Below are 54705 nucleotides of genomic sequence, written 5' to 3'. Positions count from 1 at the left end.
CGCTGGCCCACCGGCACAGCCCGCGCGGCGGCAACCAGCGTTCGTAGCCGCCGGCAGGAGCACGCTCGCCGCCTCGCCGCCGCCGACCACCGGCACGGTCCGCCGTGCCGTACCGCCCGAAGCCCAGAGAGTTCGGAGAGAGCCGCCTCCCATGACCTCCACGTCCCACTACCGCGAGCTGCGCGCCGAGTTGGAGTCGCTGACGACCGAGGCGTTCCGCCCCGAGCTGGCCGAGATCGACCGGCTGCCCACGCTCGAGATCGCGCGGCTGATGAACGCCGAGGACACCGCCGTGCCGGCCGCGGTGGCCGAGCGGCTGCCCGAGATCGCCGCCGCGATCGACGCGGTCGCCGAGCGGATGGCACGCGGCGGGCGGCTGATCTACGCGGGCGCGGGTACGGCGGGGCGGCTCGGGGTGCTGGACGCCTCGGAGTGCCCGCCCACGTTCAACACCGAGCCGTCCCAGGTCGTGGGCCTGATCGCGGGCGGCCCGGAGGCGATGGTGACCTCCATCGAGGGCGCGGAGGACTCGCGGGAGCTGGCCGTGAAGGCGCTCGACGCCCTCGGCCTGACCGCGGACGACACGGTCGTCGGCATCTCCGCCTCCGGCCGCACCCCGTACGCCCTCGGCGCGGTCGAGCACGCCCGTGAGCGCGGGGCCCTGACGATCGGCCTGGCCTGCAACGCGAACAGCGCGCTGGCCGCCGCCGCCGAGCACGGCATCGAGATCGTCGCCGGCCCGGAACTACTCACCGGCTCGACCCGGCTGAAGGCCGGCACGGCCCAGAAGCTGGTGCTCAACATGCTCTCGACGATCACCATGATCCGGCTGGGCAAGACGTACGGGAACCTGATGGTCGACGTACGCGCCTCCAACGACAAGCTGCGCGCGCGCTCCCGCCGGATCGTGGCCCTCGCCACGGGCGCGGCGGACGAGGACATCGAGCGCGCGCTCGCGGCCACGGACGGCGAGGTGAAGAACGCGATCCTCACCCTGCTGTCCGGCGTCGACGCCGAGACGGCGGCCCGCCTCCTGGAGGCCTCGGCCGGCCACCTCCGCGCGGCCCTGGACCAGGCCCGCGCCTGACAGCGGGGACGATCGGGGGGTCCGTGCCAGGCGGCACCGTACCGGCCCTGCCGGCCCGGTGCCGGTAACGGCCCTGACGTGCCACGGACAGGCACCGCGAGCCCGGCGTCATCGACGAGACACCGGGCCCGGTGCCGGTAACGGCCCTGACGTGCCACGGACAGGCACCGCGAGCCCGGCGTCATCGACGAGACACCCCCTACGCTGGAGGGCACGATGAATCACGCCCAGCTCACCGCCCTCGGCCGGGCTCTCCGTCTTCTCGGCGAGCACGGCGAGGCGCTCACCGCCGACACGCCCGACGCCAAGCTGCACGAGGTCAGGGGCGACCTCAGGCGCGCCCTCGATCTGCTGGAGGAGAGCGTCACCGGCGCGGCCCCCGCCACCCGGTGCCCGGAGCACCCGAACGGCCCCGTGGACGAGAGCGCGCCCGACCGCTGCCTGCTCTGCGAGACCCGGCGGCGCGTCGCCCGTCGCACGGACCTGTACGGGCCGTCGTACGGCCCCCCGGTCGGCGAACCGCCCGCCTCCTCCCCCGCTCCCTCCCGGTACGGCACGCGTGAGGAACGGCCGCAGCCCCAGCAGCGGTGGCTGCCGGAGCTGTGGAACGGGCGGGAGTGGCAACTGTGCGGCACCCCGCGCCGGGACCGGCGCGAGGCCGAGCAGTTCATCGCGGCCGAGCGGCGCGGGCCGCGCGCCGCGATGGCCTACCGGCTGGTGCACGAGTTCACCGACTACGAGGTCGTACGCGTCTGGGGGACCCCGGTACGGGTCGACATCGAGCCGCTCGGCAACGTGTAGCCGCCCGTCAGAGCCGTGCCCTACGCCTTCGACGCGGACACCTCCGTCTCCTCCTCCGCCGCCGCCACCGGCTCGCCCGGCACCTCGGCCCGCTGCCGCGGGATGAAGGAGGCGACGGCGAAGCCGAGGAGTGCCGCGCCCGCGCCGACCGCGAGGACCGTGCGGAAGCCGTTCTCGGAGGGCAGGGCGTAGGGGCCGAACTTCGTGGTCATGTGGGCGAGGACCACGCCGGCGACCGCGCTGGCGGTGGAGGTGCCGATCGACCGCATCAGGGTGTTGAGGCTGTTGGCCGCGCCGGTCTCGGAGGCGGGGACGGCGCCCATGATGAGCGCGGGCATCGAGCCGTAGGTGAAGCCGATGCCGGCGCCGATCACGCAGGACGCCAGGACGAAGTGCCAGACCTGGTCCATCAGGGCGATGTTCAGGCCGTAGCCGGCGGCCACGATCAGGGCGCCGATCATCAGCGTCGTCTTGGGGCCCCGCGCCCGCGAGACGGCCGCCGAGACGGGCGCCACGGCCATCATCACCAGGCCGGAGGGGGCCATCACCAGGCCGGAGGCCAGCAGCGACTGGCCGAGGCCGTAGCCGGTCTGCTTCGGCAGCTGGAGCAGCTGCGGGATGACCAGGGACATCGAGAACATCGCGAAGCCGATCGCGACGGAGGCCAGGTTGGTCACCAGGACCTGGCGGCGGGCCGTCGTGCGCAGGTCCACCAGCGGGGCCTGGACGCGCAGTTCGAAGGCGCCCCAGGCGAGGAGGACCACGACGGCCGCCGCGAACAGGCCGAGAGTCGTGCCGCTGCCCCAGCCCCAGTCGGCGCCCTTGGAGACGGCCAGCAGGAGGCAGACCAGGCCGACGGCCATGCCGGCCGCGCCCACGGCGTCGAAGCGGCCGCCGGTGCGCACCCTCGACTCGGGCACCAGGAACAGGACCAGGACCGCCGCGAGGACGCCGAGGGCCGCCGAGGTCCAGAACAGCATGTGCCAGTCGAAGTTCTCGGCGATGACGGCGGCGGCGGGCAGGCCGAGGGCGCCGCCGACGCCCAGCGAGGCGCTCATCATCGCGGTGGCCGAACCGAGCCGCTCGGCGGGCAGTTCGTCGCGCATGATGCTGATGCCGAGCGGGATCACCCCGGAGGCGAGGCCCTGCATGGCCCGCCCGACGACCATCGGCACGAGGGAGTCGCTCAGCGCGGCCGTGGCGGAGCCGGCCACCAGCATGGCCAGGCTCAGCAGGAGCATGCGGCGCTTGCCGTACATGTCGCCGAGGCGGCCCATCACGGGGGTGGCCACGGCGGCGGCGAGCAGGGTGGCGGTGACGGCCCAGGCGGCGTCCGAGGCGGAGGCGTGCAGCAGCTTCGGCAGCTCCGGGACGATCGGGATCACCAGGGTCTGCATCAGCGAGACCACGATGCCACCGAGGGCCAGCACGGCCACCACGACGTTGGGCCTGGGCGGTGCCCCGGCGCCGGCCGGCGGGGCGAGTGCGTCGGACATGAGGGCGTCTCCGTAGAGCGTGGGTGTACTTGACTCAGGCAACCTTATTCAAATTGATTGACTTAAGCAAGCTAATTCCGGGCCGGAGAGAGGCCGGCGCCTCCCCGCGATCGCGTCATGCGCGCGGGGCGAGCGCCGGCCTCGTACGACCGCCGTCGGGTGACGGCGCTCAGCTCAGCGTCTTCACCGCCTCCGCGTCGTACGGCTTGAGCTCGTCGAAGCGGTCGCCCAGGACCTTCGCCGCCCACTCCGGGTCCTGGAGCAGCGCACGGCCCACGGCCACCAGGTCGAACTCGTCGCGCTCCAGGCGGTCCAGCAGGTTGTCCAGGCTGCCCAGCGCGGCGCCCTCGCCCTGGAACGCCTTGATGAAGTCGCCGTCCAGGCCGACCGAGCCCACGGTGATGACCTGCTTGCCCGTCAGCTTCTTGGTCCAGCCCGCCAGGTTGAGGTCCGAGCCCTCGAACTCGGGGAGCCAGTAGCGGCGGGTGGAGGCGTGGAAGACGTCCACACCGGCCGCCGCGAGCGGGGTCAGAATGGCCTCCAGCTCCTCGGGCGTCTCGGCGAGACGGGCGTCGTAGGCCTCCTGCTTCCACTGCGAGTAACGGAAGATGACCGGGAACTCGGGCGAGACGGCCGCACGGACCGCCGCCACGATCTCGGCCGCGAACTTCGTCCGCGCCACGGGGTCGCCGCCGTAGGCGTCCGTACGGCGGTTGGTGCCCGCCCACAGGAACTGGTCCAGCAGATAGCCGTGGGCGCCGTGCAGCTCCACGCCGTCGAAGCCGATGCGCTCCGCGGCGGCCGCCGCCTCCGCGAACGCGCCGATGACGTCGTCCAGGTCCTGCTGCGACATGGCCTTGCCGGTGGCCTCGGACTCGCCGATGCGCAGCCCGGAGGGGCCGACCGGCGGCGCGTCCGCGAACGGCGGGCGGCCCGGCTTGCGGACCATGCCGATGTGCCAGAGCTGCGGCACGATCGTGCCGCCCGCCGCGTGCACGGCCTCGGCGACCCTCGCCCAGCCCGCGAGCTGCTCCTCGCCGTGGAACCGCGGCACCCGGCTGCTCTCCCCGGCCGACTCGTGCCCGACGTACGTGCCCTCGGTGACGATCAGGCCCACACCGGCCGCGGCACGGCGGGCGTAGTACGACAACACGTCCTCACCCGGAATGCCGTCCGGGGAGAACATGCGGGTCATCGGCGCCATCACGATCCGGTTGGGGACGGTCAGGCCGTTCAGCGTGACGGGACGGGAGAGGATCGAGGCCGCGCGGGAGGCGGACCCGGGGGCCGATCCGGAGGCGGTGACGGTCATAGAGGCTCCTGGGCGGGACGGGAGAAACGGATACCGCATGGTATGTGCACGCGCATGTACTGCGTCCAGCGGTACCAACCGTGCCGTCCGCCACACCATTTCCACCGCCCCCGCGATGTGGCCCAGAACACGCCCGAGGGCGGCACCCCCTGCTTCCAGGGAGTGCCGCCCTCGGTACGAAAGGACGGATCCGATCCTCGAAGGTCCCGCGAGGGACCCCGGTGGATCAGAAGTCCATGTCACCGCCCGGCATGCCGCCGCCGGCCGGCGCGGCGGCCTTCTCCGGCTTGTCGGCGATGACGGCCTCGGTGGTCAGGAACAGCGCGGCGATGGAGGCGGCGTTCTGCAGCGCGGAACGGGTCACCTTCGCCGGGTCGATGATGCCTTCCTTGACCAGGTCGACGTACTCGCCGGTGGCGGCGTTCAGGCCGTGACCCGGGGTCAGGTTGCGCACCTTCTCCACCACGACGCCGCCCTCGAGGCCGGCGTTGACGGCGATCTGCTTCAGCGGGGCCTCGAGCGCGAGCTTCACGGCCTGGGCGCCGGTCGCCTCGTCACCCTCGAGCTCCAGCTTCTCGAAGACGTTGGTGGTCTGCAGCAGGGCCACGCCACCACCGGCGACGATGCCCTCCTCGACGGCCGCCTTGGCGTTGCGGACGGCGTCCTCGATGCGGTGCTTGCGCTCCTTGAGCTCGACCTCGGTGGCGGCACCGGCCTTGATGACCGCGACACCGCCGGCGAGCTTCGCCAGGCGCTCCTGCAGCTTCTCGCGGTCGTAGTCGGAGTCGCTGTTCTCGATCTCGGCGCGGATCTGGTTCACGCGGCCGCCCACCTGCTCGGAGGAGCCGACACCGTCGACGATGGTGGTCTCGTCCTTGGTGATGACGACCTTGCGGGCCTTGCCCAGCAGGTCGAGCGTGGCGTTCTCCAGCTTGAGGCCGACCTCCTCGGAGATGACCTCGCCGCCCGTGAGGATGGCGATGTCGCCGAGCATGGCCTTGCGGCGGTCGCCGAAGCCGGGGGCCTTGACGGCGACGGACTTGAAGGTGCCGCGGATCTTGTTGACGACCAGGGTCGACAGGGCCTCGCCCTCGACGTCCTCGGCGATGATCAGCAGCGGCTTGCCCGACTGCATGACCTTCTCCAGCAGCGGGAGCAGGTCCTTGACCGAGGAGATCTTGGAGTTGGCGATGAGGATGTACGGGTCCTCGAGCACCGCCTCCATGCGCTCCATGTCGGTGGCGAAGTAGGCGGAGATGTAGCCCTTGTCGAAGCGCATGCCCTCGGTGAGCTCGAGCTCCAGGCCGAAGGTCTGCGACTCCTCGACGGTGATGACGCCTTCCTTGCCGACCTTGTCCATGGCCTCGGCGATCAGCTCGCCGATCTGGGTGTCGGCGGCGGAGATGGAGGCGGTGGAGGCGATCTGCTCCTTGGTCTCGACCTCCTTGGCCTGGTCGAGCAGGGCGGCGGAGACGGCCTCGACGGCCTTCTCGATACCGCGCTTGAGGGCCATCGGGTTGGCGCCGGCGGCGACGTTGCGCAGGCCCTCCTTGACCAGGGCCTGGGCGAGCACGGTCGCGGTGGTCGTACCGTCACCGGCGACGTCGTCCGTCTTCTTGGCGACTTCCTTGACCAGCTCGGCGCCGATCTTCTCGTACGGGTCCTCGAGCTCGATCTCCTTGGCGATGGAGACACCATCGTTGGTGATCGTGGGGGCGCCCCACTTCTTCTCGAGGACGACGTTGCGGCCCTTGGGGCCGAGCGTCACCTTCACGGCGTCCGCGAGCTGGTTCATGCCGCGCTCGAGGCCGCGCCGCGCCTCCTCGTCGAACGCGATGATCTTGGCCATGTGAAGTGGTCCCTCCAGGACTGGGGGTGATTCCTTCGGACCGCGCCCGCGCCCGCGACGGACGGCTCGCCGACCTCGTGGTTCCTTGCCCCACCCGGCCTGCGGGCCTCACCGACCCGGTCCTTCGCTGTCACTCTCACCTTCAGAGTGCTAACGCCAATGATTAGCACTCGACCCACCCGAGTGCAAGGCGCGCTCGCGAAGCGAGCCCCCTCGGAGGGCGACGGCCGGGGTGGCGGCGCACGCGTGCGGCGACACGCCGAAGGGCCCGCCCCCCGGGTGGAGGTGCGGGCCCTTCGAAAGCTGATCGCTTGCGGTGGTCGCGCGAATCAGGCCGTGACGCGGACCATGTCCGCCTGCGGGCCCTTCTGGCCCTGCGAGATCTCGAACTCGACCCGCTGGCCCTCTTCCAGCGTGCGGTAGCCGTCCATCTGGATCGCGCTGTAGTGGACGAAGACGTCCGCACCACCGTCGACCGCGATGAAGCCGTACCCCTTCTCCGCGTTGAACCACTTGACGGTGCCCTGAGCCATGCCTAACTCCCCTATTACTGGCCCTTGCACAGATCCACACTTCGCGGACCCGGGTCAGACCTCACCCCCCGTGGACGGGGGCGTGCGCCGGAACGCGTCGACCGCGGCTGAATGTATCTGTCCAACTGCCGTCTGCAACAGGTCAATCGGACGAGAATTCTGGACGGACCGGGTCCGGAATATGACGAGAATTCATCTTGATTCAGGGCAAGTCGGGCCCCACAAACAAGACAAATGCCGCGAAAAACCCGCACACTTTGGCTACTTCTTATCGGCGTGCGGCAGGAATCCAGGGCTTCCCGATCCAGGGATCAGGGGCGCGTTCCCCAACTGTACCGCGCTCAATCACGCAGAACGGCCCCCTCCGCTTCTCTTACGGAAGGGGCCGTTCCGTGAACAATCGGTAACCGAGTTACCCAGGGTAATGGTCAGCCGCCGGCGACCGCGGGGATGATCGACACGCCCGCGCCGTCCGGAGTGGCGGTCTCCAGACCCTGCTCGAAGCGGACGTCGTCGTCGTTGACGTAGACGTTGACGAAGCGGCGCAGCTTGCCCTGGTCGTCCAGGACGCGCGCGGCGATGCCCGTGTGGTTCTTCTCCAGGTCGGAGATGACCTCGGCGAGGGTGGCGCCCTCGGCGCTCACCTCGGCCTGTCCGCCGGTGTAGGTGCGCAGGATGGTGGGGATGCGAACGGTCACGCTCATACGAGGCCAGCCTCTCGGAAGGAGTCCAGGGTCGGGCGGATGGTCGCGGTCAGGCCGGTGCCCGCGACCGCGTCCAGGGTCTTCAGGCCGTCGCCGGTGTTCAGGACGACGGTGGTCTTCGTCGGGTCGAGGGCGCCGCTCTCGATCAGCTTCCTCGTCACGCCGACCGTCACGCCGCCCGCCGTCTCGGCGAAGATGCCCTCGGTGCGGGCGAGCAGCTTGATCGCGTCGACGACCTGCTCGTCCGTCACATCCTCCACCGCACCGCCCGTGCGGCGCGCGATGTCCAGCACGTACGGCCCGTCGGCCGGGTTGCCGATGGCCAGCGACTTGGCGATGGTGTTCGGCTTCTGCGGGCGTACGACGTCGTGCCCGGCCTTGAAGGCCGTGGACACCGGCGAGCAGCCCTCGGCCTGGGCGCCGAAGATCTTGTACGGCTTGTCCTCGACCAGACCCAGCTTGATCAGCTCCTGGAGGCCCTTGTCGACCTTGGTGAGCTGGGAGCCGGAGGCGATCGGCACGACGATCTGGTCGGGCAGCCGCCAGCCGAGCTGCTCGCAGACCTCGTACGCCAGCGTCTTGGAACCCTCGGCGTAGTACGGCCGCAGGTTGACGTTGACGAAGCCCCAGCCCTCGCCGGCCGGGTCGCCGATCAGCTCGGAGCAGAAGCGGTTCACGTCGTCGTAGTTGCCCTCGATGCCGACGAGGTCGCCGCCGTAGATCGCGGCCATGACGACCTTGCCCTGCTCCAGGTCGTGCGGGATGAACACGCAGGAGCGGAAGCCGGCACGGGCGGCGGCGGCGCCGACGGCGCCGGCCAGGTTGCCGGTGGAGGAGCAGGACAGGGTGGTGAAGCCGAAGGCACGGGCGGCCTCCAGCGCCTGGGCGACCACGCGGTCCTTGAAGGAGTGCGTCGGGTTGCCGGAGTCGTCCTTCACGTACAGCCCGCCGGTGACGCCGAGTTCGCCGGCCAGGTTGTCGGCCTTGACGAGCTTGGTCCAGCCGGGGTTGAGGTTCGGCTTGTCCGCCACGTCCGCCGGGACGGGCAGCAGCGGGGCGTAGCGCCAGATGTTCGCGGGGCCCGCCTCGATCTTCTTGCGCAGCTCCTCGGTGTCGTAGGCCGAGAAGTCGTAGGCGATCTCCAGCGGGCCGAAACACTTGTCGCAGGCGAAGACCGGGCCGAGGGGTACGCGGTGACCGCACTCGCGACAGCTCAGGGCCGCGGCGGGGCCGAGGTCGACGGTGGATCCGGAGGTGCTGCTAGCAACTGTCTGCACAGCCATGTGAGGCGAGGCCCTTTCTCCTCATCTTCCTCACGACGCATCTCGCCGTGAGACGGAATTGGCACCTTCCCTGGCCTGGCGCCTCGCGGAGACGAGTTCGGCTCAGGGGGGTTGCCGGGGCTTCATCGGGCCGTGTCCCTCTGCCCCTCTGGATGAGCGGTATTCGATTGTGAGTCGCGGTTGATGACCCCCGGCATGCGGTGGTCATCCGCGTTGTTCAAGACTGTAACCGACGGCCAGGACAGTGGGAGAGAGTCGTCCGAAGCGCGAGACGGATCACACGAAGATGTGATCCACGCCGCGATCCGGGCACTGCCGGTCCTGGCGAGCGAGCCGAGCAGGAGTGAGGAGCCGTCGACCGTGCTGGAAGAAGTCGAGCGCTGGCTGAGGACACGCTCCTGGTCCGTGAGCGATCGCCCGCTCCACACGCTCCTAGCCGCCAAACGCGCGACCGGTTCCACCATCAGTGTGGTGCTGCCCGCGCTGAACGAGGAGGAGACGGTCGGCGACATCGTCGCCGCGATCCGCCGGGACCTGGTGGTGCGGGCCCCGCTCGTCGACGAGGTCGTCGTCGTCGACTCCGGCTCCACCGACCGCACCGCCGAGCGGGCCGCCGCCGCGGGCGCCCGGGTCGTGCACCGCGACGAGATACTCCCCCGCATCCCGGCGGTGCCCGGCAAGGGCGAGGTGCTGTGGCGCTCCCTGCTGGTCACCCGCGGGGACCTCATCTGCTTCGTCGACGCCGACCTGCGGGAGTTCTCCTCCGACTTCGTCACCGGGATCGTGGGCCCGCTGCTCACCGACCCGGACCTGCACCTGGTCAAGGCGATGTACGACCGCCCGCTGACGGTGCCCGGCGGCGACGCCGGCGGCACGACGGCGGCCGGTCAGGGCGGCCGCGTCACCGAGCTGATGGCCCGCCCGCTGCTCAACATGCACTGGCCGCAGCTGGCCGGCTTCGTGCAGCCGCTCGGCGGCGAGTACGCCGCCCGCCGCTCCCTGCTCGAACAGCTGCCGTTCCCCGTCGGCTACGGCGTCGAGCTGGGCATGCTGGTCGACGCGCTGCACCTGGTGGGCCTGGACGCGCTCGCGCAGGTCGACGTGGGGGTGCGCAGACACCGGCACCAGGACGGGCAGGCGCTCGGCCGGATGGCCGCCGCGATCTACCGCACCGCCCAGCTCCGCCTGGCCCGCGGCCACCTGATCCGCCCCGCCCTCACCCAGTTCGAGCGCGGCGAGGACGGCTTCGAGCCGCGCACGTACTCGGTGGACACCGAGGAACGCCCGCCCATGAACGAGATCGCGGAGTACGCCACCCGGAAGGTGGCGTGAAACCCGCTCGCGCCCTGGTACCACCGGCTACGAAGCGGAACCGTACGTTTGAGCGTTTGGGGCCCGGGCTAGGTTCCAGACCATGGCTGCAACGCACGGTGCCGAGGTGCTGGTCGCGTCCAATCGCGGGCCGGTTTCGTACGGGATCCGCGAGGACGGCTCGCTCCATGCCCGACGCGGAGGCGGAGGGCTGGTCTCCGGGCTGTCCGCGATCGGGCCGGACGCGGGCGCGGTGTGGGTGTGCGCCGCGCTGAGCGACGCCGACCGGGAGGCCGTACGCCGCTACGAGGGCGAACGCCGGCTGCCGTCGGAGGCGACCGGCGGACAGCAGGTGCGGATGCTGGACATCGACCCGAAGGTGTTCTCCGACGCGTACAACGGCATCGCCAACTCGGTGCTGTGGTTCGTCCACCACATGCTGTACCAGACCCCGCTGGAGCCCGTCTTCGACCAGGAGTTCCGGCGCCAGTGGGCGTCCTACGAGGCCTACAACCGGGCCTTCGCCGAGGCGCTTGCGGAGGAGGCGGCCGAGGGCGCGGCCGTGGTGGTGCAGGACTACCACCTGACCCTGGTGCCGGGGATGCTGCGCGACTTCCGGCCGGATGTGCGCATCGGGCACTTCTCGCACACGCCGTGGGCGCCGGTGGACTACTTCCGGATGCTGCCCGACGACGTCGCGGAGCAGGTGCTGCGCGGGATGCTGGGCGCCGACCGGCTGGGTTTCCTCACCCGGCGGTGGGCGGACGCGTTCACCGGGTGCTGCGAGGCGCTCGTGGGCGGCCTCGGGGGCACCGGGGTCGGGGTGCACGGGCTGGGCGCGGACGCCGAGTTCCTGCGGGAGCGCTCGCACCGGGCGGACGTCTTCGAGTGGATGGCGGCGCTGCGCGAGGAGATCGGCGCGGCCCCGGACGGCGGCCCGCGCCGGACGATCGTCCGGGTGGACCGTACGGAGCTGTCGAAGAACATCGTGCGGGGCCTGCTGGCGTACCGGCAGCTGCTGGAGGACCGCCCCGAGTGGCGCGAACGGGTGGTGCATCTCGCGTTCGCCTACCCCTCGCGGCAGGACCTCGCCGTGTACCGGCACTACACGGCGGAGGTGCGGCGGCTCGCGGACGAGATCAACGGGCGGTACGGGACCGCCGGGTGGCGGCCGGTCGTGCTGCACGTCGAGGACGACTTCGCGCGGTCGCTGGCGGCGTACCGGATCGCGGACGTGGCGCTGGTCAATCCGATCCGGGACGGGATGAACCTGGTCGCCAAGGAGGTGCCGGTCGTCTCCGACTCCGGGTGTGCGCTGGTGCTGTCGCGGGAGGCGGGGGCGTACGAGGAGCTGGGGGAGGACGCGGTGGGGGTGAACCCGTTCGATGTTGTGGGGACGGCGGGGGCGCTGCACGAGGCGTTGAGCATGGCGGGGGCGGAGCGCGCGGAGCGGACGAAGCGGCTTACTGCCGCGGCTACGGCGCTCCCTCCGGCTCAGTGGTTCCTGGATCAGCTGCGGGAGTTGGATCGGCTGAGGTAGGTGGGGGTGCTGGGGGTGGGTGCGCTTGCCCCGCTCGGGGGGGCGCCTGCGCCCACCCGTGCCGCCCAGGGGGTACCTCCCGGGCGTCAAGCACTGGGGGAGGCACGACTGCCCGCAGGCTGTGCGGTCACAGGTGTGCTGCCAGTGTTCCCAGTAGGTGCACCACGCCTGCTGGGCCCTCCACCACCAGGTCCGCTCGGTCCGAGAGTTCTGTGACCTCTGTGCTGCCGCTGCACACCAGCACGCCGGGTACGCCGTTGGAGCGGAGCTTCTCGATCGCGGCGAAGGCGGGGAGGTCGCCGAGGTCGTCGCCGGCGTAGAGGACCGAGGTGGCGCCCAGGCCGCGGACGTAGTCCGACAGGGCCACGCCCTTGTCCATGCCCGGCGGGCGCAGTTCGAGGACCATGCGGCCCGGTTCGACGATCAGGCCGTGGCGGGCGGCCAGCCCGGTCAGGGGCTCGCGAAGCAGGTCGTACGCGGCCTGGGGGTCGTCCGCGCGGCGGGTGTGGACCGCGAGGGAGCGGCCCTTCTCCTCGATCCAGGTGCCGCGCCAGGCGCCGATCCGGTCGAGGAAGCCCGGCAGCTCGGCGCGGACGGCGGCCACGCCGGGGTGCGGGGCCGGTGCGGTGAGGGTGCCCGTGGCGGCCTCCCACCGTTCGGCGCCGTAGTGGCCGAGGACGACGAGGTGCTCCAGGCCGGGTACACCCGCGAAGCCGCCGTGGCGGACCGCGACGCCGGCCGGGCGGCCGGTGACGACCGCGACGGCGGCCACCTTCGGTGCGAGCGTGGCGAGCGCGGGCACCGCCTCCGGGTGCGCGCGGGCCTGCTCCGGGTCGGCCACGATCGGGGCGAGGGTGCCGTCGAAGTCGAGGGCGATCACCGCCTTCTCCGGGTGCGCGAGCAGCGCGGCGAGTCCGTCGCGCCCGGCGGGTGTGGCGGGCGTCGGCAGGGAGGGGCCGGCGTTGTTCGGGTTCGTCTCGTGACTTTCCTGGCTGCCCATATGCCGAACCTATCCACCGCGGGCCGCGACCACTCCTCAGCGTTCGGACCGGCGCGCCTCCCGCACCCGGCGCAGCCGGTTCACCGTCACCGGGTCGTGCGCCAGGGCGCGGGTGTCGTCGAGGAGGGCGTTGAGGAGCTGGTAGTAGCGAACGGGTGACAGGCCCAGCTCCTCGCGTATGGCGCGCTCCTTCGCGCCGGGGCCGGCGAAGCCGCGGCGCTCCAGGGCGAGGATGTCCCGTTCCCTGGGGTCCAGGCTCCTCGCCCGCGCCTCCCGCTCGTCGCCCACGTCGTCCATACGTGCACCGTAGCCCCCGCGACCGACAACGACGCCCGCCCGGCGGTCCCTCTGGGTCCTGTCGTCAAACTCCCGTCGTCCGCCCGCAGGGCAGACGGGAGTTTGACGACAGGGCCTAGCCGGCGCTCTCCGCGCTGTCCGCCTCCGACGCCTTTTCCTGGAGCCGGTTCAGGACCGCGGTGGGGTCGCCCCCGGGGCTCACCGTCTGGCCGATCTGCTGCTTGATGTCCGCGCTGATCCCGGCCCAGGACGTCTTGCCGACCGGGTAGAGCTGGGCGAGCGGCAGCTCGTCCAGGAACGGCCAGAGGTCCTTGTCCTGCTGCGCGGCGGCCATCGCGTCGGAGGCGGAGGTGGTGACGGGCAGCAGGTCGTACTCGCGGGAGAAGTCGAGGACGTTCTTCTCGCTGTAGACGAAGTCGAGGAAGTCGCCGATCTGGTCCTTGTGGCCGTTCTCCTTGAAGGCCATCATCCAGTCGGTGACGCCCATGGTGGACTTGGGCGTGCCGCTGCGGCCGGGCATCGGCACCATGCCGAACTTCACGCCGTTCTTGGCGGCCTGCTGCATCAGCGTGGGGTGGCCGTTGAGCATGCCGACGTCGCCCTTGGCGAAGGCGGCGAAGGCGTCGGCGCGGTTGAGCTTGCCGGGGGCGACGGGGCCGGTCAGGCCCTTGCCGACCAGCTCGTCCTTGAGCCAGGTGAAGGTCTCGGTGTTCTGCGGGGAGTTGAGGGTGTAGGTGCCGAGGTCGTCGGTGTAGCCGGAGCCGCCGCTCAGCAGCCACATCATGGTCTCCGCCTGCGCCTCCTCGGGGCCCAGCGGCAGCGCGTAGGGGTACTCCACGCCCTCGGCCTTCAGCGCCTCGGCATCGGCGGCGAGCTGGTCCCAGTTCTTGGGCGGGGTGAGGTGGGCCCGGTCGAAGAGGGTCTTGTTGTAGAAGAGCACCCGGGTGGAGGCCGCGAACGGGATGCCGTACTGCACGTGCCGCACCTGTCCGGACTCGGAGAGCTGACCGAGGAAGTCGGCCTGGACGGGTATGGAGAGCAGGTCGTCGGCCTTGTAGAGCAGCCCCCGGTCGGCGTAGTCGGCGTAGGCGCCGATCTGCGCCATGTCCGGCGGGTCGCCGGCGTCGACCATCTCCTTGACCTTGCGGTCGACGTCCGTCCAGGAGTACACGCTGACCTCGACCTTCACACCGGGGTGCAGGGACTCGTAGTCCTTGGCCAGCCGCTCCCAGTACTTCTGGGAGGTGTTGGCAGGCGAGTCGCCGTAGTCGGCCGCGACCAGCTTGAGAGTCACGTCGGAGGAGCCGGTGCTCCCGCAGCCGCCGAGGACCGTCGTCATGCCCAGTGCGGACACCACCGCGATCATTCCTGTCCTACGCCGCTGCACTGCTGTGTTCAGCCCCAACCGTTTGTCTTGTTCACCATGCGGACACGATAGGTCTACACCAGGTGAGTGGACTAGACCTCTTGCGGGTCGACGGGCCACACTGTCCCCTGTGAGACACGTCATCGCTCTCGATGTGGGCGGCACCGGGATGAAGGCCGCGCTGGTCGGCACGGACGGCGACCTCCTCCACCAGGCACGCCGCCCGACCGGCCGGGAGCGCGGGCCCGACGCCGTCGTCGAGGGCATCCTCGGCTTCGCCGCCGAGCTGCGCGCGTACGGCGCCGAGCGCTTCGGCGAGCCCGCGGCCGCCGCCGGCGTCGCCGTGCCCGGCATCGTCGACGAGGAGCGCGGCATCGCCGCCTTCGCCGCCAACCTCGGCTGGCGCGACGTACCGCTGCGCGACCTGCTCGCCGAGCGGCTCGGCGCCCCGGTCGCGCTCGGCCACGACGTGCGCACCGGCGGGCTCGCCGAGGGCCGGATCGGCGCGGGCAAGGGCGCCGACCGGTTCTTCTTCGTCCCGCTGGGCACCGGGATCGCGGGCGCCATCGGCATCGACGGCCGGGTGGAGGCGGGCGCGCACGGCTTCGCCGGCGAGATCGGCCACATCGTCGTACGGCCCGGGGGCACCCCGTGTCCGTGCGGTCAGCACGGCTGCCTGGAGCGGTTCGCGTCCGCCTCCGCGGTCAGCCAGGCCTGGGCCGAGGCGTGCGGGGACCCGGACGCGGACGCGGCGGACTGCGCCAAGGCCGTCCAGTCCGGGGACGCGCGCGCCCAGGCGGTCTGGCAGGAGGCGGTGGACGCGCTCGCCGACGGGCTGGTCACCGCGCTCACCCTGCTGGACCCGGGCACGCTGATCATCGGCGGCGGGCTCGCCGAGGCGGGCGAAACCCTGTTCGCACCGCTGCGGGAGGCCGTCCGGCGGCGGGTCACCTTCCAGAAACTGCCGTCGATCGTCCCCGCGGCCCTGGGGGACACCGCCGGATGCCTGGGCGCGGGGCTCCTCGCCTGGGATCTCCTCAACGCTTCTACGACTTCCCGGAGGTAGCCAGCTGATGGCCCCTAGCAAGGTTCTCACCGGAGCCCGGGTGGTACTGCCCACCGGGATCGCGGACGGCGGCCGTGTGATCGTCGACGGCACGCGGATCGCCGACAGGGCCCCCGCGGACGCCGAGACCCTCGACGTCACCGGACACTGGCTGGTCCCCGGCTTCGTCGACATCCACAACCACGGCGGCGGCGGGGCCTCCTTCTCCGGCTCGGCCGAGGACGCGCTGACCGCCGTGCACGCCCACCGGCGCCACGGCACCACCACCGTCGTGGCCTCCACCGTCACCGACGACATGGGCGTCCTCGCCAAGCAGGCCGGACTGCTGTCGGAGCTGGCCGAGCAGGGCGAGATCGCGGGCATCCACTTCGAGGGGCCGTTCATCTCGCCGTGCCGCAAGGGCGCCCACTCCGAGGCGCTGCTGCGCCACCCGGACCCCGCCGAGGTGCGCAAGCTGATCGACGCGGCCCGCGGGCACGCGAAGATGGTCACGCTCGCCACCGAACTGCCCGGCGGCATCGACTCCGTACGGCTGCTCGCCGAGCACGGGGTGATCGCGGCGATCGGGCACACGGACGCCACCTACGAGCAGACGCGGGAGGCGATCGACGCCGGGGCCACCGTCGCCACCCACCTGTTCAACGCGATGCCCACGCTCGGTCACCGCACGCCCGGCCCCATCGCGGCGCTGCTGGAGGACGAGCGGATCACGGTCGAGCTGATCAACGACGGGGTGCACCTGCACCGGGCCGCCCTGGAGCTGGCGTTCCACCACGCGGGCGCGGCCCGGGTCGCCTTCATCACCGACGCCATGGACGCCGCCGGCAGCGGTGACGGCCGCTACATGCTCGGCCCGCTGGAGGTCGAGGTCGCCGACGGCGTGGCGCGGCTGGTGGAGGGCGGCTCGATCGCGGGTTCGACGCTCACCCTGGACCGGGCCTTCCGGCGCGCGGTGACGGTCGACCGGCTGCCGGTCGAGGACGTCGTACGGGCCCTGTCCGCCAACCCCGCCCGGCTGCTCGGGATGGACGACCGGGTGGGCTCCCTCGAGCCCGGCAAGGACGCCGACCTGGTGCTGCTGGACGAGGACTTCGCGCTCAAGGGCGTGATGCGGCGCGGCGAATGGGTGGTCGATCCCCAACTGGGCTGATCCGTCCGGTCGTACGCCCTGGCCTTCGGACGCCGTCCGGCCGGCCGTCGGCCGGATGGCCGGTCCGAGGTCTGGGCGGTGCGCCCTCCGTTTGGCATGATCGAAGTCCCGGCGGACGTCCGGGACGTCATGCCAGGCGTACGTACGCCGTGACAGGCGCACCTACTCGGGGGAGGTCGGCCCACGTGATCCTCACGGTCACGCTGAACACCGCTCTCGACATCACCTACCGGGTGCCGTCCCTGCGGCCCCACGTCTCCCACCGGGTGACGGAGGTGACCGAGCGGCCCGGCGGCAAGGGCGTCAACGTGGCCCGGGTGCTGGCCGCCCTCGGTCATCCGGTGACCGTCACCGGCTTCGCGGGCGGCACCACCGGGCGCGAGGTGCACGAACGGCTCGCGGCGACGCCCGGTGTGGTGGACGCGCTGGTCCCGGTGTCCGGCGCGACCCGGCGCACGGTGGCGGTCGTGGACGAGCGCACCGGCGACACCACCCAGCTCAACGAGCCGGGCCCGGTCATCACCCCGGCCGAGTGGTCCGCCTTCCAGGACGTCTACGAGGATCTGCTCGGCTCGGTCTCGGCGGTCGCGCTGTGCGGCAGCCTGCCGCCCGGACTGCCCGTGGGCGCCTACGCCGGCCTGGTGCGCACCGCGCGCGCCGCGAACGTGCCGGTGCTGCTGGACACCAGCGGCGAGGCGCTGCGGCGCGGGGTGGCCGCACGCCCCGACATCATCAAGCCGAACGCCGACGAGCTGGCCGAGCTCACCGGCGCCCACGAGCCGCTGCGCGCCACCCAGGACGCCCGCCGGCGCGGCGCCCGCACGGTCGTCGCCTCCCTGGGCGTCGACGGCCTCCTGGCGCACACCGCGGAGGGCCTGTGGCGGGCCGTCCCGCCCGCCCGCGTCCACGGCAACCCGACCGGCGCCGGCGACTCGGCGGTCGCGGGCCTGCTCTCCGGACTGGTGGAGCACCTGCCCTGGCCGGACCGCCTGGCCCGCGCGGTGGCCCTGTCCACGGCGACGGTGCTGTCACCGACGGCCGGCGAGTTCGACCGCACGGCCTACGCGGAGCTGCTGGAGCGGGTGGCGGTGACCGGGGAGGCCAGCGCGGCCTGAGGGTCAGCCGCCGTCAGCCGCCGGACTTCACCCAGCCTTTGGCCAGCCACAGCTGGTCGAGGTTGGCGTCGCACTGGTTGCCCTGCTCGCACGAGATCTTGATGGTGTTCGTGCCCTTGTTGAGCTGGACGTAGTTGTACGTCTTCGTCCAGCCCTTCTCGTAGTCGCCCGCCGGGGCGTTCGCCCAGTTCTTCAGGTTGACGGCCGTGGTGGACGGCGTTCCGTTGACAGTGAGGGTCGCGGTGCCGTCCTTGCCCGGGACGCCGTAGCCGACGAAGACGGTGTACTTGCCGTCGTCGGGAATGCCGTTGACGGTCCAGGTGACCGAGGCCCCGACGGTGTTGAAGTTCGTCACGTAGACGCCGCCGTCGGCCTGGGCGCCCTTGACGGTGGAGGCGGTGGTGGCGCCGCCGCCGAGCAGCAGGGCCTTGGCGTCGATCTTCGGCAGCTCGCCGTCCGGCGCGACGCTGCTGCTGGCGGACGCGGACGGCTGGGAGCTCTGGGTGGCCGCGGGGGTGGTGCCGCCGGCGTTGTCCCCGCCCTTGTCGTCGCCCTTGTCACCGATCATGGCCACGCTGATGCCGATGACCACCGCGGCGACCACCGCGACGGCACCGATCAGCAGGCCCTTGGTGTTCGGGCCCCGGCGGCCGGTGCCGCCGCCCTGAGCGGCCCGGCGGCCGCTGGGCGGCGCACCGCCGGGAAGGGTCTCGGGAGCGGCGTAGTGAGCGCTCGGCTGGCCGTACGCGCCCTGCTGCTGGCCCTGCTGCTGCGGGACCTGGCCGTAGGGCGCCGTGGGGGTCTGCTGGCCGACCTGCTGGCCGTACTGACGCTGGCCGACGGCGCGGACCCGGTTGACCGAGTTCGGGTAGCCGTAACCGCCGGACGGCGGCTGGGCTCCGTTGGCCTGACCGTCGGCGTACAGGTAGCCGAACGGGTCGTCGTCCTCGGGCGTGCTCGCGCCGTTGTTGCCGGGCGTCATCCCTAGGTACTCCTCAACAGGTGCGGGTCGGATGCAGTACGTCGTCAGGATGGCGAGCCTACCCGCTCCCGTGGCCCCAAACAGGTGACTCAACCGGCATCAGGTCGCTGACCTGCGGATCATCCGGCCCGGCGATGCTGTTTGGGACGAGATCGTTTCTCGACGTACATACGCTCGTCAGCGGACTTCAGCACTTCGTCCGCTGTCATGCCGCAATGTGCCCAGCCGATGCCGAAGCTGGCGCCGACCCGGACGGCGCGGCCCTCGGCGCGGATCGGCTGGATGATCTCGTTGCGCAGCCGTACGGCGAGGTCCTGGGCGTCGGCCCGGCCGAGCCCGTCGGCGAGGATCACGAACTCGTCGCCGCCGAGCCGGGCGACCGTGTCGCCGTCGCGCACGCCGTTCGACAGCCGCCGGGCCACCTCGATGAGGACCGCGTCGCCCGCGTTGTGCCCGAACCGGTCGTTGATCGACTTGAAGCCGTCGAGGTCGCAGAAGAGCACCGCGAGGCCCTTGGTGCCGTCGTCCCGGTCGCTCTCGGGGGCGACGGTGTGCACATGGTGGTCGTAGGCGTCGTACGCCGCGGAGCCGGGCGCGAAGTCGAAGCCGTGGCTGCCGTCGGCGGCATAGGCCGGGTGGCCGTAGGCGGCGTCCAGCGACTCCAGCTCGCCGGCCGACTGGGGGCGGCGGCACAGACGGGCGGAGAGACGGGAGCGCAGCTCGGCGGAGTTCGGCAGGCCGGTCAGGGAGTCGTGGGAGGCGCGGTGCGCGAGATGCAGCTCGCGGCGCTTGCGCTCCTCGATGTCCTCGACGTGGGTGAGCAGGAAGCGGGGGCCGTCGGCGGCGTCGGCGACCACGGAGTTGCGCAGGGAGACCCAGACATAGGTGCCGTCGCGGCGGCCGAGGCGCAGCTCCGCGCGGCCGCCCTCCGCGGAGGTCCGCAGCAGCGTGCCGATGTCCTCGGGGTGGACCAGGTCGGAGAAGGAGTAGCGGCGCATCGCGGAGGCGGGACGGCCGAGCAGCCGGCACAGGGCGTCGTTGGTGCGCAGGATCCGGCCGTGCTGGTCGCCGCCCATCTCGGCGATGGCCATGCCGGAGGGGGCGTACTCGAAGGCCTGCCGGAAGCTCTCCTCGCTGGCGCGCAGGGCCTGCTGCTCGCGCTCCAGGCGGACCAGGGCACGCTGCATGTTGGCGCGCAGCCGGGCGTTGCTGATCGCGATGGCCGCCTGGAACGCGTACACCTGCAAAGCCTCGCGGCCCCAGGCGCCGGGCCTGCGGCCGTTGCGCGGGCGGTCCACGGACAGCACGCCGAGCAACTCGCCGGCGCCGCCGTGTCCGCCTGCCGAGTACATGGGCGCGAAGAGCCGGTCGGAGGGGTGCCACTCGTCCTCGAAACGGGGAGCGGGCCCGTCGGTGTACCACTGCGGGACGTCGTCGTCGTCGAGGACCCAGCCCTCGGTGTGAGGTATGAAGACCAGATCGCCCCAGTGCTCGCCCATGCCGAGCCGGCGCTCCCAGGAATCACGGGAGCCGACCCGGCCGGTGATCAGGGCCTCGGCGGCGGGGTTGCCGGAGAACGCGGCCACCACGAGGTCGCCGTCGGCGCGTACAAGGTTGACGCAGGCCAGCTCGTAGCCGAGTCCGGTCACGACGCCGTCGGCGACGGTCTGCAGCGTGTCCGCCAGGCTCCGCGCGGTGTTCATGTCCGCCATGACCTGGTGCAGTTGTCGCAGGGTCGCAAGGCGGACGTAGGGCTCCGACTCGGTCTCCATGCTCGCCCTCCCCCCGAGACCTCGCAGTGCGTCAAAGGGTTCTCTTCGGCGTATCGTTCCGTGCGGTCTCCGCCACTGAATCACAGCGCGAAGCCCACTCGGTACACAGGGTCAACAATTAGAGCCTCTTGTGACTCAAGTCACAGCTGAACGTGAACAATTGAGTGGGGTTTCCGCGTTTTCCCTGCACGTTTACCGAACGCAAACTTTGTGGGTGTGTGGACATGATGCACCAGCACCCCGCCGAGCGGGCTGGAATCCAGGGTTCCGCTCTGCGGCGCGGGCCGGAATCTTGGGTTCCACTGGTCCTCGGGTCCTAGGTCCGGGCTCGGGCCAAGGCCCGATGCGGGGGCCGTGAGCCGGTGATTAGCGTGGAGTGTGTGCTGAACACTTCACCCTCGCCGTCCCTCTCCCCGTCCGCCTCACCCACGGCCACCGCCGCCGTTGGGCATGCTGAGGGGGTGAGCAACGACGAGTTCCGGGCCGCGATGACCCGGCTGGCCGCGGGCGTGGTCCTGGTGACCGCGCAGGAGCCGCCGCTGGACCCGGACGACCCGCTGGCGCCGGGGGGCGAGGACGTGGGCATGACCGCCACGGCGTTCGTCTCGGTGTCGCTGGACCCGCCGCTGGTCCTGGTCAGCCTGCGCGAGGGCTCCCGCATGGACGATCTGCTCGCCGAGCAGCCCCTGTGGGCCGTGTCGGTGCTGACGGAGAGCCAGCGCCACATCGCCGGCCGCTTCGCCATGAAGGGCCGCATCAGCGACCGGCTGCTGTTCGAGGACATCCCCTACGTCCGCGGCGAGGTCTCCGGCGCCCCGCTGGTCGGCGGCGCCCTGGCCACCCTGGAACTCCGCACCGAGCAGCGCGTCCCGGCCGGTGACCACACCCTGGTCGTCGGCCGCGTCCTGACGGCCCACCTCCCCAGCGCGGACGGCGGCCCCCTCCTGTACTTCCGGGGAAGGTACCGGCATCTGGGCTGAGCCGGCGACGCACACGGGGATCCCGCGGGGGCTGTGCCGACACGCCGGGCGAGCCTGCGGGGGGGGGATCCGACGCCTCGGGCGAGGCGGCGGGGGTCCGGCGCCGCGGGTGAGGCGGCGGGGGTCCGGCGCCGCGGGTGAGCCCGCGGGAGATGACCCGGCGTCCCGGGTGAGCGCGCGGGGGAGGATCCGGCGCCCCAGCGCGAGCCTGCGGGAGATGACCCGGCGTCCCGAGTGACCCGCAGGGGAGGATCCGGCGCCCCGGACCGGCGATGCCTCGGTGGGCCGGCGCCTCGGGTGACGCGGTGGCCAGGATGGGCCAGTGGCCCGGAAAGCCGGTACGCCGGAGACCCCGGTGGGCCGGATGGCCCGGAGCATGTGGGCCGGTATTTCGGTGGCCGTGGGTGGGGGGTCCGGCCTACGGTGCGCGGGTGACGAGCTCTGACGCCGCCGTGGATGCCGGCTCCGCCGTGTCCGTGCCCCGCCTGGAAGAGATCACCGCGGGCAATCTCGATGCCGCGCTCGGCATCCGGGTCCGTCCCGACCAGGAGCACGCGGTGGCTCCGGTCGTGAAGTCCCTGGCGGAGGCCTACGTCCATCCGGGCGTCGCCTGGCCGCGTCTGATCGTCGACGGGGACCGCCCGGTGGGCTTCCTGATGGCGTTCTTCGACATCGACTGGCACCTGGACGGCAGCACGATCCGCTCGGGACTGTGGCGGCTGAACATCGACGCCGGGACACAGGGCCGCGGCTACGGCCGGTTCGCCGTCGAGGCGGTCGCCGCCGAGATCCGCCGCCGGGGCGGCACGCGGATGTACGTGACCTGGCATCCCGGTCCGGACGGCCCGGAGGGCTTCTACCTGGGGCTGGGCTTTCGTACGAACGGCGAGACGAGCGGTGGGCAGACGGTGGGCGTGCGGGAGCTCGTGGGCGACACCGCCGGGTGAACGGGGCCGCGGCGGGCGGTTACGTCCAGTCCCGTCCGGAGCGGCCGCGCTTCGTCTCCGAGCGCTGCTTCTTCTCCCGCAGACGGCGCTCGTTGATGCCGCGCGGGATACGGGTCGGTCTGCGCGTCTTGGGCGGGGGCGCGGTCGCCTCGGCGAGCAGGGCGGCGAGCCGCACCGCGGCGGCCTCGCGGTTGCGCCACTGGGAGCGGTGCTCGGAGGCACGGACGGTGACCACCCCGTCGACGAGCCGGCCCTCCAGCCGCTTCAGGGCGCGCTGCTTCCACACCTCGGGCAGGGACTCGGTGTTCGCCAGGTCGAAGCGCAGTTCGACCTGGGTGTCGCTGGTGTTGACGTGCTGTCCGCCGGGCCCCGAGGACCGCGAGAAGCGCCAGGCCAGTTCGGCCTCGGGGAGCGCGACGGAGCCGCGGATGACATAGGGACCGGACATGCCGTCCATGTTCCCGCGCCTGTCCGGGTCACGTCACCGCATTTTCCCGGGGGGCGGCACCAGGGGCGTTCGAACCCGGGTTGGTAAAAAAGGTAAAGACATCCGGAACCATGGGGACCCCTCTCGGCGTTCATAGGGGTGGCGGTAGCTTCGTCCGCACACGCAACGAGGGAAGGGACTCCCCCACCATGGCTGTAAGCCTGTCCAAGGGCGGCAATGTTTCGCTCACCAAGGAGGCCCCGGGCCTGACCGCCGTCACCGTGGGCCTCGGCTGGGACGTCCGCACGACCACCGGCACGGACTTCGACCTGGACGCCTCCGCGATCGCGGTGAACGCGCAGGGCAAGGTGTACTCCGACGCCCACTTCGTGTTCTTCAACAACAAGCAGACCCCGGACAACACCATCGTCCACACCGGTGACAACCGCACTGGCGAGGGCTCCGGCGACGACGAGGCGATCAACGTCAACCTCGCCGCGCTCCCCGCCGACATCGACAAGGTCGTCTTCCCGGTCTCGATCTACGACGCCGAGAACCGCAGCCAGAACTTCGGCCAGGTCCGCAACGCCTACATCCGCATCGTCAACCAGGCCGGCGGCGCGGAGATCGCCCGCTACGACCTCTCGGAGGACGCGGCCACCGAGACGGCCATGGTCTTCGGCGAGCTGTACCGCAACGGCGCGGAGTGGAAGTTCCGCGCGGTCGGCCAGGGCTACGCCTCGGGTCTGGTGGGCATCGCCCAGGACTTCGGCGTCAACGTCTGACGGCAGCCATGTGCGGCGGCGGGGCCCCGGCCTTCGAGCGGGCGGGGGCCCCGCTCCCGTGCCCGCGCCCGTCTCGTCCCATGAAGCCGGTGCGAGTGCCTCGCCCCGCCCGCGCCGTCCGCGATACGTTGCCGGGATGATCATCGAGCCTCTGTCCCTCTCCCCGGACCACGACCTGCCCGGCGAGCTGCTGACCGAACTCACCGCGCTCTACGCCTCCAACCGCGACTTCCACGCCCTCAGCGGCGAGTTCCCCGACCCGGACGACATCCGTCCGGAACAGGTGGCGGCCGCTCTTGCCGACGATCTGGCCCGCCCGGACGTGGAGGTGCTGCTCGCCCGCAGCGAAGGCCGCCTGGTGGGCATCGCGATCACCCTCGCCCACCACCCCGACCCGGCCGACCCGGACCCGTGGATCGGCCTGCTGATGGTCGAAGCGGCGGCTCAGCGGCGGGGCCACGGAAGGCGGTTGGCGGGCCTGGTCGAGGACCGCTTCCGCGCCGCGGGCCGCACCGCCGTACGCCTCGCCGTGCTGGAGAACAACCCGCGCGGCCTCGCCTTCTGGACCGCCCTCGGCTACGAGGTCATCGACCACCGCCCGGACCGGGAACTCCACCGGCCCTGCGCGGTGTTGCGCAAGGAACTGGGCCGACCCGAGTCGGCGTGACCGCGCTGCGGCCAGGCACCATTTGCTGATGGACTGGACGACCCTGGCCGGTACGGGACTCGGCGCGCTCGTCGGCGTCACCTCGACCCTGCTCGCCGACCGCGTGCGGTGGCGGCGCGACCTGGCCGAGCGCACCCGGCAGGAGCGCAAGGCGATATACGTGACCTGCCTGACGAAGTACCGGCAGGCCTACGAGGCCATGCACACGGCCGCCGTCACGCACCGCGGGCAGCCGGGGCCGGCTCTGGAATCGGCCGTGCGGGAGGCGTTCCGGGCCTCCGGGTGCGACGAGGTGCGCGAGTCGGCGCTGATCTGCGCGCCGGAAACCATGGCGGATGTCATCGAGGCCGTCTACACGACCCTGCGGGACCTGCTGGAGGCGTTCGCCGCCGGCAGCCCGCCGTTGGACTCCGCCGAGTTCCAGGAGCAGCGGCTGAAGCACGCCCGGGCCGTGTGGGCCGCCCGCGCGGCGATGCGGCGGGATCTGCGGCGGCCGGTGTGACCGCCGTGGGCCCGGCTCAGGGATGCGCCGGCTTGCCGTCGCCGTACAGCCAGTCCTTCCAGATCTCGCCGAAGTCCTTGCCCGGCGCCTTCCTCTCGACGTAGGCGGTGAACTCGGCGGTGGTGGCGTTGCCGTGGCGGTGCGCGGCGGCCCAGCCCTGGACGATGTCGTAGAAGGCGTCGTCGCCGACCTTCTGACGGATCTTGTGCAGGACCATCGCGCCGCGTTCGTAGACGGGGTGGGCGGAGATGTGCGCGGCGTCGCTCGGTCTGGCCGGCGGGAAGGCCCAGAGCTCCTCGGGGTCGACGTTCTCGTCCTCGCCCCGGTAGAGCGCGTCGAAGGTCTCCTGCGCGCTCGGGCCGCCGTGGTCCTCCTCCCACAGCCACTCCGCGTACGTCGCGAAGCCCTCGTTGAGCCACATGTCCCGCCACGACGCCGGGGTGACGGAGTCGCCGAACCACTGGTGGGCGAGTTCGTGCACGAGGGTGCGGGTGCCGGGGGCGCCGGGGAAGACGGGCCGGTTCTGGGTCTCCAGGGCGTAGCCGGCGTCCTCGCCGCGCTCGACGACCACGCCGGTGGAGGAGAAGGGGTACGGACCGAAGTTGTACTCCTCCCACTCGATGATCCCGGGGAGCTTCGCGAGCACCGCGCGGCTCGCGGCCTCCTGGGTGGGGTCCACGGCGGCGTACACCGGCAGATGGTTCTTCAGCACCGAGCGAGTGATCTTGAAGTTGCCGATCGCGACCATGGCGAGGTAGCTCGCCATCGGCTCGGCGGTGTGCCAGCGGTACGTCGTCCGGTCGCCGCTGGTCGTCGTGGACTTCAACTCGCCGTTGGAGACGGCCTGGAGCCCCTTGGGCACGGTGACGGCGATGTCGTACGCGGCCTTGTCCGAGGGGTGGTCGTTGCCGGGGAACCATGCCATCGATCCGACCGGCTCGCCGAGGGCCAGCGCGCCGTCGGCGGTGTACAGCCAGCCCTCCTTGGAGCCGTCGGGGTCGGTGAGGGTCTGCGGGGTGCCGGAGTAGGTGACCGTCACGTCGAACGTCTCGCCCTTGTCCAGCTCGTCGTGCGGGCGGACGGTCAGCTCCTGGCCCGCCCGCTGGAAGCGGGCGCGCTGTCCCTCGACGGTCACGCCCTGCACCGTGAGCCCCTTGAGGTCGAGGTCGAAGGCGGAGAGGTCCTTGGTGGCCCGGGCCGTGATCCGGGCCGTGCCGGTGAGCCGGCGGTGGTGCGGGTCGTAGGCGAGGGTGAGGCCGTAGTGCGTGACGTCGTACCCGCCGTTGCCCGCCTTGGGGAAGTAGGCGTCGCGCAGGCCGGAACCGCCCGGGGTGCCGTGGACACCGCCGTCGCAGGCGGTCAGGGCGAGGGCCAGGACGGCCGTGGTGGCCACGGCGGCTCGGGCAACCGGTACGGATCGGTACACATGTGCGATCTTATGCGGCGGGCGTGACACCATCTGCTACGTGCTCGACATCGGCTACGCCCTCTCCAACCGCTTCCCCGACCCTCCGCAGACGGACTACCGCCGCGTGGACGTCCACGCCCTGCGCCACGACCTGTTCTGCGGCGATGTGTACCTGGCCGACACCGAGGCGGACCGGGAGGTCGCCACGGCCTGGGGCTGGGTGCCGGTGCTCGACTTCGCCTGGGCGCTGTGCGACATCGTGGAGCGGCTGGACCGGGACCCGGCCGGCTCGCGGGCGGCGCGGCCGCAGCGGGCGGAGCTGGACTTCACCGAGTCCACCGACCGGATGCTCTTCGAGCGCCGCTTCGGCTGGGTGGACATCGAGGCCGACTGGATGCCGGCCGAGGAGGCCCCGCTCTCCTTCTCCCACTCCGAACTGCGCCGCGAGGCCCGGGACTTCCTGCACGACCTGATCGCCGACCTGACGGACATGCACGACGACCTGGCCGAGAACCCGGCGATCTGGACCCTCCAGGCCCGCTTCCCCCGCCTGCCGTGAGCCGGGACGCCGGCCCGGCGGCCGGCCCGTCGGCCGTCAGGTTCGCGCGGTGGGCCGCTGGGTCCCGCCGAGGAGGACCAGGTCGTCGGCCGTCGTCCCGTACGGCAGATCGCCCTGCGTGAGGTAGCGGTAGCCGGTGGTCAGGCGCGGAGCGTTCAGGCGCAGGCAGTCCATCGCGTCGAAGTGCTGCGCCTCGGCGAAGACGTATCGTCCGTCCTCCCCGTCCTCCGGGTCGATGGGTATGCACCGCAGGACCGACTCCAGCGCCGCCCGGTCCACGGGGCCGGCGGCGAGCGGCAGGAAGGCGTCGGGGTCGGCGCCCGTCGGCTCGGGCCACTCGAACGGCTCCTCGGCGCTCGGCGGATCCTCTCCGTCGTCCTCCGGCTCGTCGAAGTAGCCGGGGAACGAGTCGTAGAAGTGGCTCAGGTCGCCGTTCTCGTACAGCGTCATCACGAGGACGTCGGAGTCGAAGAGGTACATGCCCAGCGCGGGCGCCGCGAGCAGCTTGCTCAGCGGCCCGGCGAGGTCGGGCCCCGAAGTCTCCGGGTCCGGGTAGATCACCGTGTGCTCCGGTCCCGCCGGCAGCGCGAATCCCCTGAGGCCCTGGCCGTCCAGAAGCGGCACGACCGCCTCGCACGCCCGCGCCACCAGCACGTTCCCGTAGAACGAACCCATTTACGTCACCCCTCCACCCGGAGCCCCAGCTCCGCCGCCAGGACCGGCGCCAGGTCGAGCAGCTGGCCGGTGCTGATCACCGCTCCCGCCAGCCGGTCCACGCCGGCCGCGATCTCCAGCGGCGCGGCCCCGCGCAGGTCCACGTCCGTGAGCGTCACCGCGCTGAGGTCCACGCCTTTCAGAGCGCAGTCCAGGAACTCGACCCGCTCCAGCCGGGCTCCCGCGAAGTCCGGCTCGACGAGGACGCAGCCCTCGAAGACGACGTCCCGCAGCTTCGCCTTGCGCAGATTCAGATAGTCGATCTTGCCGCCCCGGATCCACACCCGCTCCAGCACCGCGCCGTGCAGCTGCGTCCCGCCGAGGCGGGCGTCGGCCAGCTCCACGTCGCGCAGCGTGGACTCCGCGAGGTCGGTGCCCACGCCCCGTACGCCGGTGAGGACCGAGTCGAGCAGGCGCGCGTGACGCAGTGACGTGTCGTCCAGCGCGCAGCCCCGCAGTGCGCAGTCCATGAAGCGGGCGCCCGCGCCGTCCTGCCCGGCGAAGTCCGCGTCCCGGAACTCCAGCCCGTCGTAGTCCCCGTCCGGTGACAGCGCCCCGCCGCCGTACTCCTCCAGCGCGGGCAGCCGCACCTCCGGCCGCCGTGCGGCCTTCACCGCACCGCGCCCGCCCGCCCCGCCGCTCGCTCTCCTCGCCATGCCCCCATGCTGCACCCCACCACTGACAACGCGGCTGACCTGCGCGAACACCCGCGATGTCACAAACCGGGCTCTCGGGGAGTCGTAACCGGCGAAGGCGCAAGCGACCGGAACCCGACCAGAGGGGGACCCCACCCATGCACCGCATCACCGTCATCGGCGGCGGCCTCGCCGGACTGACCGCGGCCATCTCCGCCGCCGAAGCGGGCGCCAAGGTCACCGTGTACGAGGCCCACCACACGCTCGGCGGACGGGCGCGGACGGCGGAGGGCCCGTACCGGACGAACGACGGCCCGCACGCCCTCTACAACGGCGGCCCGCACTGGGCCTGGCTCCGCAGGCGCGACCTCATCGGGCCGCTCGGCCCGCTGCCGCCGCTGGAGGCCACCCGGCTCCGGCTGCGGTACCAGGGCGCACTGCGCCGCACGCCGCCCTTCGCGATGCTCAAGCTGCTGCGGCGCGGACTGCCGCAGGCGCCCGTGGACGTCGACTTCCTGACCTGGGCGACCGGCATCGCGGGCGAAGAAGGTGCCCGCGCAGCCGCCCACTACAGTGCCGTCGCCCTGTTCCACCACGACCCGGGCGCGCTGTCGGCCGCCTTCGTGCAGGAGCGGCTGCGCCGCGCCACCAAGCTGCCGCCCGAGGCGCACTACCCGCGCGGCGGCTGGGCGAGCGTGGTCGACCGGATGGCCGCCCACGCCTGGAACCTGGGCGTGCGGGTGGAGACCCTGTCCCGCGTCGACACGCTGCCCACCGACACCCCCGTCGTCGTCGCCACCTCCCTGGACGCCGCCCGCCGGCTCCTCGGCGACGACTCGCTGACCTGGCCCAGCGGCCGTACGGCCCTGATCGACCTGGCGGTGCGCACGCGTCGCGGCGACGCGTTCGCCGTCTCCGACCTGGACGCGCCCGGCTGGATCGAACGCTTCACCGCGCAGGACCGCACCCTCGCCCCGGCCGGTGAGCAGTTGATCCAGGGACAGATCCCGCTCGCGCCCCACGAGTCCCGCGCCGACGGCGTCGCCCGCGCCGAGGAACTGCTCGACCTGGGCTTTCCCGGCTGGCGGGAGCGGGTGACCTGGCGGCGGGAAGCGGTCGCGAGCGGCCGTACCGGTGCCGTGGACCCGCCCGGCACCAGCTGGCGCGACCGCCCCGCCATCGACCGCGGCAACGGCGTCTACCTGGCCGGTGACCAGGTCGCGGCCCCCGGCGTCCTCTCGGAGGTCTCCTTCACCAGCGCCCTCACCGCGGTCACCCTCGCCCTCGCACAGCCCGGCCTCGGCCGCCGCCGGGGCCACCGGGACCCTCTCGACCTCAAGCAGGCTTGAGATGTGCAATTCGCCCGGCTTCGTGGTCTTCTGGCGGCATGAGTATCACCCGAAAAGGTGAGTCCTCCCCTAAACGTCCCCCACACCGGCACCAGGGAAGTCGTGCCGGCCCACTGCTCCACAGTCACGCGGGGCACCCTCCCCGGCACGCCCGGGCCGCCGACACCCACCGCTGGTGGGCCCTTGTCGTGATCGCGCTCGCGCAGTTGATGGTCGTCCTGGACGCGACCATCGTGAACATCGCGCTCCCCTCCGCGCAGCACGCCCTGGGCATCTCCGACGGCAACCGCCAGTGGGTGGTCACCGCCTACACCCTCGCCTTCGGCGGGCTGCTCCTGCTGGGCGGGCGGATCGCCGACCTGGTGGGTCGCAAGCGCACGTTCGTCATCGGGCTCGTCGGCTTCGCCGCCGCCTCCGCGCTCGGCGGCGGCGCCACGTCCTCGGGCATGCTCTTCGGGGCCCGCGCGCTGCAGGGCGCCTTCGCCGCCGTGCTCGCCCCGTCCGCGCTCTCCCTGCTGACCACGACGTTCACCGACCCCAGAGAGCGCGGGAAGGCGTTCGGCATCTATGGCGCCCTCGCGGGCAGCGGCTCGGCGATCGGCTTCATCGTCGGCGGCCTGCTGACCGAGTATCTGAACTGGCGCTGGTGCCTGTACGTCAACGTGCCCATCGCCGTCGTCGCGGTGCTCGGCGCGTTCGCCCTGCTGCGCGACCGGCCGGGCGACGCGGGCGCCCGCCTGGACGTGCCGGGCGCAGTGCTGGGCTGCGGCGGACTGGTGGCCGTCGTCTACGGGTTCAGCGAGGCCCAGCCGCGCGGCTGGACCGATCCGCTGGTGCTGGCCCTGTTCGCGGCGGGGGTGGCCCTGCTCGCGGCGTTCGTGACCTGGCAGACCCGGGCGCCCAAGCCGCTGCTGCCGCTGCACATCATCCGGGAACGCAACCGGGCCGGCTGCTTCCTGACCATGCTGCTGGCCGTGATCGGCATGTTCGGGCTGTTCCTGTTCATGACCTACTACCTGCAGGGCATCCTCGGCTACTCGCCGCTGCGGACGGGCCTGGCCTTCCTGCCGCTCACCGCGGCGATCGTCATCGGCTCCACGCAGATCTCGGCCCGGCTGATGCACCGGGTGGCACCGCGCGCCCTCATGGTCCCCGGCATGGTCCTGGCGGCGGGCGGCATGCTGCTGCTGACCCGGCTGACGGTCGCCTCGCACTACACCTCCGAGGTGCTGCCCGCGCTGCTGCTCATGGGCCTGGGCATGGGCCTGACCTTCATGCCGGTGTTCGCCACCGCGACCGCGGGCGTCGCCGAGCGGGACTCGGGCGTGACCTCGGCGACGGTGAACACCTCGCAGCAGGTGGGCGGTTCGATCGGGACCGCCCTGCTCAACACCATCGCCACGACCAGCAGCGCCGCGTACATCACCGCCCATCTGCACAGCCCGGCGGACCGGGCCCGGGTGGTCCCGGAGGGCGTCGTGCACGGCTACACGGTCGCCATCTGGTGGGCCGCCGCCGTGATGCTCCTGGCCGGACTGGTCGCGGGCCTGATGGTGACGGCGCGGGCGCCCAGGAACACGCGTCCGGCGCGGGAGGCCGTACGGGAGTCGGTGGCCTGACCCGCGCCGAACGCCCCCAGAGAGGGCCCCGAGTCGCACTCGGGACCCTCCTGCCGCACGACCGGCACCGCGCGACCGGCGGGCGCCGCGGTCAGCGCAGGCGCCGCGAATCGATCGCCCAGATGCCCCGCCCGTGCGTGGCCGCGTACAGCAGGCCGTCCGGGCCGGTGCGCAGCTGCATGACCGCGGTGGTCGGCAGGTTGCCGCCCGCCACCTGCCAGCCGTGCGACCTCGGCGTACGGACCAGGACACCGAGGTCGGTGCCCAGCACGACCGTCCCGCCCGGCAGCAGCGCCACCGAGTTAGCCGGGACGTCCGGCAGGTTCCCGGAGACGTCCTTCCAGGTCACTCCGCCGTCCCGGGTCTCAAACAGGTGACCGACACCCGCGCCGGGGCCCTCGGTCCACTTGCGGGAGAAGCCGTTGACGGCGAGGAGCACGTGGTTCGCGTCGGCCGGGTCTATCGCCAGCCCCGACAGGTACCGGTTCGGGACGGTCCCGTCCACCGGCAGGGTCAGCTCGTGCCAGCCGGTGCCGTCGGCGTTGCCGACCGCGATGCCCCGGGTGAAGCCCTGGTTGTTGCAGGGACCGCACCAGGCCGCGTACACCTTGCCCCCGGAGGAGGCGACGGCCGTGGCGGTGCGGCCCGCACCGAGGTCGTACGCCCCGAACCACTGGCTGCCGCTGCGGATCGCCCACCCCTTGATGTTGACCCACACGTGCCGGCCGCCCGCGACCCAGGTGTTCTTGTCCTTGATGTCGGCGTTCAGCGGGGCGATGAAGCGGGCCTCGCCGGTCGCGTTGTCGGGCGGGGCCACGGACCAGGTGGTCGCCTTGGCCGGGTCGGTGGACCAGGAGCCGTCGTTCACCGCGCAGTTCTGCGTGACCGACACCGCCAGGTAGACGTACTCCTGCGCGGTGTTGCAGCCGTTGGCCGGGTCGGTGATCGTGTCGCCGCCGTCGCCGCCGAAGTTCGAGCCCATCACGCGGTCGTGCGGGCGCAGGATCGACTGGCCGTTGTCCTGCAGGCCGCCGGTGACGTCGACGCCCCGGCCGGCCGGGTCGGTGCCGACGCCGACCGAGTAGTACTGCAGGGCGTCCATCGTGCCGTCGTTGAGCGAGGTCCAGTCGGTGGCGTGGCCCGCGGCGTCGGCGCTGCCGTTCAGCGGGCGGCGGTAGGCGCCGCCGTCGTCGCCGACGACGACGTAGGAGCGGCCGTGGTCGCTGCCGATCGCCACGGCGTGCTGGTCGGCGTGGACGGTGGGCGGGCAGGAGCCGGACTGCCTGGACGGGTCGATGGACCAGCACTTGAAGCCGAAGTTCCAGTACGGTCCGGGGACGGTCCAGGACGTGCCGCCGTCCTTCGTCTCGAAGACCTCCTCCAGGCCCGCGTAGACGTGGTCGGGGTTCTTCGGGTCGACGGCGAGGAACTGGTTGTACCAGGCCTGGATGCCCGGCTGGTATCCGTCGCCGGTCAGCGCCGAGCCGGAGTCGCGCAGCTGCTTGTAGTCGGCGATCCTCGTCCACGGGCCGGTCGGGGAGCCGGACTTCGAGACGAAGACGCCCTCCAGGCCGCTGTCGGGGTTCTCGTTCGTCTGCTCGGGCGACTGGTCGATCGCGTAGTAGCGGGAGCCGTCCGCGCTGCGCGCGAAGGTGACGTTGCCGACGTCCCCGCTGTCGCTCGGCAGGTCACCGAGGCCGGTCAGCCGCTGCCAGCCGCCGTTGCCGCCCTTGGCGTAGAAGCCGTTGTAGTCGTCGCCCCCGCGCCAGCCGACCGCGAGGACGACCTTGTCCGGGTTCCTGGGGTCGACGGCGATGTCGTTGGCGATGTTCTTGTACGCGGCGCCCGGGTCGGCCGCCTTCGGACCGCCGGGCAGATAGTCCGGGTTGGGGGCGAACTCCAGCTTCCACGGGCCCTTCAGCGTCCGCGTCGAGTGGCTCCACACGCCCCGCGTGGTCGCCGCCCACACCTTGTCGCCGGCGAACCGCAGCGCGTGGACCGACGTCGACTCCAGCTCGTCGCCGCCGACCCGGTCGCGCCGGCTGAAGCTGCCGTGCCGCGGGTCGTCCAGGACGTAGACGCCGGTGCCGAGGAACGCGGTGGAGCTGGTGTTCGCCTCACCGGTGGCGTACCAGAGCCGGCCGCGGCCGTCGAGCTCCAGGTCGCCGGTGGACAGCGCCGGGAGCCGGTCGGAGATCTCGGTCCAGTGGCCGCCGCCGGTACGGGAGCGGAAGACGCCGCCGTTGGCCGAACCGGCGTACACATAGCCGTGGTCGTCGGCGGCCAGCCCGGTGACCCGTCCGGTGACCCGGCCCGCGCCGCCGCTGGAGTTGGAGTTGACGTCCCGGTAGCGGGGGTCGTCGGAGTCGTAGGGCAGCCGGGTGACGTCCCGCCAGCTGCCGCCGATGCGCGGCAGGTTCCGCAGCGACTCGTAGGCCGCTCCGTAGGCGCCCGGCGCGACGATGCCGGGCGAGGTTCGGGCCTCGGCGTACTGGTCGGCCTGCTCGGCGATCTCCTCGCCCTCGCCGCCGTCGTCGTCGCCGTCCTCGGCGAAGGGCGACACCCCCTGGTGCCGCTCGTGCAGCTGGGCCTGGTGGCGCAGGGCGCGGACACCGAAGGGATCGGTGCCGCGTCCCGCCGCCTGGGCCTGAGTGATGGTCAGTCCTAGTGCAGCGGTGGTGATGAGTACCGCCGCCGTGCGTCTTCTGTGCCGGCTTGTGGCCGCCATGAAGTGCCCTCCCCTGGGAGCCGTGGCGTAGGTGAACACACATACGGCACACAGCTTCTTGGGGACGGCAGCGACAGGAGGTGCTCGTGATGGCAATCAAGGCGTAAAGATTCGACCGGACCGCACCGTCCGAGCCGTCGGGAACATGGAATTGAGGGAGCGTCAGCCACGTCCCGCCACGCGGTCGGCGATCCGTGCCAGCCGGGAGGAGCGGGCGCTGTGGGTGAGCGTCTCGCGGCGGTCGGCCGTTCGGTAGGTGGCGTACATGCCCTGCACGCCCAGCCAGCGCAGCGGCTCCGGCTCCCACCTGCGCACCTTGTGGTTCACCCAGGGCAGGTCGGTCAGCTCGGTGCGGCCCCCCTGCCCGGAGTCCTGCTGGACCAGGTCGCGCAGGGTGCGGGCGGCGAGATTGGTGGTGGCCACGCCCGAGCCGACGTAGCCGCCCGCCCACCCCAGGCCCGTCGTACGGTCCAGGGTGACGGTCGCGCACCAGTCGCGCGGCACCCCGAGGACCCCGGACCAGGCGTGCGCGATCCGCACCCCGGCCAGGGCGGGGAAGAAGCCGACGAGGATGTCCCGCAGCGCCTCCACCGTCTCCCGCTGGGTGCGGCCGTCGTTGTCGGTGCGCGAGCCGAAACGGTACGGCACTCCGCGTCCGCCGAGCGCGATCCGGCCGTCGGCGGTGCGCTGGGCGTACATGTAGGCGTGCGCCATGTCGCCGAGCGTCTCGCGGCCCGACCAGCCGATCGCCTCCCACTGCTCGTCGCTCAGCGGCTCGGTCGCGATCATCGAGGAGTTCATGGGCAGCCAGGTGCGCCGCTGGCCCTTGAGGGAGGCCGTGAAGCCCTCGGTGCAGCGCAGCACATAGGGGGCACGGACGGTGCCGTAGGGGGTGACCGCGTGCTTGGGGCGGATCTCCGTGACCGGTGTCGCCTCGTGGACTGTCACCCCGAGCGCCTCCACGGCCGCCGCGAGGCCCTTGACCAGCTTCGCCGGGTTCAGCCGGGCGCCGTGCGGGGTCCAGCTGGAGCCCACCGCGTCGGCGACCCGGATCCGCTCGGCGGTCTCCCGGGCGCCGTACAGCTCGCGGTCCTTCTCGCCGTATCCCAGCTCGTGCTCGTGGAAGGCCTTCAGACGGGCCAGCTGGGCGGGGGTGCGGGCCACTTCCAGCACGCCGCCCTTGTGGACGTCCGCCTCGACGCCCTCCTCGGCGGCGACCCGGATCACCTCGTCGACGGTGTCGTTCATCGCCCGCTGGAGGCGTACGGCGGCCTCGTGGCCGTGCAGCCTCGCGTACCGGTCGCGGCCGGCGACGCCGTTGTAGAGCCAGCCGCCGTTGCGGCCGGAGGCGCCGTAGCCGCAGAACTTCTGCTCCAGGACGGTGATCCGCAGGAAGGGCGCCGCCTTCTTCAGGTAGTACGCCGTCCACAGCCCTGTGTACCCGCCGCCGACGATCACCACGTCGGCGCTCGCGTCCCCGGTCAGCGGCTCCCGCACCGCCGGGAGGCCGTCGTCCGTGAACCAGAAGGAAATACCGCCGTTCACCGTGCCGCTGTTCACGATGCCGCCGCCCGCGGCGCCTGCCGAGCTGCTCATGAGCGGGACGTTAACCTCTGGGAGCCGCCGGTGTCTCCTTCGGATTCCGTGCTTTTCCGCGCTCGTCCGCGGCCCGGGACCAGCGGGAAGCAGGCCAGTCCGATCAGTACGGCGGTGAAGTGCCCGAGATCGGTGAAGGTGCGCCCGGTCAGCAGCGGCACCCCGAAGTAGACGAGCGCGGTGACGGCGTACAGGTACCGCCAGGGACGCGGGAACCGGTAGGTCAGCACCCCCACCACCCCCGCGAACGCGTAACTCACGCCGACGTCGAGCGTGTTGACGGCCGACTCGGGGGCCACGCCAAGCCGGATCGCCCACAGCAGCGCGCCCTCGCTGATCAGTGTGGCCAGCACATGCGCGGCCGCGCACACCAGCAGCCAGCGCAGCGTGCCCAGCCAGCGCTCGGCCTGCGCGTGGAAGACCGTGTACAGGGCCACGTACGGCGCCCACCGGCCGCTCGGGATCCACATCGCGCTGGCGAACAGCACCCGCACCGGGTTGTCCGACAGCTCATGGAGGTTCGTCGAACGCTGCCGCAGGAAGTCCTCCTCGAACTCCGGCGACATGTGGTGCAGGGCGACGGTGGTGAGGAACAGGATCAGCAGCCAGACGTACGTCCCCGGGGCGCTGCGGACGTAGTCCGTCACCGCCCGGAACCCGCGCCGAAACCGGATGACCCCGTTCACAGGCGCCAGTATGGTCGGGAACGTGATCGAGGTGCCCGCCGAGCTGGCCGCTTCTCAGGAGAAATTCAACGGGGCGGCGGGCCGGGCGTTCGTCGCCGGCCTGCCGCGGCGAGCGGCCGGTTTCCTGCGGCGGTGGGAGCTGCGCGTCGACGGCCCGCCGATGTACGGGGTGTGCGCGCTGGTCCTTCCGGTGGTCCGCGCAGACAGCACACCGGCCGCGCTCAAGCTCCAGCTCCTGGACGAGGAGAGCGCGGGTGAGCCGGTCGCGCTGCGGGTGTGGAACGGCGACGGGGCCGTACGGCTGCTGGAGCACGACGAGCCCACCGGCACGCTGCTGCTGGAGCGGCTGGACTCCTCCCGCACGCTGACGCATGTGCCGGACACCCGTGAGGCCGTCGCGGTCATCGGCGCTCTGCTGGCCCGGCTGACCTCCGTGGCCGCCCCGGCGGGGATACGGCGGCTGGGCGACATCGCGCGGGGCATGCTGGAGCAGACGCCACGGGCCCTGGAACGCGTCCCGGACCCCGCGGACCGCCGGCTGCTCGCGGACTGCGCGGCGGCGGTACGGGAGCTCGCCGCGGAACCGGGCGACCGGCTGCTGCACTGGGACCTGCACTACGACAACGTCCTCGCCGCCGGGCGCGAGGCCGGGGGCGGCCGGCGCGAGCCCTGGCTGGCCATCGACCCCAAGCCGCTGGCCGGCGACCCCGGCTTCGAACTGTTCCCGGCACTGTGGAACCGCTACGACCCCGCCGAGACCGTCCGGCGCTTCGACGCGCTGACCGGCTCGCTGGGGCTGGACCGGGAGCGGGCCCGCGCCTGGACGCTGGGCCGGGTGCTCCAGAACTGCCTGTGGGAGCTCGAGGACGGCCGGCCACTGCGCGCCACGGACCTGGAGATCGGCCGCGCCCTGCGCACCTGACGGCGTCCTGCGCACCTCACCCGCGCCCTGCGCACCTCACCGCACCTGCGCGCCCGTTGCTCGCGTACGCCCCCCTGCGCGCTCGTACGCTCCCTCACGCGCCTGCGCGCACCCGCACGCGCCCGCGACACGCCCTCGGACGGCCCATGCCCCAGCCTGGCGGCTTATCGGGTCATAGCGTACAGAATATGAAGAAACGCCATATCGTCTTGCTCGTGAGTTCGGCAGCGCTCGTCGCTTCCTGCGTCGCCGCCGCGTCTCCGGAGTCGGGGGGGCAGCGGACGCACATGGTGCACCCCGGAGAATCGATTCAGAAGGCGGTGGACGCCGCCAAGTCGGGCGACACCGTGCTCGTGCTGCCCGGCACCTACCACCAGAGCGTCAAGGTGACGACGCCCGGCCTGATCCTGCGCGGCATGGGCAACGCCACCGTCCTCAAGCCGGCGCCGAAGGCCACGGACGACTGCGGCAAGCGCGGCAACGGCATCTGCGTCTCCGGCACCAAGACCAAGCTGCTCAAGGGTGTCACCGTCTCCGATCTGAAGGTGACGGGCTTCTCCCGCGCCGGGGTGCTCGCCGTGGGCACCGACGGGCTGACCGTACGGCGCGTCACCGCCGAGAAGAACGCCGTGTGGGGCCTCGCCGAGGAGCGCTCCCAGCACAGCGCGTACCGGGAGAACGCCGTCCGGAACAGCGGGGACGCGGGCATCTTCCTGGCCAACACGATCACCGCCGAACAGGGCGCCACCGACACCAAAGGCACGCTGATCACCAGCAACCGCATGGAGAACAACCGGATCGGCGTCACCGTCCGCCGGCTGCGGAACCTGACCGTCACCTCCAACGACATCACCGGCAACTGCGCGGGCGTCTTCGTCGTCGGCGACGAGAACAAGCCGAAGGCGGGCGCGCTGACCGTGCGCGGCAACCGGGTCGTGAAGAACAACAAGTACTGCGCCAAGACCGAGCGGCTGCCCTTCCTCCAGGGCTCGGGCATCGTCCTGACCGGTGCGGAGAAGACCGACGTCACCGGCAACGAGGTGACCGGTAACTCCGGCACCTCCCCGCTGTCGGGCGGCATCGTGCTCTTCAAGAGCTTCGTCGGGGCCACCAACGACAACAACCGGATCCGGGACAACTCGCTGCGCGACAACTCCCCCGCCGACCTGATCAACCAGGAGACCGCCAAGCGCGGCAACGCCTTCGCCCACAACTTCTGCCGGGCGTCCAAGCCGACCGGGCTGTGCTGAGCCGCAACCCGCAGGCACCGAGCCCCAAGCCGTAGGCCCGCGCCGCAACCCGCAGGCCCCGCGCCCTCACCCGTAGCCCCCGCACACCCTTCGCGGGACCGAGAAGCCAGTAGGAAGGAAGGCGGCATGACGACCGCTCACACCGCCCCACCGCCGTCCATGCGGCTCAGGGAGCTCGCGTTCGGGGCGGCCTGTGCCGCCGCCCTCCGCGCCGCCGCCCGGCTGGGCGTCGCCGACGCCCTCGGGGACACCCCCACCGCCGTGGAGGACCTCGCCGCCGCGGTGAAGACCGAACCCAAGCCGCTGCGCCGGCTGCTGCGGGCGCTGACCTGCTACGGCGTCTTCACCGAGCGCCCGGACGGCACCTTCGCGCACACCGACATGTCCCGGCTGCTGCGCGAGGACGACCCCCACAGCCTGCGGAACATCTGCCTGTGGTGCACCGAGCCGTGGACCTGGGACGCCTGGCCCAAGCTGGACGAGGCGGTCCGCACCGGCCGCAACGTCGTCGAGGACCTGTACGGCAAGGAGTTCTTCGTCTACCTCAACGAGGACGCCCCCGAGTCGGCGGACGTCTTCAACCGGGCCATGACCACCTCCAGCAAGCAGTCCGCCCGGGACGTGGCCGAACTCCTGGACCTGTCCGGGGCCGCCTCGGTCGCCGACATCGGCGGCGGCCAGGGGCACGTGGTGGCCTGTCTGCTGGAGAAGTACCCGCACATGCGCGGCACCCTGATGGACCTGCCGCGTGTGGTGGACCACGCCGACCCGCGGCTGATGCCGGGCGGCGCCCTCGCCGACCGGGTGAGCATCGTGGCCGGCGACTGCCGCGAGGCCGTCCCGGTCCGGGCCGACGCCTACATCATCAAGAACATCCTGGAGTGGGACGACGCCTCCACCGCCCGCTGTCTGCGCAACGTCATGGAGGCGGGCGGCCCCAAGGCGCGGGTCGTGGTCATCGAGAACCTCGTCGACGACACCCCGTCGATGCGGTTCAGCACCGCCATGGACCTGCTGCTGCTGCTCAACGTCGGCGGCGCCAAGCACACCACCGAATCCATGGTGAGCCGGCTGGAGGCGGCGGGCCTGGTCATCGACGACATCAGTCCCGTCAACCCCTACCTGCACGCCTTCGACTGCACCGTCCCCGCCTGACCGGCGGCGGCACTCCCGGCGACGGCCGCCGGGCCCGCGGCATCGCGGGTCCGGCGGCCGTTGTCCGTCCGTCGTACGACGGCGTCAGCCGTGGCCGTCGCGCTCCCAGACGTAGAAGCGGTGCGCCATGGCGTCCTTCGGCGAGCGCCATGTCTCGGGGTCGTACGCGCTGACGTACGCCGACAGCCGTTCGCTGATGCCCCGGAACTCGGGGTGGCCCGCCACCTTGGCGATGGCCGGGCCCGGGTCCCGATCGGCCTCGACGAGGTGCATGTACACATCGCCGAACTGGAAGAGGCTGCGCCGGGTGACGCCGACCAGGTGCGGCAGCTCCCCCCGGTCGGACTCCTCGAAGATCTTCGCGATGTCCGGGGCCGACCCCGGTGCCATCCGGGCCACGATCAGGGCCTGGTGCATGAACGTTTCTCCTGTCGTCCGGTGCGGCTCGGTCGTCGTCCGGTGCGGCTCAGTCGGTGGTCAGGGCCGGCTCGGGCCGGCGTCCCGCGGCGGCCTTCTCGATCTTGTCGCGGATGAGGGCCATCTGGACCTTGGAGTTCTTGTTGATGTTGTCGGTCATCCAGTCGTCGTCGACCGGCGCCTCCGGCTTCATCGCGAAGTCCTGGGTCCAGACCATCCGGGTGCCGGCGGGCACCTCCTCGTACCGCCACCGGATGTTCATGTACTCGAAGGGACCCGTCTCCACCCGCCGGGCGGTGACGGTCAGCGTGTCCCGGTCCGGCTCACGCTCGGAGACCCAGCTCCAGACCGTGCCGTTCTCGTCGGGATGCATGGTCAGCCGGAAGGTGCACTTGTTCCCTTCCCGGGACAGGATCTCGGCGGAGGCGTACTCGCTGAACAGCTGCGGCCACCTCTCCACGTCGTTGGTCATGTCCCAGACCAGGTCCACCGGCGCCGCGATGGTGATCTCGTTCTCGGTGTGTCCGGCCATCTCTACGCTCCCGCCAGAAGAGTGCTGTTGACGAGGTCGAGGAACTTCCGGGGCGTCTTGCAGCGCTCCGCGTCGGGCGGCATCGGCAGGCCGTGCCGGTTCTCCAGTTCGCCCACGATGCCGAGCAGCCCGAGCGAGTCGATGCCGAGCTCCTCGAAGCCGGTGTCGGGCCGGTCCGCCAGCTCCTGCGGGCTGACGGTGATACCGGCCGCCTTCTTCATGAGTTCGGACAGTTCTTCCACGGTGATTCGGTCACTCATGCGGTTCCTCTCCTTGTTGCTCCCCGGCCGCCCCCGATCGGTTCGGCGGCGTCCGGTCTCCCCCGCCGCCCCGCTACGGGGCGGCGGTAGTCAGGCTCACTCGTCCACGCCGCCGTGCCGCAGCACCAGCGCCGAGTTCGAGCCCATGAGTCCCCGGCTGAGAACCAGCGCCGTACGCACCCGCGCGGCGCGGGCACCACCGGTCACCAGGTCGAGGTCATGGCAGATGTCGGCGACATTCGGGGTGGGCGGGATCAGCCCGTGCTCCATCGCGAGCACGGCCGCCGCCGTGTCCAGCACGGGTGCCGCGCAGTACGCCCGGCCCGTGCCCGTCTTGGGCGCCGTCACCGGCACCCGCCGGCCGTGGGCGCCGAGCGCGTCGGCGATGGCCTGGGCCTCCGCCCGGTCCGCCTCGGGTACACCGAGGGCGTCGGCGAAGACCACGTCGACCTCCTCCGGTGCGCAGCCGGCCTCCGCCAGGGCCCCGCGGATCGCCTCCGCCAGCCCCTGCCGGGACAGCTCCCAGCGGGATGCGCCGGTGAAGGTCGCCGCGTGCCCGGCGACGGTGGCCCGCACGGGCACACCCCGCTCCCGGGCCGCGCCCGCCTCCTCCACCACGAGCATCGCGCCGCCCTCGGCGGGCACGAACCCGCACGCCCCCTCGGTGAACGGCCGGTACGCGCGCCCCGGGTCCGTCACCGCGCTCAGCTCCGGATAACCGAGCTGGCACACCATCGAGTACGGGGCCAGCGGCGCCTCGGTCGCGCCGGCCACGATCACGTCCGTGCCGCGCCGCACCGCCCGGGCCGCGTGTGCCAGGGCGTCCACGCCGCCCGCCTCGTCGGCGGCCACCACCGAGCAAGGCCCCTTGAAGCCCCGCCGGATGGAGATCTGGCCCGTGCTGGCCGCGTAGAACCAGGCGATCGACTGCCACGGACCCACGTAGCGGCGGCCCTGGCCCCACAGCTTCTGCAGCTCCCGCTGGCCGAACTCGCCGCCACCGGAGCCGGCCGCCGTCACCACGCCCGCCTCGTACGGCGCCCCCTCGGTGTCCGACCGGCCCAGCCGGGCGTCCTCCAGGGCGGCGTCGGCCGCGGCCATCGCGAAGTGCGTGAACCGGTCGGTCTGGACGAGCAGGCGCTCCTCGACCGCCGCTGCCGGATCGAAGGACCGCACCTCGCCGGCCACCTTCAGCGGCAGGTGCTCACAGCCCTCCCGGGTCACCCGGTCCAGGACGCTGACGCCCTCCTGAGTGGCCTTCCAGAAGGTCTCGGTACTCGTTCCGTTGGGCGCCACGACACCGATACCGGTGACGGCCGCCCGCCGTTGACGGGGTGCGCTCATCGTGCCTTCTCCCTCGGCCGGGTCAGGATCACCGCGGACTGGAAACCGCCGAACCCACTGCCCACGGAGAGCACCGCGTCGAGCTTCCGCTCACGCGCCACCTGCGGGACGTAGTCCAGGTCGCACTCGGGGTCGGGTGTCTCGTAGTTCGCGGTCGGCGGGACCGCCTGGTGGGCCAGCGCCAGCACGCACGCCACCACCTCGATCGCCCCGATCGCCCCCAGTGAGTGCCCCACCATCGACTTGATGGAGCTCATGGGCGTGTCGTAGGCGTGCCGGCCCAGTGCCCGCTTCACCGCGGCCGTCTCGTGCCGGTCGTTCTGACGGGTGCCGGAGCCGTGCGCGTTGACGTAGTCGATCGCGGTGCCGTCCAGCCGGGCATGGTCGAGGGCGGCCTCGATCGCCCGCGCCATCTCCAGGCCCTCACTGGTCAGACCGGTCATGTGGTAGGCGTTGCCGAAGGTGGCGTAGCCGCTCAACTCGCAGTAGACGTGGGCGCCCCGGGCCCTGGCGTGCTCCAGCTCCTCCAGCACCAGCACCGCGCCGCCCTCGCCCATGACGAACCCGTCACGGTCGTTGTCGAAGGGCCGGGAGGCGTGCGCCGGGTCGTCGTTGTTCGGGGACGTGGCCTTGATCGCGTCGAAGCACGCCATCGTGATCGGGGATATCGGCGAGTCCGAGGCCCCGGCTATGCAGATGTCGGCCCGGCCCTCCTCCACCGTGTGCAGGGCGTACCCGACGGCGTCCAGGCCGGAGGTGCAGCCCGTGGAGACCGTCTGCACCGGCCCGCGCACCCCGAACCGCTCGGCCACCGTCGAGGCCAGCGTGCTCGGCGTGAACGCCCGCTCCAGATGGGGCCGAGCCCGCTCATGGTCCACGTCCCAGCGCTCACCGCCGTGGCTGACCAGCACGTAGTCGTTCTCCAGCCGGGTCGTGCCGCCCACCGCGGTGCCCAGGGAGACCCCGATCCGCCAGGGATTCTCCCCGGCGAGGTCCAGCCCGGAGTCCCGTACCGCCTCCGCCCCGGCGACCAGCGCGAACTGTATGTAGCGGTCGCAGCGCGCCACCTGCTCCCCGTCCAGCCCCAGGGCCACCGGATCGAAGTCGCACTCGGCGGCTATCCGGGACCGCAGACCGGCCGGGTCGAAGAAGGTGATGCCCCGCGTCGCGGTGCGCCCGTTCGCCAGCAGGTCCCAGAACGCGCGGGCGCCGATCCCGCCCGGCGCCACGATGCCTATGCCCGTGACCGCGACCCGCCTGGTCATGACCGGACCTCTGCCGTATCGGGCTCCTGACCGGCCGCCTCGGCCTGCACGGCCCCGGCCGCGACCGGAACCGTCTCCGTGCCCTCGGTGTCCACATGGCCCAGCTGTGGGCGCGGCGCCAGCGGCCCGAGGTGGAACACGATCCGCGCCTCCACCTTGCCCACGTTGCGGAACCGGTGCCGCATGTACGCCGGGATCATCAGACCCTGTTCCGGCCGCAGGGCATGCGGGTCGCCGTCCAGGTCCACCTCCAGCTCGCCGCAGACGACGTACACGAACTCCTCGGAGTAGGGGTGGTAGTGCTCACCGATGCGGTCGCCGGGCTGCACGATGGCCACGCCCATGAAGCCGCTGGTGGAGCCGACCGTGGCCGGGGTGAGCATGGCGCGCAGATCGCCTCCGCGCCTGACGTTGGGCTCGACCTCGCTGAGATCCACGATTCTGGGTCGGGGTTTGATCACGTCATCCTCCGGTGGTGTGGTACGTCGGCTTGCGTCGGCGTCGGCCTGCGTCGGCGTCGGTGCCGGCTCGCGCCGGCCCGCACGGACTCAGGCCTCCGGCGCGGACCGGCGGTCGGTGATGAGGTCCATGCGGGCGAGGGTGAGCAGCCGGGACAGGTTGCCGTCCTTCTTCGCGGCGCCCTCGTCGAGCAGCGTCGTCAGCTCGGCCACCTGCGCGGCGTCCGGCAGTCCCAGCGCGGCCGCCGGGTCGGCGTCCAGACCGCCCCGGACGTCGATGAGCCGTACGACCACGTCGTCCCGCTCGTAGACCGTGCTCTGCAGCACCGGGCTGCGCGGGTCGTCCGCGGCCCGCTCGTCCTGCCGCGCCAGCAGCTCGGCCAGCCGCATGCCCATGCCCGTCCGGGCCGGGTAGTACAGGGCGTGCCGCTGGGCCTGCTCGATGTCCTGACCGCCCGTCACGTGATGCACGGCCGGCAGCGCCGCCCGGGTGAAGAACACCCGTACGGACTCCTGGTCGTGGAAGTCCCGTTGCTGCTCCAGATACGGGTTGATGGCCTCCTCGACCGCCCGGATCTCCGGCTGCCGGGCCACGTGCCGCAGCGCCGCCAGCAGGTCGCCGCGCACCTCGATGGCGCGCACGACCCGGTTGCCGTGCATGAACAGCGAGGTGCGGCACAGCCGGGTGGTGTCGTCGACCCGAGCCTCGGGCGACTTGTAGTTCGCGAGCAGCTCGGCGACCTTCCGCTCGCTGCCCGGCTTCACGGTGAAGGTGAGCGCGTGCCGGATCACCCCGTCACCGATCCGCGGGGAGGACTGCAGCCGCCGCTCGCCGGACGCGGACCGCGCCTCCTCGCCGCCGGTCTCCCGCACGATGTGGAAGCGCAGCGACCGGGTGTCCCGGATGCAGCTGTGCATCGGCTCCACCATCCGCACGTGCTCCTCGCTGTTCACCCAGGCGAGGAACGGCGGCGCGCTCTCCCACTCGCTGGTGATGAGCCACTGCGAGGGGTTCTCGATCGACTGGCACAGCTGGTCGCTGACATGCCCGGGTACGGACGCGACCTGCTTGCCCATCTCCTCGTACGCCTCCAGGAACTGCTGCTGGGCGCCGTCGTAGACGTCCACCAGCAGCACGACCCGGAGCCGGGAGCCGTCGAAGACGGACTGGGACACACGTTTCGAGGCCTGCTGCTCGGTCGGGTCTGAAACTCGTTCAGAGATGGCGGTCATCTGCGTACGTCTCCTTGACGGGGGGCTCGGCGAACTGCGACGGACGGACGGAGAGTCGGAGGGAAGGTGAACGCCGGGCCACGAATGACGCGACGTCAGCGTGATCTCGATCCTGTGCCGGGTGCGATCCGCGCGCGACTCGTGTGCACCACGTGGGTGATCACACGGGTGATTGAGCCCGCGAACGCACGCGGACCGGTCCCCCGCCGGGCATGGAACTTCCGACGCGCCCGCGGACGCGGACCCCCGCATCCCGCCCGCCCACATCCCGCACCCCCGCCCTGGAGGCATCGATGCGCCAAGAAGCCGACCACCGGGTACCCGTCCTCATCGTCGGCGGCTCCCTGGTGGGCCTGTCCACCTCGCTGTTCCTCGGCCGCCTCCGCGTGCCGCACATGTTGGTCGAGCGGCACTCCGGCACCTCCATCCACCCACGCGGACGCGGCAACAACGTACGGACGATGGAGCTGTACCGGGTCGCCGGCATCGAAGGGGCCATCAAGACCGCGGCATCGCTCCTCGCCGACAACCACGGCATCCTGCAGACCCCGACACTCGTCGGGGACGCCGGCGAATGGCTGTTCAAGCACATCGACCCCGGCGGCGGCCTCGCCCGCTTCAGCCCCACCGGCTGGTGCCTGTGCAGCCAGAACGACCTGGAACCCGTCCTGCTGGAGAGCGCCCGCACCCTCGGCGGCGACCTGCGCTACTCCCACGAGCTGGAGAGTTTCGAACAGGACGGCGAGGCGGTCACCGCGGTCGTACGCGACCGCGCCACCGACGAGCGCTACACCGTCCGCGCCGACTACCTCGTCGCCGCCGACGGTCCGCGCAGCCCGGTCCGCCGCGCCCTCGGCATCGGCCAGACCGGCCCCGGCGACCTGTTCGCCAACGTCAGCGTCACCTTCCGCTCCAAACTCCTCGCCGACGTCGTGGGCGAGCGCCGCTTCATCTGCTGCTACCTCACCCATCCGGACGCCGACGGCGCCCTGCTCCCCGTCGACAACAAGGAGCACTGGGTCTTCCACGCCCCCTGGCACCCCGAGCAGGGCGAAACCCTCGACGAGTTCACCGAGGAACGCCTCCAGCGCCACATCCGCCGCGCCATCGGCGTCCCCGACCTCGACGTCGAGATCACCGGCAAGGCCTCCTGGCGCGCCGCCGAACGCGTCGCCGACCGCTACTGCTCCGGCCGTGTCCTCCTCGCCGGGGACTCCGCGCACGAGATGTCCCCCACCGGCGCCTTCGGCTCCAACACCGGCATCCAGGACGCCCACAACCTCGCCTGGAAGCTCGCCGCCGTCCTCGACGGCTGGGCGGGCCCCGGCCTGCTGGACACCTACGACACCGAACGCCGCCCGGTGGCCCTGGCGACCAGCGCCCGCGCCTCCGCCCGCTCCGTCGAGCACAGCCACCCCGGCTTCGCCCCCGCCCCCGGCGTGGGCGGCGGCAAGCGCGGCGGCATCCTCAACGTCGTCCTCGGCTACCGCTACCCGCACGGCGCGGTCATCGGCGCCGCCCCCGGTCAGGAGGTCGTCCCCGAGGGCATGCGCCTGACCGGCGAACCGGGCAGCCGCGCACCCCACATGTGGCTGCGCCGCGACGGCGAGCGCGTCTCGACCCTCGACCTGTACGAACGATCCCTGGTCCTCCTCAGCGACGCCCGCTCGGCAGCGGGATGGCACGCGGCGGCCCAGCGGATCGCGGAGGACACGGGCGTACGCCTGGCCTCGTACCGCATCGGGGGGGATGCCGGCGCCGATCTGGTGTACGACGCCCGGGGCGCCGAGAGCGAGGAGGCACCGGACTGGGCGCGCACCCATGGCACCACGGCCGACGGCGCGGTCCTGGTCCGCCCGGACGGCTTCGTGGCCTGGCGCACGGCGGGCGCCGTACCCGACCCGGAGGGGGTGCTGCGAGAGGTCCTGGCGACGCTGCTGAGAACCGCCTGACCTCCCAGGACACCGAAGGCCGCCCGCGCCCCGGGGTGCGGGCGGCCGCCGACACAGACATTCGCGAGGAGTGGAGGAGCCGTGGGCAGCCTGGTCGTCGTAGGAGTGGACGGCTCGTCGTCGAGCAATGCCGCGGTGGTACAAGCCGCCCGGGAAGCCCAGCGGCGTTCCGCGAAGCTCCGGGTGGTGCACGCCTTCAGCTGGCCGGTGGGGCCCATGTACGCGCCGCTGGACCCGTCGCCGCTCAATCACCTGGCCCACGACGCCGCGCAGCTCGCCCGGAGTGTGGCGCCCGGAGTGGAGGTCGCCGGCACCGTGATGATCGGCGGTGCGGTGTCGGTGCTGACGGCCGAGTCGCGAGCCGCGGACCTCGTGGTCGTCGGCAGCCGGGGCATGGGGGGCTTCATCGGCATGCTGCTGGGTTCGACGGCGGTGTCCCTGGCCGCCCATGGCGAGTGCCCGGTGATGGTGGTCCGCGAGGAAACGGATCACACCGGGCCGGTCGTGCTGGGTGTCGACGGCTCCCCGCACGGTGAGGAGGCGATCGAGTTCGCCTTCGCCGAGGCGGCACTGCGAAAGACCGAGATCGTCGCCCTGCACGCGTGGCTGCCGGACCACGCGCCGGCCGGTACGGGCATGGAGAGCGCGGAGCGTCTGCCCGCTCTGGCACTCGCCGGCCGCGGGGAGAGGTATCCGGACGTCACGGTCAGGCAGGACGTGGTGAGCGGCGAGACCCGCGAAGTCCTGATCGAGGCGAGCAGGACCGCCCAGCTGATCGTCGTCGGAGCCAGGGGCCGCGGCGGTTTTTCCGGGCTGCTCCTGGGTTCGGTGAGCCAGGCGCTGCTGCACCACGCGCACTGCCCGGTCACCGTCGTCCGCGGCAAGGCGTGACCACGAGCCGGCGGGGTGACGCGCCCTCTCAGGAGCGGTCGGGTCGCGAGCGGGCTCGGGCCTTGAGACAGTGGCAGAAGTGAGGGCTACGCCGGACGCCGGAGCCGACAGCCGAAGCCGTCCGGACCCGCGCGGCGTGCCGGACGGTACTCCCGGCTCTGCGGAAGCGAGGAGCCATGCACGATCCCGACCCCCCCTTCCGGCCCGTCCGCAGGCGGGATGGCTATCTGCCGCTGGAGGACCTCGGCCTCGTCGGAGACGGTACGACGGCCGCGCTCGTCGGCCTGGACGGATCGATCCCGTGGATGTGCCTCCCCCGGTTCGACTCCGAACCCTTGTTCTGCGGCCTGCTCGACCACGCGCGAGGCGGCCACTTCACCGTCGTGCCGGAGGACCTGGTGGAGGCCCGGCAGCGCTACGAGCCCGACACCGGCGTACTGACGACCGAGCTGCGCAGTACCACCGGCCTGGTCCGCATCACCGACGCGCTGCCCCTGCGACCCGGCGCCGACCTCACCGACGACCTGCCGGCCGGCCGGTGCCAACTCGTCCGGTCGGCCGTGGTCCTGTCCGGACACGTCCGCCTGCACGTGGCCGTGGAACCCCGCGGCGGCGGCACGGCGCAGGCCTTGTTCAGCGGCCTCGAACTCAGACCCTCACGGCGGCCCGACCTGCGCCTGCACCTGCGCTCCAACCGGCCCCTGACCGGCCTCCACACCACCCACGACCTGAGCCAGGGCGAACACCTCGACCTGCTTCTGTCCTGGGGCCGCTTCCACCGCCACCACCGATACGAAGCCGACGCGATGCTGGCGGACACCGCCGACGCATGGCGGCGATGGATGAAGCACTTCGCGTACTCGGGGCCGCAGGAGGCACTGGTCCGACGCGCCGCCATCACCCTGAAGCTCTGCGACGACTGGGCCAACGGCGCCCTGGTCGCCGCGCCCACCTCCTCCCTGCCCGCGCCGATCGGCGGAACCCGCAACTGGGACTACCGCTACGCCTGGATCCGGGACGCCGCCTACGCCGTGTTCGCCCTGCGGCGCATCGGCTTCACCGGCGAGGCGGACGCCTTCCTGGGCTGGGTCCTCGACGCCGTCGAGCAGAGTCGCAGCCCCCGCATCATGTACACCCTCGACGGCGGCCTCGTACCCGACGAGATCGAGGACAGCGAGTTGGAGGGATACCGGGGCTCCGCCCCGGTGCGCTGGGGCAACGGCGCCGCCGACCAGCGCCAGCACGACGTCTACGGCGAGATCCTCGACTGCGCCGACCAGTGGCTGCGCACCGACCAGTGGCTGAGCAAGGGCAGGCAGGTACAGCCCGCGCTGTGGGCGGGCCTGGCGGGGCTGGCCGACACCGCGGAGCAGGCCTGGCGCCAACCGGACCAGGGCATCTGGGAGGTGCGCAACGAAGGCCGGGCGTTCACGTACTCGGCCGGAATGTGCCAGGTGGCCCTGGACCGGGCCGCCACCATCGGTGAACGGCTCGGCCTGCCCGGTCGGACCACGGTCTGGCGGGCCTCGGCCGACCGGCTGCGCCGGGTCATCCTCGAGGAGTCCTGGGACGAGGACGCGCGGACGCTCAGCGCGCACCTGGACGGCGGCGGCGTCCTGGACGCCAGCCTGCTCGCACTCCCTATGCGTCAGGTGGTGCCCGCCGACCACCCGCGGATGGCGGCGACCACCACCGCCGTCGCCGAGCGCCTGTCGGCCGGTGACGGCCTGCTCTACCGCTACCTGCACCAGGAGTCGCCCGACGGCATCCCGGGCGACGAGGGCGCCTTCCTCCTGTGCAGCTTCTGGCTGGCCGACAACCTCACCGCCCAGGGCCGGATCGACGAGGCCGAGGAGCTCTACACCTCGCTGTGCGCCCGTGCCAACCCGCTCGGGCTGCTGCCGGAACAGATCGACCCCGCCTCCGGAGAGTTCATGGGCAACTTCCCCCAGGCATTCAGCCACATCGGCATCATCGCCAGCGGCGTGAACCTCGCCCGGGCGAGGGCAGGAGCCCTGGCAACGGCAGGTGCCCTGACATGATCGACCGGCTCGCCGTCTTCGGCGCGACAGGAGACCTCACCGCTCGCTACCTCCTGCCGGCCCTGGCCGCACTGCGGGCCGCGGGACACCTCCACGGCGGCTTCCGGCTCACCGGCGCGAGCAGGGAGGACTGGGACGGCGACCGGTACCGCGCGTGGGTCACCGAGCAACTCGACCGTCACGGCGCCTTCTGCCCCGCCGACGCCAGAAGGGCCGTCGCCGCCTCGGCCCACTACCGGCAGGCCGACGTCACCGACCCCGCGGACGTCGCCGCGGTCGTCGCCGGCGAAGACCCGGTCGCCGTCTACCTCGCGCTGCCCCCGGCGCTCTTCCCCCACATGGTCACCGCCCTGCACGACGCGGGCCTGCCTATGGGCAGCAGGATCGTCCTGGAGAAACCGTTCGGCGAAGACCTGGCGAGCGCGCGGGAACTCAACCTGCTGCTCGCCGGACTCGTCCCCGAGCAGGCCGTGTTCCGGGTCGACCACTTCCTCGCCATGACCACCGTCCAGAACGTGCTCGGAAGCCGGCTCGCCAACCGCGTCCTGGAACCCCTGTGGAACAGCACCCACATCGCGGAAGTGGAGATCGTCTGGGACGAGACCCTCGCCCTGGAAGGCCGGGCCGGCTACTACGACGGCGTCGGCGCGCTGAAGGACATGGTGCAGAACCACCTGCTGCAACTGCTGTGCCTCGTGGCCATGGAACCCCCGATCACCCTCGGCGAGCGGGACCTGCGCGACCGGAAGGTCGACGTACTGCGATCCGTACGGCTCCTCACCGACTACGACATCGCGCACCGCACCCGCCGGGCGCGCTACCTGTCCGGCCGGTCCGGCGGCCACACCGTCCCCGCGTACGTCGACGAAGAGGGCGTGAACCCCCGGCGGCACACCGAGACCTTCGCCGAGGTCGAACTGGAACTCGACAGCTGGCGCTGGTCCGGGACGACGTTCCGGCTGCGCAGCGGCAAGGCGCTCGGACAGGACCGCAAAGAGGTCGCGGTGCGCTTCCGCTCCGTCCCCCACCTCCCCTTCGGCCACGAAGGAGCGGCCCTGCCCAACGTGCTGCGCTTCGGGCTGGAGCCGGAAGGCATGACCCTCGACATGACGGGCATCGGCTCGCGCGCCCAGGCCCTCACCCCCCTCTCGCTGACCGCGCGGATGGAACCGCCCGCCCTGCCCGCCTACGGCCGCCTGCTCCTGGACGTCATGAGAGGCGATCCGGCCCTGTCCATCCGCGGTGACGAAGCCGAGCAGGCATGGCGGGTCCTGACGCCGGTCCTGGACGCATGGGAAAGGGACCTCGTCCCGCTGCAGGAGTATCCGGCCGGCTCCGACGGGCCGCCTCCCCGGCCGCACGAAGGCGAGCAACGGCCGCGCAGCGCCTTGTTGCACCCCGAAGCGACGCCGGACGATGCGGTCTGACAGGCATCACGGCGTCGGCAGGCCTCACAGCCCGGACGGCCCTGGCAGCCCTGGCAGCCCTGGCAGCAGGAAAACGACCCTCGGCGCCGAGCCTCGTCGGGCCCCGTACGTCGTGGTCACGGGCGTCGCCGGCGTCGGCAAGACAACGGTGGCCCGCCTGCTCGCCAAGAGGCTGAACGTCCCCTTCGCGGACGGCGACGACTTCCACTCCCCGGCGGGCATCGCCAAGATGTCCGCCGGCACACCGCTCGACGACGCCGACCGCCGGACCTGGCTGGAGTCCATCGGCCGCTGGCTGCACGAGCGTGACGCGGCGGGCACCGGCGCGGTGGTCGCGTGCTCCGCACTCAAGCGACGCTACCGGGACACCCTGCGAGCGGCCTGCCCGAGCGCCTTCTTCCTCCACCTGACGGCCACCCACGAGCTACTGGCGGACCGCCTCGGCCGGCGCACCGGCCACTTCATGCCACCATCGCTCCTCGAATCACAGCTCGCCGCCCTCGAACCCCTGGAACCGGACGAGCTGGGGACCGAACTCGACGCGACACCGGCTCCCGACACCCTCGCCGGCCTGGCCGCGGACCTGCTGGCGCGACAGCCGTGACGTCGTACGCTGTGGCGCCGGACGCTGTGTCGCCGGACCCCCTCGCCCCCTCGCTCCTCCCCTCGCTCCTCGGCCGAACCCGTGCCCTCACCCTCACATCTCGACGATGGCACGGCCGAGTATCCGCCCCTCCTCCAGCGCGACGCAGGCCTCGTCGATCCGGTCCAGCGGGAACCGGTCGGTCACCAGCTTCGCCAACGGGAACCTGCCCTCGCGCACCCACCCGAGGAAAAGCGGGAAATCGGCCTCGGGGTCCGTGGCACCAAGGCTTCCGCAGTAGTGGCGTTGATACAGAAGAAGTTCGTTCAGGTCGACCGAGACATCGGAGACGGGAATCCCCAGAAGCACTGCAGTACCACCCTGGTTGTCCGCTCTCGGCCCCCCTTGCCTCACCGCCCGCAGAATCTGGAGAGCGGTCACGGGCGCGCCGACCGCGTCCATGGCGACGTCGACTCCGCCCGGCCGGATCTCCGAAATCGCCTCCACAGGATCGGTGTTCAAGGCGTTGATGCCGTGGGTGGCACCGAACTCCCTGGCGAACTGCAGCTTGCGGTCGGCCAGGTCCACGGCGATGACGGGATCGGCGCCGGCAACGGCAGCGGCGCCGATCGCAGACAGACCGACGCCTCCGACGCCGAACACGGCCACCGACTGGCCGCGTCCGACGTTCGCCGTGTGCAGCACCGCACCGGCTCCCGTCAGCACGGCGCAGCCGACCAGGCAGGTGATGTCCGTGGGATCCGACGGCGACATGGGGACGACCTTGTCCGCGAACGTCACCATGTGCTCGCTCCAGGTGTACACATCACCGTCGGCGATGACGGGCCGTCCGTCGAAGGCTGCGCCGGTGGGCCTCGAAACAGGCAGTCCACTGATGGGAGTTCGGGGAACCCACGTGGAGATGACGTGATCGCCTTCCTTCACGTGGGTGACGTCCTTTCCCACACGTGTGACGACACCGCTGCCCTCGTGGCCGAGGCCCATCGGCCTGGGGAGCCCCGGGTCGCGTAGCTGGTGCACCTGGGAATAACAGACACCGCTCGCGAAATTGCGGACCGTGACCTGGTCGGGACCAGGATCCGGGATGTCGATTTCCTCGACCACCAACGGCCCGCCGTGCTCTACCTGTATGGCGGCCTTGCTCTTCATGACCGTCCATCCCCTGGCGGAAGAACTTCACGTCCACCATCAACGCTACGTCCGCATTCCGGGGGCTGCCACCCACACCGTGGGGCGAACCGAACCCTGGGCCTGCGTGCGACCACCGTTCGGATCCCTGCTGAAGGAACGCGTCGTCGACGTAGGCGAGTTCGTGGCCGCGCTCCAGGGGGTCGCGGCCGGCGGAACGGTGCACACGGGCGGCCCGAGAGCACTGCGCCGGTAATCTTCGGCCATGAATGATCATGTGACTCCGCACTCGGAGAATGGCCGTCCGGCCAGGGGAACCGCTGGTTATGCCGAGTCGGCGGACGCGCTGGCCGTTCAGTACGAGGAAGTCACCTTCGAGGCGGTGCACGGCGCCGTGCTGCAACTGGTCCCCGCCGAGCCCGGCCGCATCCTGGACGTGGGCGCGGGAACGGGGCGCGATGCCGCCGCGTTGGCGGCCCGCGGACACCACGTCGTCGCCGTCGAGCCGACTCCGGAACTGCGGGAGCACGGACAGCGGATTCATCCGGACAGCACCATCCACTGGGTCGACGACAACCTTCCGGATCTGGTTCTGACCCAGGGCCGGTTCGACGCGGTCTTCGCCACCGCGGTGTGGATGCACCTGGACGCCGAGGAACGCCGCCGAGCGATGGCCCGGATCGCGGCTCTCCTGATACCCGGCGGCCTCTTCTTCGTGACCCTCCGCCACGGCCCCGTACCGGAAGGCCGTCACATGTTCGACGTCTCCGCCGCCGAGACGGTCGAGTTGGGCAGCGCCTACGGGCTCCGGACGGCCCACCTCAGCGAGCGCAGCGACCTTCACGGGCGCTCCGGCGTCCACTGGAGCCACCTGGTGCTGCGGTTGACGGGCACCGAAGACTGACACGACCCGCGTCGCTGTCTCAGCAGTTCGCGCTGTAGCGGACACAGCCGGGTGCGGGAGAGTGGCTGTGGTCCCACTCCTGCTGCGCGGCCGCCAGCGCTCCGCCTGCCAGGAGGGCCACCAGCAGATGTGCGATCACCGTCCAGCGGGCACGGAAGACTCCCGCGAGGGCTGCCGGCACGAGCACGGCGATCAGCAGCGTCCGCACCCGCTCGATGTGCGCGAGACCGGCCGCGTCGATCCGTGCCCGGTCGCCCTGCGCTGCCCATACCTCCAGGCCGTAGCCGTATGTCCAGTCCAGCACGAGCCACGCCGTCTCCAGCATGAACAGCGGGATCGCGAGGGCGAGGTCCACCCCCGGGGGTGTCCTGCGCGACCAGGGCCACCGGCGCTCCGGGGCGGAAAGCGTGTCGGTCATGGATGCAGGGTGCCGCCGCCGGTGGTGACGCACATGAGCACCCGTACTCAGCTCGCCTCCGCACGGCACCGCATGCGGCGGGAGAAACCCCACTGGAAGCGGGGACTTGACTCTCCCGCGGAGGGAGACATGAAGGTGGGGTCATGGACGGCGGCACCCTTTAGAGGCCCTAACAAAGCCTCTGGACGTGGCGGTGGGTGATCAGGCAGACGGCGAGTCCGAGGAAGGCTTCGTGGA

At 71.9% G+C, this 54705-nt stretch carries 53 protein-coding genes and 1 riboswitch (1 of these 54 only partly in view); of the genes, 26 read left to right on the top strand and 27 right to left on the bottom strand.

The features are described 5' to 3' along the window. The 3 genes from IE318_RS15705 to IE318_RS15695 form a co-directional block, all read left to right on the top strand. Positions 1 to 47 carry the end of a MurR/RpiR family transcriptional regulator gene (locus IE318_RS15705; protein WP_030164989.1) on the top strand. 901 nt of this gene lie to the left of the window's left edge, so 47 of the gene's 948 nt are visible here — the last part of the coding sequence; its start codon lies beyond the left edge, outside the window; the stop codon is at positions 45 to 47. 104 nt (positions 48 to 151) lie between these two features. After that, on the top strand, positions 152 to 1087 hold the full coding sequence (murQ, locus tag IE318_RS15700) for an N-acetylmuramic acid 6-phosphate etherase (RefSeq protein WP_037868057.1): 936 nt from the start codon (positions 152 to 154) through the stop codon (positions 1085 to 1087). A 216-nt stretch (positions 1088 to 1303) separates the two neighbouring features. After that, positions 1304 to 1888, top strand: a complete 585-nt coding sequence (locus IE318_RS15695; protein ID WP_189900779.1) for a hypothetical protein — start codon at positions 1304 to 1306, stop codon at positions 1886 to 1888. A gap of 20 nt (positions 1889 to 1908) precedes the next feature. On the opposite strand, the gene IE318_RS15690 is transcribed toward IE318_RS15695, so the two are convergent. The 6 genes from IE318_RS15690 to thrC form a co-directional block, all read right to left on the bottom strand. After that, positions 1909 to 3384, bottom strand: coding sequence for an MFS transporter (locus IE318_RS15690; RefSeq protein WP_189900777.1), 1476 nt, complete (start codon positions 3382 to 3384; stop codon positions 1909 to 1911). 169 nt (positions 3385 to 3553) lie between these two features. Continuing rightward, positions 3554 to 4696 (bottom strand): NADH:flavin oxidoreductase, encoded by a 1143-nt coding sequence (locus tag IE318_RS15685; protein ID WP_030164977.1) that lies wholly within the window; start codon positions 4694 to 4696, stop codon positions 3554 to 3556. Between the two features lie 226 nt (positions 4697 to 4922). Next, the gene (gene groL / locus IE318_RS15680) at positions 4923 to 6545 is read right to left on the bottom strand and encodes a chaperonin GroEL (RefSeq protein ID WP_189900775.1); all 1623 of its coding nucleotides are present in this window, start codon (positions 6543 to 6545) and stop codon (positions 4923 to 4925) included. A gap of 329 nt (positions 6546 to 6874) precedes the next feature. Further along, complete coding sequence (locus IE318_RS15675; RefSeq protein ID WP_004986573.1) at positions 6875 to 7078, bottom strand: cold-shock protein; 204 nt, start codon at positions 7076 to 7078, stop codon at positions 6875 to 6877. Between the two features lie 428 nt (positions 7079 to 7506). Then, a complete protein-coding gene (locus tag IE318_RS15670; protein WP_030164968.1) occupies positions 7507 to 7782 on the bottom strand; it encodes a MoaD/ThiS family protein in 276 nt (91 codons plus the stop codon). After that, a complete protein-coding gene (gene thrC, locus IE318_RS15665; protein ID WP_189900773.1) occupies positions 7779 to 9065 on the bottom strand; it encodes a threonine synthase in 1287 nt (428 codons plus the stop codon). The genes IE318_RS15670 and thrC overlap by 4 nt, the downstream gene beginning before the upstream one ends. Positions 9066 to 9083: 18 nt before the next feature. Then, positions 9084 to 9224, bottom strand: a riboswitch (SAM riboswitch). Between the two features lie 201 nt (positions 9225 to 9425). Between thrC and IE318_RS15660 the strand changes: the two genes are divergently transcribed. Further along, positions 9426 to 10397, top strand: coding sequence for a glucosyl-3-phosphoglycerate synthase (locus IE318_RS15660; RefSeq protein WP_189900771.1), 972 nt, complete (start codon positions 9426 to 9428; stop codon positions 10395 to 10397). Between the two features lie 82 nt (positions 10398 to 10479). Further along, positions 10480 to 11916 (top strand): alpha,alpha-trehalose-phosphate synthase (UDP-forming), encoded by a 1437-nt coding sequence (locus tag IE318_RS15655; protein WP_189900769.1) that lies wholly within the window; start codon positions 10480 to 10482, stop codon positions 11914 to 11916. Between the two features lie 127 nt (positions 11917 to 12043). Here the strand turns inward: IE318_RS15655 and otsB are convergent, their stop codons facing one another. The 3 genes from otsB to IE318_RS15640 all read right to left on the bottom strand — a co-directional run bounded on the left by otsB (position 12044) and on the right by IE318_RS15640 (position 14600). Next, on the bottom strand, positions 12044 to 12916 hold the full coding sequence (gene otsB, locus IE318_RS15650; protein WP_189900768.1) for a trehalose-phosphatase: 873 nt from the start codon (positions 12914 to 12916) through the stop codon (positions 12044 to 12046). A gap of 36 nt (positions 12917 to 12952) precedes the next feature. Beyond that, positions 12953 to 13213, bottom strand: a complete 261-nt coding sequence (locus IE318_RS15645) for a DUF3263 domain-containing protein (RefSeq protein ID WP_189900766.1) — start codon at positions 13211 to 13213, stop codon at positions 12953 to 12955. A 115-nt stretch (positions 13214 to 13328) separates the two neighbouring features. Then, positions 13329 to 14600 (bottom strand): ABC transporter substrate-binding protein, encoded by a 1272-nt coding sequence (locus tag IE318_RS15640; RefSeq protein ID WP_189900764.1) that lies wholly within the window; start codon positions 14598 to 14600, stop codon positions 13329 to 13331. Between the two features lie 109 nt (positions 14601 to 14709). Between IE318_RS15640 and IE318_RS15635 the strand changes: the two genes are divergently transcribed. The 3 genes from IE318_RS15635 to IE318_RS15625 all read left to right on the top strand — a co-directional run bounded on the left by IE318_RS15635 (position 14710) and on the right by IE318_RS15625 (position 17910). Next, positions 14710 to 15645: an ROK family protein gene (locus IE318_RS15635; protein WP_189900763.1), complete on the top strand. Its 936-nt coding sequence runs from the start codon at positions 14710 to 14712 to the stop codon at positions 15643 to 15645. Between the two features lie 7 nt (positions 15646 to 15652). Then, positions 15653 to 16795: an N-acetylglucosamine-6-phosphate deacetylase gene (nagA, locus tag IE318_RS15630; RefSeq protein WP_189900760.1), complete on the top strand. Its 1143-nt coding sequence runs from the start codon at positions 15653 to 15655 to the stop codon at positions 16793 to 16795. Between the two features lie 185 nt (positions 16796 to 16980). Beyond that, positions 16981 to 17910, top strand: a complete 930-nt coding sequence (locus IE318_RS15625) for a 1-phosphofructokinase family hexose kinase (RefSeq protein WP_030164942.1) — start codon at positions 16981 to 16983, stop codon at positions 17908 to 17910. Positions 17911 to 17923: 13 nt separating this feature from the next. Here the strand turns inward: IE318_RS15625 and IE318_RS15620 are convergent, their stop codons facing one another. Together IE318_RS15620 and cdgB are read right to left on the bottom strand one after the other, a co-directional pair. Then, positions 17924 to 18892: a carbohydrate-binding protein gene (locus IE318_RS15620; protein ID WP_189900758.1), complete on the bottom strand. Its 969-nt coding sequence runs from the start codon at positions 18890 to 18892 to the stop codon at positions 17924 to 17926. Between the two features lie 119 nt (positions 18893 to 19011). Then, on the bottom strand, positions 19012 to 20664 hold the full coding sequence (cdgB, locus tag IE318_RS15615) for a diguanylate cyclase CdgB (protein ID WP_189900756.1): 1653 nt from the start codon (positions 20662 to 20664) through the stop codon (positions 19012 to 19014). Between the two features lie 488 nt (positions 20665 to 21152). Between cdgB and IE318_RS15610 the strand changes: the two genes are divergently transcribed. Then, positions 21153 to 21644, top strand: a complete 492-nt coding sequence (locus IE318_RS15610) for a flavin reductase family protein (RefSeq protein ID WP_373311188.1) — start codon at positions 21153 to 21155, stop codon at positions 21642 to 21644. Positions 21645 to 22075: 431 nt separating this feature from the next. After that, positions 22076 to 22591 (top strand): GNAT family N-acetyltransferase, encoded by a 516-nt coding sequence (locus tag IE318_RS15605; RefSeq protein ID WP_229903534.1) that lies wholly within the window; start codon positions 22076 to 22078, stop codon positions 22589 to 22591. Between the two features lie 19 nt (positions 22592 to 22610). Here the strand turns inward: IE318_RS15605 and arfB are convergent, their stop codons facing one another. Further along, positions 22611 to 23048 carry an alternative ribosome rescue aminoacyl-tRNA hydrolase ArfB gene (arfB, locus tag IE318_RS15600; protein WP_030164927.1) on the bottom strand — a complete coding sequence of 146 codons (438 nt, stop codon included), beginning with the start codon at positions 23046 to 23048 and terminating at the stop codon, positions 22611 to 22613. Positions 23049 to 23227: 179 nt separating this feature from the next. On the opposite strand from arfB, the gene IE318_RS15595 reads away from it, so the two are divergent. The 3 genes from IE318_RS15595 (at position 23228) to IE318_RS15585 (ending at position 24972) form a co-directional block, all read left to right on the top strand. Beyond that, on the top strand, positions 23228 to 23803 hold the full coding sequence (locus IE318_RS15595; RefSeq protein WP_030164923.1) for a TerD family protein: 576 nt from the start codon (positions 23228 to 23230) through the stop codon (positions 23801 to 23803). Between the two features lie 136 nt (positions 23804 to 23939). Continuing rightward, entirely contained in the window at positions 23940 to 24470 is a 531-nt protein-coding gene (locus IE318_RS15590; protein WP_189900734.1) for a GNAT family N-acetyltransferase, read from the top strand. A 28-nt stretch (positions 24471 to 24498) separates the two neighbouring features. After that, positions 24499 to 24972 (top strand): hypothetical protein, encoded by a 474-nt coding sequence (locus IE318_RS15585; protein WP_189900732.1) that lies wholly within the window; start codon positions 24499 to 24501, stop codon positions 24970 to 24972. 16 nt (positions 24973 to 24988) lie between these two features. Here the strand turns inward: IE318_RS15585 and IE318_RS15580 are convergent, their stop codons facing one another. Then, on the bottom strand, positions 24989 to 26431 hold the full coding sequence (locus IE318_RS15580; protein WP_189900730.1) for a M1 family metallopeptidase: 1443 nt from the start codon (positions 26429 to 26431) through the stop codon (positions 24989 to 24991). Between the two features lie 7 nt (positions 26432 to 26438). Between IE318_RS15580 and IE318_RS15575 the strand changes: the two genes are divergently transcribed. After that, positions 26439 to 26939, top strand: a complete 501-nt coding sequence (locus IE318_RS15575; RefSeq protein WP_030164911.1) for a hypothetical protein — start codon at positions 26439 to 26441, stop codon at positions 26937 to 26939. A gap of 36 nt (positions 26940 to 26975) precedes the next feature. On the opposite strand, the gene IE318_RS15570 is transcribed toward IE318_RS15575, so the two are convergent. Together IE318_RS15570 and IE318_RS15565 are read right to left on the bottom strand one after the other, a co-directional pair. Then, complete coding sequence (locus IE318_RS15570; protein WP_189900728.1) at positions 26976 to 27614, bottom strand: hypothetical protein; 639 nt, start codon at positions 27612 to 27614, stop codon at positions 26976 to 26978. A gap of 5 nt (positions 27615 to 27619) precedes the next feature. Next, complete coding sequence (locus IE318_RS15565; RefSeq protein ID WP_189900726.1) at positions 27620 to 28309, bottom strand: pentapeptide repeat-containing protein; 690 nt, start codon at positions 28307 to 28309, stop codon at positions 27620 to 27622. A gap of 137 nt (positions 28310 to 28446) precedes the next feature. Between IE318_RS15565 and IE318_RS15560 the strand changes: the two genes are divergently transcribed. Both IE318_RS15560 and IE318_RS15555 read left to right on the top strand, forming a co-directional pair. Continuing rightward, positions 28447 to 29637, top strand: coding sequence for an NAD(P)-binding protein (locus IE318_RS15560; RefSeq protein WP_189900724.1), 1191 nt, complete (start codon positions 28447 to 28449; stop codon positions 29635 to 29637). Positions 29638 to 29675: 38 nt separating this feature from the next. Continuing rightward, on the top strand, positions 29676 to 31256 hold the full coding sequence (locus tag IE318_RS15555) for an MFS transporter (RefSeq protein WP_189900722.1): 1581 nt from the start codon (positions 29676 to 29678) through the stop codon (positions 31254 to 31256). Between the two features lie 91 nt (positions 31257 to 31347). On the opposite strand, the gene IE318_RS15550 is transcribed toward IE318_RS15555, so the two are convergent. From IE318_RS15550 to IE318_RS15540, 3 genes are all read right to left on the bottom strand, one after another. Next, positions 31348 to 33984, bottom strand: a complete 2637-nt coding sequence (locus tag IE318_RS15550; protein WP_189900720.1) for a beta propeller repeat protein — start codon at positions 33982 to 33984, stop codon at positions 31348 to 31350. A gap of 162 nt (positions 33985 to 34146) precedes the next feature. Then, positions 34147 to 35580, bottom strand: coding sequence for an NAD(P)/FAD-dependent oxidoreductase (locus IE318_RS15545; RefSeq protein ID WP_189900718.1), 1434 nt, complete (start codon positions 35578 to 35580; stop codon positions 34147 to 34149). Continuing rightward, entirely contained in the window at positions 35577 to 36266 is a 690-nt protein-coding gene (locus IE318_RS15540) for a rhomboid-like protein (RefSeq protein ID WP_308438574.1), read from the bottom strand. Before IE318_RS15540 ends, IE318_RS15545 begins: the two co-directional genes overlap by 4 nt. A gap of 10 nt (positions 36267 to 36276) precedes the next feature. Here IE318_RS15540 and IE318_RS15535 point away from each other — a divergent pair, with 10 nt between their 5' ends. From IE318_RS15535 to IE318_RS15525, 3 genes are all read left to right on the top strand, one after another. After that, positions 36277 to 37188 carry an aminoglycoside phosphotransferase family protein gene (locus IE318_RS15535; RefSeq protein ID WP_189900716.1) on the top strand — a complete coding sequence of 304 codons (912 nt, stop codon included), beginning with the start codon at positions 36277 to 36279 and terminating at the stop codon, positions 37186 to 37188. Positions 37189 to 37376: 188 nt separating this feature from the next. Beyond that, positions 37377 to 38438, top strand: coding sequence for a right-handed parallel beta-helix repeat-containing protein (locus IE318_RS15530; protein WP_189900714.1), 1062 nt, complete (start codon positions 37377 to 37379; stop codon positions 38436 to 38438). Between the two features lie 126 nt (positions 38439 to 38564). Further along, positions 38565 to 39593: a methyltransferase gene (locus IE318_RS15525; RefSeq protein ID WP_189900712.1), complete on the top strand. Its 1029-nt coding sequence runs from the start codon at positions 38565 to 38567 to the stop codon at positions 39591 to 39593. Between the two features lie 84 nt (positions 39594 to 39677). Here the strand turns inward: IE318_RS15525 and IE318_RS15520 are convergent, their stop codons facing one another. The 7 genes from IE318_RS15520 to IE318_RS15490 form a co-directional block, all read right to left on the bottom strand. Then, a complete protein-coding gene (locus IE318_RS15520) occupies positions 39678 to 40010 on the bottom strand; it encodes a TcmI family type II polyketide cyclase (protein ID WP_030164882.1) in 333 nt (110 codons plus the stop codon). Positions 40011 to 40059: 49 nt separating this feature from the next. Further along, positions 40060 to 40542 (bottom strand): SRPBCC family protein, encoded by a 483-nt coding sequence (locus IE318_RS15515; protein WP_030164879.1) that lies wholly within the window; start codon positions 40540 to 40542, stop codon positions 40060 to 40062. A 2-nt stretch (positions 40543 to 40544) separates the two neighbouring features. After that, entirely contained in the window at positions 40545 to 40802 is a 258-nt protein-coding gene (locus IE318_RS15510) for an acyl carrier protein (RefSeq protein WP_030164875.1), read from the bottom strand. Positions 40803 to 40898: 96 nt separating this feature from the next. After that, on the bottom strand, positions 40899 to 42146 hold the full coding sequence (locus tag IE318_RS15505; protein ID WP_189900710.1) for a ketosynthase chain-length factor: 1248 nt from the start codon (positions 42144 to 42146) through the stop codon (positions 40899 to 40901). Further along, positions 42143 to 43411: a beta-ketoacyl-[acyl-carrier-protein] synthase family protein gene (locus tag IE318_RS15500; protein WP_189900708.1), complete on the bottom strand. Its 1269-nt coding sequence runs from the start codon at positions 43409 to 43411 to the stop codon at positions 42143 to 42145. The genes IE318_RS15505 and IE318_RS15500 overlap by 4 nt, the downstream gene beginning before the upstream one ends. Further along, the gene (locus tag IE318_RS15495) at positions 43408 to 43872 is read right to left on the bottom strand and encodes a cupin domain-containing protein (protein ID WP_030164866.1); all 465 of its coding nucleotides are present in this window, start codon (positions 43870 to 43872) and stop codon (positions 43408 to 43410) included. The genes IE318_RS15500 and IE318_RS15495 overlap by 4 nt, the downstream gene beginning before the upstream one ends. A gap of 87 nt (positions 43873 to 43959) precedes the next feature. Further along, positions 43960 to 45102, bottom strand: a complete 1143-nt coding sequence (locus IE318_RS15490) for a SchA/CurD-like domain-containing protein (protein WP_189900706.1) — start codon at positions 45100 to 45102, stop codon at positions 43960 to 43962. Positions 45103 to 45395: 293 nt separating this feature from the next. Between IE318_RS15490 and IE318_RS15485 the strand changes: the two genes are divergently transcribed. The 5 genes from IE318_RS15485 (at position 45396) to IE318_RS15465 (ending at position 52018) form a co-directional block, all read left to right on the top strand. Beyond that, on the top strand, positions 45396 to 47054 hold the full coding sequence (locus IE318_RS15485) for an FAD-dependent oxidoreductase (protein WP_189900704.1): 1659 nt from the start codon (positions 45396 to 45398) through the stop codon (positions 47052 to 47054). Between the two features lie 81 nt (positions 47055 to 47135). Further along, positions 47136 to 47945 carry a universal stress protein gene (locus IE318_RS15480; protein ID WP_189900702.1) on the top strand — a complete coding sequence of 270 codons (810 nt, stop codon included), beginning with the start codon at positions 47136 to 47138 and terminating at the stop codon, positions 47943 to 47945. 176 nt (positions 47946 to 48121) lie between these two features. Next, a complete protein-coding gene (locus IE318_RS15475; protein WP_189900700.1) occupies positions 48122 to 49987 on the top strand; it encodes a glycoside hydrolase family 15 protein in 1866 nt (621 codons plus the stop codon). Next, complete coding sequence (locus IE318_RS15470) at positions 49984 to 51414, top strand: glucose-6-phosphate dehydrogenase (protein WP_189900698.1); 1431 nt, start codon at positions 49984 to 49986, stop codon at positions 51412 to 51414. The genes IE318_RS15475 and IE318_RS15470 overlap by 4 nt, the downstream gene beginning before the upstream one ends. A gap of 112 nt (positions 51415 to 51526) precedes the next feature. After that, positions 51527 to 52018, top strand: a complete 492-nt coding sequence (locus tag IE318_RS15465) for a gluconokinase (RefSeq protein ID WP_229903531.1) — start codon at positions 51527 to 51529, stop codon at positions 52016 to 52018. A 93-nt stretch (positions 52019 to 52111) separates the two neighbouring features. On the opposite strand, the gene IE318_RS15460 is transcribed toward IE318_RS15465, so the two are convergent. Further along, a complete protein-coding gene (locus IE318_RS15460; RefSeq protein ID WP_189900693.1) occupies positions 52112 to 53167 on the bottom strand; it encodes a zinc-binding dehydrogenase in 1056 nt (351 codons plus the stop codon). Positions 53168 to 53273: 106 nt separating this feature from the next. On the opposite strand from IE318_RS15460, the gene IE318_RS46135 reads away from it, so the two are divergent. After that, the gene (locus IE318_RS46135; RefSeq protein ID WP_268256741.1) at positions 53274 to 53402 is read left to right on the top strand and encodes a hypothetical protein; all 129 of its coding nucleotides are present in this window, start codon (positions 53274 to 53276) and stop codon (positions 53400 to 53402) included. Between the two features lie 9 nt (positions 53403 to 53411). Then, a complete protein-coding gene (locus IE318_RS15450) occupies positions 53412 to 54050 on the top strand; it encodes a class I SAM-dependent methyltransferase (protein WP_189900691.1) in 639 nt (212 codons plus the stop codon). Between the two features lie 19 nt (positions 54051 to 54069). Here the strand turns inward: IE318_RS15450 and IE318_RS15445 are convergent, their stop codons facing one another. After that, a complete protein-coding gene (locus IE318_RS15445; protein ID WP_229903530.1) occupies positions 54070 to 54468 on the bottom strand; it encodes a DUF6234 family protein in 399 nt (132 codons plus the stop codon). Between the last annotated feature and the right edge of the window lie 237 nt (positions 54469 to 54705).

The organism is Streptomyces spiralis (genome assembly GCF_014654675.1).
GTDB lineage: Bacteria > Actinomycetota > Actinomycetes > Streptomycetales > Streptomycetaceae > Streptomyces > Streptomyces spiralis.
This window is presented reverse-complemented; position numbering and strand designations above follow the sequence as displayed.

What these genes read in the sequence shown, in the direction of transcription:
- murQ (WP_037868057.1), top strand. Translation starts at nt 152, where the DNA reads ATGACCTCCACGTCCCACTACCGCGAGCTGCGCGCCGAGTTGGAGTCG.
- otsB (WP_189900768.1), bottom strand. Translation starts at nt 12,916, where the DNA reads ATGGGCAGCCAGGAAAGTCACGAGACGAACCCGAACAACGCCGGCCCC.
- IE318_RS15445 (WP_229903530.1), bottom strand. Translation starts at nt 54,468, where the DNA reads ATGACCGACACGCTTTCCGCCCCGGAGCGCCGGTGGCCCTGGTCGCGC.
- cdgB (WP_189900756.1), bottom strand. Translation starts at nt 20,664, where the DNA reads ATGGAGACCGAGTCGGAGCCCTACGTCCGCCTTGCGACCCTGCGACAA.
- IE318_RS15530 (WP_189900714.1), top strand. Translation starts at nt 37,377, where the DNA reads ATGAAGAAACGCCATATCGTCTTGCTCGTGAGTTCGGCAGCGCTCGTC.
- IE318_RS15675 (WP_004986573.1), bottom strand. Translation starts at nt 7,078, where the DNA reads ATGGCTCAGGGCACCGTCAAGTGGTTCAACGCGGAGAAGGGGTACGGC.
- IE318_RS15545 (WP_189900718.1), bottom strand. Translation starts at nt 35,580, where the DNA reads ATGAGCAGCTCGGCAGGCGCCGCGGGCGGCGGCATCGTGAACAGCGGC.
- IE318_RS15670 (WP_030164968.1), bottom strand. Translation starts at nt 7,782, where the DNA reads ATGAGCGTGACCGTTCGCATCCCCACCATCCTGCGCACCTACACCGGC.
- IE318_RS15520 (WP_030164882.1), bottom strand. Translation starts at nt 40,010, where the DNA reads ATGCACCAGGCCCTGATCGTGGCCCGGATGGCACCGGGGTCGGCCCCG.
- IE318_RS15485 (WP_189900704.1), top strand. Translation starts at nt 45,396, where the DNA reads ATGCGCCAAGAAGCCGACCACCGGGTACCCGTCCTCATCGTCGGCGGC.
- IE318_RS15470 (WP_189900698.1), top strand. Translation starts at nt 49,984, where the DNA reads ATGATCGACCGGCTCGCCGTCTTCGGCGCGACAGGAGACCTCACCGCT.
- IE318_RS15450 (WP_189900691.1), top strand. Translation starts at nt 53,412, where the DNA reads ATGAATGATCATGTGACTCCGCACTCGGAGAATGGCCGTCCGGCCAGG.
- groL (WP_189900775.1), bottom strand. Translation starts at nt 6,545, where the DNA reads ATGGCCAAGATCATCGCGTTCGACGAGGAGGCGCGGCGCGGCCTCGAG.
- IE318_RS15490 (WP_189900706.1), bottom strand. Translation starts at nt 45,102, where the DNA reads ATGACCGCCATCTCTGAACGAGTTTCAGACCCGACCGAGCAGCAGGCC.
- IE318_RS15610 (WP_373311188.1), top strand. Translation starts at nt 21,153, where the DNA reads ATGACCCGGCTGGCCGCGGGCGTGGTCCTGGTGACCGCGCAGGAGCCG.
- IE318_RS15570 (WP_189900728.1), bottom strand. Translation starts at nt 27,614, where the DNA reads ATGGGTTCGTTCTACGGGAACGTGCTGGTGGCGCGGGCGTGCGAGGCG.
- IE318_RS15695 (WP_189900779.1), top strand. Translation starts at nt 1,304, where the DNA reads ATGAATCACGCCCAGCTCACCGCCCTCGGCCGGGCTCTCCGTCTTCTC.
- thrC (WP_189900773.1), bottom strand. Translation starts at nt 9,065, where the DNA reads ATGGCTGTGCAGACAGTTGCTAGCAGCACCTCCGGATCCACCGTCGAC.
- IE318_RS15685 (WP_030164977.1), bottom strand. Translation starts at nt 4,696, where the DNA reads ATGACCGTCACCGCCTCCGGATCGGCCCCCGGGTCCGCCTCCCGCGCG.
- IE318_RS15460 (WP_189900693.1), bottom strand. Translation starts at nt 53,167, where the DNA reads ATGAAGAGCAAGGCCGCCATACAGGTAGAGCACGGCGGGCCGTTGGTG.
- IE318_RS15655 (WP_189900769.1), top strand. Translation starts at nt 10,480, where the DNA reads ATGGCTGCAACGCACGGTGCCGAGGTGCTGGTCGCGTCCAATCGCGGG.
- IE318_RS15585 (WP_189900732.1), top strand. Translation starts at nt 24,499, where the DNA reads ATGGACTGGACGACCCTGGCCGGTACGGGACTCGGCGCGCTCGTCGGC.
- IE318_RS15580 (WP_189900730.1), bottom strand. Translation starts at nt 26,431, where the DNA reads ATGGTGTCACGCCCGCCGCATAAGATCGCACATGTGTACCGATCCGTA.
- IE318_RS15620 (WP_189900758.1), bottom strand. Translation starts at nt 18,892, where the DNA reads ATGACGCCCGGCAACAACGGCGCGAGCACGCCCGAGGACGACGACCCG.
- IE318_RS15555 (WP_189900722.1), top strand. Translation starts at nt 29,676, where the DNA reads ATGAGTATCACCCGAAAAGGTGAGTCCTCCCCTAAACGTCCCCCACAC.
- arfB (WP_030164927.1), bottom strand. Translation starts at nt 23,048, where the DNA reads ATGGACGGCATGTCCGGTCCCTATGTCATCCGCGGCTCCGTCGCGCTC.
- IE318_RS15500 (WP_189900708.1), bottom strand. Translation starts at nt 43,411, where the DNA reads ATGACCAGGCGGGTCGCGGTCACGGGCATAGGCATCGTGGCGCCGGGC.
- IE318_RS15645 (WP_189900766.1), bottom strand. Translation starts at nt 13,213, where the DNA reads ATGGACGACGTGGGCGACGAGCGGGAGGCGCGGGCGAGGAGCCTGGAC.
- nagA (WP_189900760.1), top strand. Translation starts at nt 15,653, where the DNA reads ATGGCCCCTAGCAAGGTTCTCACCGGAGCCCGGGTGGTACTGCCCACC.
- IE318_RS15595 (WP_030164923.1), top strand. Translation starts at nt 23,228, where the DNA reads ATGGCTGTAAGCCTGTCCAAGGGCGGCAATGTTTCGCTCACCAAGGAG.
- IE318_RS15590 (WP_189900734.1), top strand. Translation starts at nt 23,940, where the DNA reads ATGATCATCGAGCCTCTGTCCCTCTCCCCGGACCACGACCTGCCCGGC.
- IE318_RS15565 (WP_189900726.1), bottom strand. Translation starts at nt 28,309, where the DNA reads ATGGCGAGGAGAGCGAGCGGCGGGGCGGGCGGGCGCGGTGCGGTGAAG.
- IE318_RS15505 (WP_189900710.1), bottom strand. Translation starts at nt 42,146, where the DNA reads ATGAGCGCACCCCGTCAACGGCGGGCGGCCGTCACCGGTATCGGTGTC.
- IE318_RS15475 (WP_189900700.1), top strand. Translation starts at nt 48,122, where the DNA reads ATGCACGATCCCGACCCCCCCTTCCGGCCCGTCCGCAGGCGGGATGGC.
- IE318_RS15560 (WP_189900724.1), top strand. Translation starts at nt 28,447, where the DNA reads ATGCACCGCATCACCGTCATCGGCGGCGGCCTCGCCGGACTGACCGCG.
- IE318_RS15535 (WP_189900716.1), top strand. Translation starts at nt 36,277, where the DNA reads ATGGTCGGGAACGTGATCGAGGTGCCCGCCGAGCTGGCCGCTTCTCAG.
- IE318_RS15515 (WP_030164879.1), bottom strand. Translation starts at nt 40,542, where the DNA reads ATGGCCGGACACACCGAGAACGAGATCACCATCGCGGCGCCGGTGGAC.
- IE318_RS15525 (WP_189900712.1), top strand. Translation starts at nt 38,565, where the DNA reads ATGACGACCGCTCACACCGCCCCACCGCCGTCCATGCGGCTCAGGGAG.
- IE318_RS15690 (WP_189900777.1), bottom strand. Translation starts at nt 3,384, where the DNA reads ATGTCCGACGCACTCGCCCCGCCGGCCGGCGCCGGGGCACCGCCCAGG.
- IE318_RS15510 (WP_030164875.1), bottom strand. Translation starts at nt 40,802, where the DNA reads ATGAGTGACCGAATCACCGTGGAAGAACTGTCCGAACTCATGAAGAAG.
- IE318_RS15550 (WP_189900720.1), bottom strand. Translation starts at nt 33,984, where the DNA reads ATGGCGGCCACAAGCCGGCACAGAAGACGCACGGCGGCGGTACTCATC.